Genomic DNA, 57,376 nt, shown 5'->3' with positions numbered 1-57,376 from the left:
ATGAAGGGAGCGGTGGAGCCGACCGAAGCCAGGAAGGTCATGTAGCGTTCGGCCCGCGCCATCTCGCGGCCGATGGTCACAGCCATCACCCGCTCCACCCGCTGCTGCAGCGAGCCCTTCATGGTTCCGGCGATGCCGCGATCGGCGGCGTGGCGCCACTCGCGCATGCCGGCGGCGAAGGTCGCGGCCATCGGGTCGGCCGGCGCTTGGCCGATGCGGTCATAGAGCGCATCCAGCGAGCCGCCGGACCAGAACGCCTCCTCGAAGGCGTCGGCCTGGGCGTTCAGGCGGCGGATGCGCATCAGCTTCTCGATGATGATCGCCCAGCACCAGACCGAGGCGACGATGAGCATCAGCATCACGATCTTGACGACCGCATCGGCCTGCCAGAACAGGCCGAGCATGGTGATCTCATGTGCCGTCGTGGCGGCGGCGTTGCCGGCCAGTTGGGCGGTTTGCAGGGCGTCCATCGCAGTCAGTCTCGCGTTTGCGCTGTTGGCACGGGGAGGTGGAAGAGAAATCAGAAGATCAGGGTGGCGAAGAGGCGCTTTGCCTTGCGTACAGCGTCTCCATCGCCGCTTTCACCGGGTCCGGCAGGCGCACGGCCCGCCCGGCCCGGTTGATCGTCACCAGCTGCAGGTCGGCGCGCGCCAGCACGCGACCGTCGCGGCGGATGACTTGTGCAACTGCGAAGGAGGCACCGCGGATATCGACGATTCGGGTTTCCACTTCAAGCGTGTCCTCCAGCTTGGCAGGCGCGTCAAAATCGATGGTCAGGCGCCGTACCGCAAATGACACACCTGTGACATCGCCCGAGCCCTCGGCCATCTCTTTCTGACGGAAGCCCATCAGATAGAGCATTTCCGTGCGCGCCCGCTCCGCGAATCGCAGGTAATTGGCGTGGTAGACAATGCCGCCGGCGTCGGTGTCCTCGTAATAGACCCGCAGCGGATAGCGGTGGGTGCCGTCCTCCGCGAACCAGCCGGAGAGTGCGGGAGCGTCACTCATCGCCGTCCTCGTCCGTCGGGTCGGGAACCCGGTCCAGCAGGTCGAGCTGCCGGAGCGGCGCGTTCGGCGGGTTGAGGCCGAGATAACGGAAACCCTGGTCGGTCAGCATGCGCCCGCGCGGGGTGCGCTGCAGGAAGCCCTGCTGGATCAGGTAGGGTTCGACCACCTCCTCCAGCACGTCGCGCTGCTCTCCCAGCGCCGCCCCCAGCGTCTCCACGCCGACCGGCCCGCCGCCGTAATTGTTGGCGACAAGCCCGAGATAGCGGCGGTCCATGCTGTCGAGTCCCAGCCGGTCGACCTCCAGCCGGGTCAATGCTGCATCGGCGACGCGCTTGTCGACCTCCTCGACGCCGGCGACTGCGGCGAAATCACGCACCCGGCGCAGCAGCCGGCCCGAGACTCGCGGCGTCCCGCGCGACCGGTTGGCGATCTCGCGCGCGCCCTCGGGCGTGATGCCCATGCCGAGCACCCCGGCGGCGCGGCGCACGATCAGCTCCAGCTCGTCCGGCTCATAGAACTGCAGGCGCACGGGAATGCCGAAGCGTTCGCGCAGGGGCCGCGTGATCAGGCCGCTGCGCGTCGTGGCGCCGACAAGGGTGAAGGGCGGCAGGTCGATCCGGATGGACCGCGCCGACGGGCCTTCGCCGATGATGAGGTCGAGCTGGAAATCCTCCATGGCGGGATAGAGCACCTCTTCCACGGCGGGATTAAGGCGATGAATCTCGTCGATGAAGAGGACGTCGTGCGGCTGCAGGTTGGTCAGCAGCGCCGCCAGATCGCCGGCCCGCGCGATGACCGGCCCGGAGGTTGCGCGGAACCCCACCCCAAGCTCGCGCGCGACGATCTGCGCCAGCGTGGTCTTGCCCAGCCCCGGCGGGCCGAACAACAGCACATGGTCCAGCGCCTCGTTGCGGGATCGCGCGGCCTGAATGAAGATCGACAGGTTCTCGCGCGCCTGGCGCTGACCGATGAACTCGGCGAGCGACAGCGGACGGATCGACGCCTCGCCCGAATCGCCGTGGCCCTGACCCGGCTGGACCAGACGATCAGAATTGGGGTCGCTCATTGGCTCAGTTCCTTGAGGCCCTGGCGGATCAGATCGGACACGCCGGCGTCATCGCCCAGCACCCGCCCGGCGGCGACGACCGCGCCGAAGGCCTCCGACCGGCCATAGCCGAGATTGACCAGCGCCGACACCGCATCGGCCAGCGCCGGGCTGGCACCGGGAACGGCGGCAGGCGCACCCTTGCCGGCCGGCGCGCCCGCGCTGGCGGCGGGACCGAGCGCCAGATTGCCGACCTTGTCCTTCAGTTCGTTGAGGATGCGCGCCGCCACCTTCGGCCCGACGCCGTCGGCGCGCACCAGCGCGGTCTTGTCCTGCGACGCGATGGCGCGGGTCAGTTGGTCGGGGTCGAGCACGCCCAGGATCGACAGCGCCAGCCGGGCGCCGACGCCCTGGATGGTGGTCAGCAGCTTGAACCACTCCCGCTCGGCCTGATCGCCGAAGCCGTGCAGGACGATGCGTTCCTCGCGGATGAAGGTCTCGACCACCAGCGACACGCGCTCTCCCGTCACCATGCGCGACAGCGTGCGGTTGGAGCAGGACAGCAGGTAACCGACGCCGTTCACGTCGAGCACGACCCAGTCGGTGCCGGTGGAATCGACGATGCCGGTCAGCTTGGCGATCATGGGAACTCCCGGCCCGAGGGCTGGCTGCGAAGAATGGGGGTCTCTTCGAGACGCGCGCGGATGGTTTCCAGCACGGCGTCAAGGTTGTCGATCACGTCGGTGTTCCAGAAGCGCAGGATGCGGAAGCCGGCCTGCTCCAGCATGCGCGACCGCCTCTCGTCATGGGCGGCGCGCTGCTCGGCATGCTGGCCGCCGTCCAGTTCGACGATCAGGCGATGGTCATGGGCGACGAAGTCAGCGACGAAGCCGAGGATGGGTTCCTGCCGCCGGAATTTCGCGCCGAGCTGGGCATTGCGCAGCTTCTGCCAGACGATCTTTTCCACATCCGTGGCGTTCATCCGCAGGTCGCGCGCGCGTCCCGTTGTGTATTCAGTGGGCTTCGCTTTCGCAACCCGCGCCATATCCCCCACTTCCCCCAGGGGACTATCCCCCTCTCCCCCCCGGGGAGAGGGTCGGGGTGAGGGGGAAGCGTTGCGTGGAGTCTTGGGAGAGGCGCGCCGCGCGTCCCCCTCACCCTGCCCTCTCCCCGGGGGGGAGAGGGTTTGTCGCGGCGCTTCGGCGTTCTTCCGCCACATCGTCCAGCTTGCGCGGTGGTGCGCGTGGCAGATCGCCACGGCCAGCGCATCGGCGGCGTCCGGCGAGCCGATCTCGCAGCCGGGCAGCAGCAGGCGCACCATTGTCTGGACCTGCGCCTTCTCGGCGCGGCCCTGGCCGACGACCGCCTTCTTCACCATGTTGTTGGCGTATTCCGCCACCGCCAGCCCGGCCTGGGCCGGCACCAGCAGCGCCACGGCGCGGGCCTGACCCAGCTTGAGCGTCGAGACCGCGTTGCTGTTGACGAAGGTCTCCTCCACCGCCGCCTCGTCGGGGCGGTAGCGCTCCACCACCGCCGACAGGGCGTCGTGGAGCTGCAAAAGCCGCTCGGCCAGCGGACAGGAGTCGTCGGAATGCACCGCGCCGTCGGCGACGTGGCTCAGACGGTTGCCCGCCACGTCGATGATGCCCCAGCCGGTGTGGCGCAGACCGGGGTCGATCCCCAGCAGCCGCACCGGCGAAGGCATCGCCGCATCAGTTCGTCCTGCCCGCGCAAACACGGCACCCGCTCTCCGCCTGCAAGACCCGCGTCGATGTTACGCGGTCAGCTTCTGCATCAGCTCGTCGGAGATGTCGAAGTTGCCTTCGACCACCTGGACGTCGTCGTTGTCCTCCAGCACGTCCAGCAGCTTCAGCAGGCTGGCGGCGGCATCCTCGCTCGGTGCGACGGTGTTCAGCGGACGCCAGGTCAGGCGCGCGCTTTCCGCCCCGCCGAACTTGGCCTCCAGCGCATCGCGCACGGCGCCGAAATTCTCGACCGTGCTGGTCACCTCATGGCCGTTCTCGTCGGATTCGACATTGTCGGCACCGGCTTCCAGCGCCACCTCGAACATGGCATCGGCATCCGCCGCGGCCGCCGGGTAGAAGATCGCGCCGACGCGGTTGAACATGAAGCTGACCGAGTTGGTCTCGCCCAGGCTGCCGCCGTACTTGGTGAAGCTGGAGCGCACTTCCGCGGCGGTGCGGTTGCGGTTGTCGGTCAGCGCCTCGACGATGAGCGCGACACCGCCGGGGCCATAGCCCTCGTACCGCACCTCCTCGTAGTTCGCGTCGTCGCCGCCGCCGGGCGTGCCCTGCTTGATGGCGCGGTCGATGCGGTCGCGCGGCATGTTCTGGACGCGGGCGGCCAGGATGGCGGCGCGCAGACGCGGGTTGGCCGCCGGGTCCGGCAGGCCGCTCTTGGCGGCCACGGTGATTTCGCGGGCGAGCTTGTTGAAGATCTTGGACCGCTTGGCGTCCTGCGCGCCCTTGCGGTGCATGATGTTCTTGAACTGGGAATGACCGGCCATGGGTCGAACGAGCCTCGAAACGGAAAATGGTCAATCGGGCGGGGTGAGCGCACGACACATGTAACAGGTCTGCCGCCCCACCGCACCTTTTCGGCGCGGGAGACGACACCCACGGGATTAGAAAGTCAATATGGCGAGATTGCGGCGCGGCCGGGGTCGAGCCGTGAACGCCCTACTGCATCCGTTCCGGCAAGGTCTGGCTCAGGCGCCCGCCGATGCGCAACGGCTCGATACGCACGGCCAGCCCGGTGCGGTCGTCGGTCTCGACATAGCAGCCGCAGACGGTGCCCTCCCCTTCCGCCGGGGACAGCCGCTCGGTGGGCAGCTTCCGCACCATCTTGGCCAGCGCCACCTCCTTCTTCATGCCGATGGCGCTGTCGTAGTCGCCGCACATACCGGCATCGGACTGGTAGGCGGTGCCCTTCGGCAGCACCATGTGGTCGGCGGTCGGCACATGGCTGTGGGTCCCCACCACCAGCGAGGCGCGGCCGTCGCAGAAATGGCCCATGATCATCTTCTCGCTGGTTGCCTCGCCATGCATGTCGATCAGCACGGCATCGACGCCCCCCGGCCCCAGGCGATGCGCCTTCAGCACCCGATCGACCGCGGCGAACGGATCGTCCATCGGTTCCATGAACAGGCGCAGCAGCACGTTCACCACCAGCACCTTGCGCCCGCCGCGCGCCTGGAGCAGCACATGGCCGCGGCCCGGCGTGCCCTCCGGGTAGTTCACCGGGCGGACGATGCGCGGCTGCTGCTCGATGGTGGAGACCAGTTCCTTCTGGTCCCAGCTATGGTTGCCCAGCGTCACCACGTCGATGCCGGCCTCGAAGAACTCCTCGGCGATCTTGACGGTAACGCCATAGCCGCCGGCGGCATTCTCGCCGTTCACCACGGTCAGGTCGGGGTCCAGCTTCTCGCGCAGCATCGGCATGTGCGCCAGCACCGCCTCGCGCCCGGCCCGGCCCACCACATCGCCGAAGAACAGAATCCGCATCGCCCCAACCTTCCCGGTAATCTCACTTGTGAATGCGGAGCGTTTCCCGCTCCGTCACGATCCAATCCAGCCGCTCGTCGTGGCGGTCGACCGGCACCGCCGGCATCTCCTGCACCGCGAAGGCGATGCCCACCGCCAGAACCGCCCCACCCGCCCGCAGCCTGTCCAGCGTCCGGTCGTAATAGCCGGCGCCATAGCCCAGACGGTGCCCGTTGCGGTCATAGGCCAGCATCGGCACCAGCAGAAGCGACGGGCGCAGCACCGCGCGCCCGTCGGCCGGCTCCCTGATGCCATAGCGGCCAACGGCCATCGGCGCTTCCGGATCCCAGTCGCGAAAGACCAGCGCGGTGCCGCGCGGTCCCGAAACCGGCAGGGAAACCGGATGCCCTGACTGTTTAAGATGAAGCAAAGCCGGCCGGGCGTCGAGTTCGGAGCCGAGCGGCCAATACCCGCCGACGGCCCCCTGCGGCAGATGCCCGTCCGCCGCCAGTTCGGCGATGCGGCGGCACACGGCGGCGGATGCGGTGGGACGGTCGGAGTCGGCAACGGCGTCGCGCCGGACGCGCGCCTCGCGTCGGGCGGCGTCCTTGGCTTGCGGATCGGTCATCGCGGACTGCACACAAGGGGGAGAAAGAGGGCGCCCCGGGAAGAAGGGTGACCCTGGGAAAGAGGGGTGGAAGGTGCCGCCTCGGCCGGTGGCCATGTGCCTATCCTCCATGGCCTGCATGAGCAGGTGGGCGCCGTGTACCCGGCCCGATGGGCCGGACAGGGACAGCTCCCTAGAGATCAAGGTTATCGGCCCTGGGGATTATTGCAGCCTGTCGAACCAGGCAGCGGTCCTTCCGAAACCCAATCTAGGCGCGCTCGAGCCGCGCGGCAACCTCTTCGATGCGTTTTGCGACACGATCGAGTTCGCCGACCACCGCGCCTTCATCGATGGCGGGCGCAATTCCCTTGCCGGACATCACATCCTGCAGTTCATCGGCCAGCACCAGGCAGGTCATCAGCATCATCTGCGCCTCCGACCCGCTGCGGCCGCCACCGGTCAGCCGGCGCAGCCGGTCGTCCACATAGGCGGCCAGTTCGCGCAGCCGCGGCTCCTGTCCATCCTCGCACAGCATGCGGTAGAGGCGGCCGTTCACCTCGATGTCGACCTGGGGCATGACGTCAGCTCTCCAACACATGTTGCAGGCGGGCGATGGCGACCTCCAACCGCTGGGACACTGCCTCCGCCGTTGCCTGGGCGGTCGCCCGCTCCGCCCGCGCCGTCTCCAGCGCCTGCGCCATTTCCTGCTCGCGCCGGCCGACCCGTTCCTCACGGGCGGCGGCGGCATGGTCCAGACGCTCCACGGCCCGGCCGAGGCGGTCGATTGCGGCTTTCAGAGTGTCCATGGGCAAAGACGGCCCTTGATCTGCCATGACGATGCGCCGGATCGTCGCCGACCGGTCCAGCTAGAGTTGGGCAGCCGGCGGCGCTGCGTCAACCGTCATTCGCCGCGGCGGGGCCGGACGGGACGCCGCGGCCCGCCGGCGGCCGGACAGGTTCAGACCAGCCCACCCTCGATTTCGAGCGCTTCCCCGCCCTCATGCAGGTCTTCCATGTCCGCCACAGCCTCGCCGACGACGGTGCGCCGGGAATCCTTCCTGTGCAGCAGGTTGCCGAGTTCCTCAATCTCGATCACCTCGAAGACGGCACCGCCGAAGACGAGGCCGCGGATAACCCAGGCCAATACGGAATCCTCCTGTTTCCGTCGCGGCGTGTTGGCGACCAGGACCGTGTCCGGGCTGTCCACGGGCATCGGGTTGACGCCCCCCGGCCCATAGAAGCCCTTGGCATGCAGCGCGTGGACCGACTCGTCGGCGACCAGCCCATAGACCGGTCCGGGGGCTTCGTTCACCAGGACGGACGGTGTTCCGGCGGCAGATCGTATAGACCGCCGACCGTTCGGGCTGAGCGCCGAAAGGGCTTCAACGACCCGCCGGCAAGGCGATAAATTGTTTTGATATTCATATCTTCTCGCAATCGCTCGGGCGGCCGAAACAATTCTTCTCACTTTGGTTGATTGCTTCACGGATTTTTCGCCGCATCGGTGCATGCCCGGCCTCGCGCATGCCATCCCATCGCACCTTCCCAGCCATGCCCGCGCCTATCCCATTCCCATGTTGACCTGCGGACGACGGTTCTGCATGGTGCGCCCGTTTCGCGGCGCCTCTTCCGGCGACCGCGCCACACCCGTTGACTTGGCATCGTCGCCGACGCCGCAACCGCGCCCGACCCCGCAGGAAACGCCAGATGTCCGCTGCCTCCGCCCAGCCCTCCCTCCACACGATGGCCAGCGCGATCCGCGCGCTCTCCATGGACGCGGTCGAGGCCGCGAAGTCCGGCCACCCGGGCATGCCGATGGGCATGGCCGACGTCGCCACGGTCCTGTTCACGCAGTTCCTGAAGTTCGATCCGAAGAACCCGACCTGGCCCGACCGCGACCGCTTCGTGCTGTCGGCCGGCCACGGCTCGATGCTGCTCTACTCGCTGGCCTATCTGACCGGCTACGAGCGGATGACCATCGACCAGATCAAGCGCTTCCGCCAGCTGCACAGCCTGACCCCCGGCCACCCGGAGGTCGACCCCAGCCTCGGCATCGAGATGACCACCGGCCCGCTGGGCCAGGGCGTCTCCACCGCCGTCGGCATGGCGCTGGCGGAGCGGATCACGAACGCCCGCTTCGGTGACGAGCTGATCGACCATTACACCTACGTCATCGCGTCGGACGGCGACCTGATGGAGGGCGTCAGCCACGAGGCCTGCTCGCTGGCCGGCCATCTCGGGCTGAACCGCCTGATCGTGCTGTGGGACGACAACCACATCTCGATCGACGGCACGACCGACCTCAGCTTCACCGACGACACCCAGGCGCGCTTCCGCTCCTACGGCTGGAACACCATCGCCGTCGACGGCCACGACACCGACGCCGTGTCGAAGGCCATCGCCCAGGCCCGCACCTCCACCGACAAGCCGACGCTGATCGCCTGCCGCACCATCATCGGCAAGGGCGCGCCGAACAAGGCCAACAGCCACGCCTGCCACGGTTCGCCGCTGGGCGCCGACGAGATCGCCGCGACCCGCGCCGCCATCGGCTGGACCCATGAGCCCTTCGTCGTTCCCGACGACGTGCTGTCCGCCTGGCGCGCCGCCGGCACCCGCAGCGCCGACGCCTACTCCGCCTGGAGCAGCCGCCGCGCCACCCTGAGCGCCGAGGCCGGCAAGGCCTTCGACGAGGCCTTCGGCCATGGCGTGCCGAGCGCGCTGGCCGACACCGTCGTCGCCTTCAAGCAGAAGATCAGCGCCGAGAAGCCGAGCTGGGCGACCCGCGTCGCCTCCGGCAACACGCTGGAAGTGCTGGTGCCGGCGATTCCGGAGATGGTCGGCGGCTCCGCCGACCTGACCCCGTCGAACAACACCAAGGTCAAGAACACCGCCGACGTGAAGGGCAAGGGCGAGTTCGCCGGCCGCTACGTCCGCTACGGCGTGCGCGAGCACGGCATGGCGACGCTGATGAACGGCATGACGCTGCATGGCGGCATCATCCCCTACGGCGGCACCTTCATGCAGTTCGCCGACTATTGCCGTCCGGCGATCCGTCTGGCCGCGCTGATGAAGCAGCGCACCGTCTTCGTGATGACCCACGATTCCATCGGTCTCGGCGAGGACGGCCCGACCCACCAGCCGGTCGAGCATCTGGCGGCGCTGCGCGCCATCCCGAACCTGCTGGTCCTGCGCCCGGCCGACGCGGTCGAGACCGCCGAATGCTGGCAGATCGCGCTGGAGGCCACCGGCTCCCCGTCGGTGCTGGCGCTGACCCGCCAGAACGTCCCCACCCTGCGCACCGAGCACACGGCGGAAAACCTGTCGGCCCGCGGCGCCTACGTGATCGTCGAGGCCGAGGGCGAGCGCAAGGCGACAATCCTCGCCACCGGTTCGGAAGTGTCGCTGGCGGTTGAGGCCCGCAAGGTCCTGCAGGCCCAGGGCATCGGCACCGCCGTTGTGTCTATGCCGAGTTGGGAACTGTTCGAGCGCCAGGACGACGCTTACAAGGCTTCCGTGCTCGGCACCGGCGTGCGCGTCGGCGTCGAGGCGGCGATCCGTCTGGGCTGGGACCGCTGGCTGGGCGACAAGGGCGCCTTCGTCGGCATGTCCGGCTTCGGCGAATCGGCCCCCTACCAGGAACTGTACAAGCACTTCGGCATCACCGCCGAAGCGGTCGTGGACGCCGTCAAGGCGCGCCTGTAAGGCGCGCGTCTCTGAGAGAAGCCGAAGGGGCGTCCAGCAGAATTCGGGCGCCCCAATATCCAACTGGAGGAAGTCATGGCTGTACGGGTAGCGATCAACGGTTTTGGCCGCATCGGCCGTCTGGTTCTGCGCGCCATCTACGAGAGCGGCCGCAAGGACGTCGAGGTCGTGGCGATCAACGACCTCGCCGATCTGAAGGCCAACGCTCACCTGCTGAAGTATGACAGCGTCCACGGCCGCTTCCCCGGCACCATCGAGACCGGCGAGGGCGTGCTGATCGTCAACGGCCACTCCATCAAGGTCGTTCAGGAGCGTGACCCGGCCAAGCTGCCGTGGAAGGATCTCGGCATCGAGATCGCCATGGAATGCTCGGGCATCTTCACCAAGCGCGCCGACGCCGCCAAGCATCTGGAAGCCGGTGCGCAGAAGGTGCTGATCTCGGCCCCGGCGACCGACGAGGACATCACCGTCGTCTACGGCGTCAACCACGACAAGCTGACCGCCGAACACAAGATCGTCTCCAACGCCTCCTGCACCACCAACTGCCTGGCCCCGGTCGCGCATGTCCTCCACAATCTGGTGGGCATCGAGAAGGGCTTCATGACCACGATCCACTCCTACACGGGTGACCAGCGGATCGTCGACACCAACCACAAGGACCTGCACCGCGCCCGCGCCGCGGCCCTGAACATGATCCCGACCTCGACCGGCGCGGCCAAGGCGGTCGGCAAGGTTCTGCCGGAGCTGAAGGGCAAGCTGGACGGCACCGCGATGCGCGTGCCCACCCCGAACGTGTCGGTCGTCGACTTCAAGTTCACCGCCGGCCGCGCCACCTCGGTCGAAGAGATCACCAAGGCGATCTCCGACGCCGCCAACGGCCCGCTGAAGGGCGTGCTGGGCGCCTACACCGAGGAGTTGGTTTCGACCGACTTCAACCATGATCCGCACAGCTCGATCTTCGCGCTGAACGAGACCAAGGTCATCGACGGCAACTTCGTCCGCATCATGACCTGGTACGACAACGAGTGGGGCTTCTCCAACCGCATGAGCGACACCGCAGTCGCCATGGCGAACGCCAAGTAAGCCCTGCATCGGCAGGAAAAGGGCGCCTTCCCACGGGAAGGCGCCCTTTTTTATGCGAAGCGGCCGGAATTTTGCGGCTCCTCAGCCAGCCTTCACCTTCGCCACCCCGGCAGCCCGGCCCAGGCATTCGGCAATCCAGGCCGACAGGCTCTTGCCCTCGCGGGCGGCACAATCGGCGACGGCCCGGTGCAGGATGGGGTTGACGCGGATGGAGAGCCGGCCGGAGAAAGGCTGCTCCCCGTCCCCGCCCATGTCGCAGGACAGGTCGAGATAATCGTCCACCGCGCGGCGAAAAGACTCGCGCAGCTCGTCCACAGAGCGGCCTGTGAAGGTGATGCCGTCGTGGGTGTTGATGACCTCGCCAACGAAGACGCCCGCGTCATTGTCGAAGTCGATCTGGGCCTTGTAACCCTTGTATTCCATCATCGCGGCATTCCCGAGGGATCGATTCCCATGAAACGGACCCCGGCGCGCTGGCACCCTGTCCCCAGAGATTGGGTCCGATGCGACCAACCATACTCCGGGACCGCGATCACAGGGTTTGACCTGCCTCAATTCTCTCAACCGCAGGATCGCGCCCCCCGGATCTCCGATTCACCCGTTCCGGCCGCAACCGGCCACGGCTAACATGCGCCGCCCTTTCCCGCTGCCGCGATGTGCCTGGACCTGCCGATGACCGCCTCTCCGCAATGCCGGCCCATCCTGATCCGCGGGCTGGACGACGCCCTGGCAGCCGCAGCCGCCGTCGGCTCGACCGGAATGCCGCTCGTGCTGATGGCTCCGCCTGCGGCCGGCGCCCTGTGGCTGAATGGGGTGGTGGAACGGGTCCGCAAGGCCCATCCGGAGCTGGAGGTCACCGGCCTGCTCGATTGCGGCGACCGCGCCGGAGAGGCGCAGGCGGCGCTGGCGTCCGGCTCGAGGCTGGTCCTGTTCACCGGCAGACCCGACATGGCGGACCGATTGGCTGCAATCGCCGTTGCCCGCGGCGGGGTGCTGCTGACCAAATGCCCGGCAATTCTCGACCTTGGCGCCGTCACAGCCGCTGAAGGACGGGGGCTGCACCGCACCGCCGTGCTGGAGGCCCTATGCCGCGACTGGCTGGCACGCGAGCAGGGTTAAGCCGGGACTACCGCTTTTTCGCACAGCCTCGCCGCGCAAAGGTGGTGTAACGTCACGTAAGGATATCTTTGTGACACAGCACCCTCCCTCCGATGCCGGATGACTTGCCCATGAGCATCACCTCGCTGACCACGCCGGCCCCGGCGATCGCGCAACCTCGCCATCCGGGGCACGCCGCAAGCGTCCGGCCGGCGGACCGAAGCGGGCTGGGGTCCGCAGGCCCCGGCGACGGTCCGGAGAAGATGCGCGGCGTCCGCCTGCTGGCGGTCTGGATCGGATTGACGGCGGGGGCCTGGGCGGTGCTGGGCGGTGCCGGCTATGGGTTGTACATCGCACTGCACACCCTTCTGCCCTAACCCCTTGGGCGGGTGCGACACTCACCATGCGGGCACGGCCCCTCCGCATGCCCTAGGCCGTTCAGACGCGGCAAATGGCCGCTTTATGCCCCTCCCACCGTTGCAAAACGGCCGAATACGGGCTAAGACGGCGCCATTCCAAGAATGCCCCAGGGAAGAGCCACAATGAAGCTCACGCGCCGCGTCAAAGACATTCTCGCCAACTACGAGAGCGACAATCCCGGCACCAAGGCGAACCTCGCCCGCATCCTGATGGAAGGCAAGCTCGGCGGCACCGGCAAGCTGGTGATCCTGCCGGTCGACCAGGGCTTCGAGCACGGGCCCGCCCGCAGCTTCGGCCCCAACGATGCCGGCTATGATCCGCACTACCACTACCAGCTGGCCATCGACGCGGGCTGCAACGCCTACGCCGCTCCCCTGGGCTCGCTGGAAGCCGGCGCCGGCACCTTCGCCGGGTCGATCCCGCTGATCCTGAAGATGAACAGCGCCAACTCGCTGTCCACCCAGAAGGAAAACGCCGACCAGGCCGTCACCGCCTCGGTCCAGGACGCGCTGCGCCTGGGCTGCTCGGCCATCGGCTTCACCATCTATCCCGGCTCCGACTCGATGTACAACCAGTACGAAGAGTTCCGTGAGCTGTCGAAGGAAGCCAAGTCCTACGGCCTCGCCACGGTCCTGTGGTCCTACCCGCGCGGCGGCGCCGTCACCAAGGATGGCGAGCTGGCCATCGACGTGATCGGCTACGCCGCCCACATGGCCGCGCTGCTGGGCGCCCACATCATCAAGGTGAAGCTGCCGTCGGCTCATCTGGAACAGGCGGAAGCCAAGAAGGTCTACGAGTCCAAGAACATCCCGATCGCCACCCAGGCGGAGCGGGTGAAGCACATCATGCAGTGCACCTTCAACGGCCGCCGCATCGTGGTCTTCTCCGGCGGCGCCACCAAGGGCGAGGATGCGGTGTTCGAGGACGCGCGCGCCATCCGTGACGGCGGCGGCAACGCTCGATCATCGGCCGCAACGCCTTCCAGCGCCCGCGCGAGGACGCCCTCAAGCTGCTCGACCGGATCATGAAGATCTACCAGGGCCGGGAGTAAAACTTGGCCAAGGGAAAGCCGGTGCAGGCGGAACCTGCCGCCTGCCGTCTGTACCTCGTGACGCCGCCGGCCCTGGAGCCGGCGGCGTTCGCGCCGCTTCTTCGGGAAGCGCTGGACGCCGGCGATGTCGCCTGCGTGCAGCTCCGCCTCAAGGACTGCTCCGAGGACGACATCCGTCGCGCCTGCGATGCTCTGCGCCCGATCGCGCAGGAGCGGGACGTCGCCTTCATCCTGAACGACCATCCGCGCCTTGCGCGGGAGACAGGCTGCGACGGCGTCCATGTCGGGCAGCAGGACACGCCCTTTCGCGATGCCCGCAAGATTCTGGGCAACGACGCCATCGTCGGCGTCACCTGCCATGACAGCCGCCATCTCGCCATGATCGCCGGCGAGGAGGGGGCCGATTACGTCGCCTTCGGCGCCTTCTTCCCCACCACCACCAAAACGGCCGAGTACAAGGCGGAGCCGGAGCTGCTGAGCTGGTGGTCGGAGCTGATGGAGGTCCCCTGCGTCGCCATCGGCGGCATCACCGCCGACAATTGCACGCCGCTGGTCACCGCAGGCGCCGACTTCCTGGCCGTGGTCAACGCCGTCTGGGGCCATCCTCAAGGACCGGGCGCCGGGGTCCGGGCGCTGAATGCCGCCATCGAGGCGGCGCTTGCCGGTTCGGCCGACTGAGCGTACATATTCCGCCCCTGCCGGCCGGCACCCCTAAGCGGACTTTCCTAGGATCATGGATCTTCTGACGCCCGAGTCGCTGGGCATCCTGTTCGCCGTCGGCCTGCTGGCCGGCTTCGTCGATTCCATCGCCGGCGGCGGCGGCCTTCTGACCATTCCCGCCCTGCTGGCCGCGGGACTGTCGCCGGCCGAGGCGCTGGCCACCGGCAAGCTGCAGTCCAGCTTCGGATCGCTGTCCGCCACCATCAAGTTCGTCCGCCGGGGCGAGGTCAATCCGGCGGCGATGCGCACGATGATCCTCTGCACCTTCATCGGCGCGGGAGCCGGTGCCACGCTGGTGCAGATGCTGGATCCCAGCTTCCTGCGCGACGTCATTCCCATCCTGCTGATCGGCATCGCCATCTATCTGCTGCTGTCGCCCAAGGCCGGCGATGTCGACGCCCACCAGCGCATCGGCGAGCATGCCTTCGCACTGAGCATCGGGACCGGAATCGGCTTCTACGACGGCTTCTTCGGGCCGGGCACCGGCACCTTCTTCGCCATCGCCTTCGTCTCGCTGCTGGGCCACAATCTGCGCAAGGCGACCGCCCACACCAAGGTGCTGAACCTGACCAGCAACGTGGCGTCTCTGCTGTTCTTCATCATCGGCGGCCATGTGCTGTGGACGATTGGGCTGCTGATGGGGGTGGCCCAGTATATCGGCGCCCAGGTCGGCGCCCATATGGTGATCCGCAACGGCGCCCGAGTCGTCCGTCCGATGCTGGTCGTCGCCTCCGTCGTGATCACCGCCAAGCTGGTGTGGAGCGACGAGCACAACATCCTGCGCGAGTGGTTCGCCGCCGCCGTGGCCTGGGTCGCCTGACGCGCCGGGGTCTGCCGGCGCTTTTTCTCCACTGAAATCACTGGATACAGCGTCGTGCGTTTAATATGAAACGCACGACGCTGTAGCTTTATGTTTGGCGATCGGATTCGCGCTCCAAATCGATCCCGATTTTACGCGATCCGATCTAATTCCGCCGCAAGGCGGCGCCCCGGCCGGAGAGCCTTCTCCCGCCGGTGATGCCGCTCTGCGGCCACTTTTCTTTTCCGGCTTTTGGAACCGATGCAGGGCCGCAACACTGCTTGTGCAGCCAACAAAAAACGGCGGGCCACTCTTTACGTAAGCGTCAGTTTATGTATCATTGCGTCAATAACACAATTTGGGGAAGGAACCATGTCTCCGATGACGCTCAAGACCCGCCTGATGACCGCCGCTGCCGCCATTGCGGTAACCGCACCGATCGCGACCGCCTCGACCGCGTTCGCCGCCGGATTTGCGTTGAAGGAGCAGAGCGTATCGGGCCAGGGCACCGCCTATGCCGGCGTGACGGCCGGCGGCAACGGCGATGCCAGTTCCATGTTCTACAATCCGGCGACCATGGGCCTGGTCACGGGAATCGAGGCGGTGCAAACCGCCACCGGCGTCATCGTCAAGTCGAAGGTCGACAGCGCCAGCGCCACCCGCGCCCAGCGGCTGGGCGGGACCGCGATCAGCGGCAACGCCTCGCCCGGCGACATCGCGCAGGACGCCATCGTCCCGGCCGGCTATTTCGTCTATTCGATCGACGACGACCTGAAGGTCGGCCTGTCGGCCAACGGCCCCTGGGGTCTCGTCACCGATTACGGCGACAGCTGGATCGGCCGCTATCACGGCATCCGGTCGGACCTGCGCACCTACAACTTCGTGCCGACGGTGTCGTACCGGATCAACCCGATGATCATCATCGGCGGCGGCGTGCAGATCCAGTACGCCAAGGCCAAGCTGTCGCAGTCCTCCGACTTCGGCGCCAGCCGCCTGGGCCGTCCGGGCGCGCTCGACGTCAAGAGCGACGTGACCGGCGATGATTGGGGATGGGGTGTCTCCCTGGGCGCCCTCATCGAACCGGTGAAGGGCACGCGCATCGGCATCGGCTACCGATCGGCGGTCAAGCACTCTCTGACCGGCAACATCTCCTTCACCGGTCTGCCGGCATCGCTGGCCGGCGCCCTGCCCTCCCAGGCGGCCAATGCCGACCTGATCACGCCGGAAATCGCCTCCATCGGCCTCTACCACGAGGTGAACGACCGCTGGGCGGTGATGGCCGACGTGCAGTGGACCAACTGGTCGCGCTTCAAGGAACTGCGCGTCAACATCGCCAACCCGGCGCTCAACTCCCTGACGGAGGAGCACTGGAAGGACACCTGGTACTACGCGCTCGGCACCTCCTACAAGGTGACCGACAAGCTGACGCTGCGCGGCGGCATCGCCTTCGACAAGGGCGCGGTCGACGTCGAATACCGCACGCCCCGCATTCCGGAGCAGAACCGCTACTGGTTGTCGGTCGGCGCCGGCTATCAGGTGACGGACAGTCTGCGCGTGGACGCCGCCTACTCCCACGTCTTCGTGCCGAAGGCCTCGGTCAACCTGACCGACGACCTGACCGGTGCCGAGGCCGGCCGCGGCAACCTGACCGCCGAGTACAAGAGCAGCATCGACCTGATCGGCCTGCAGGCGAAGTTCACGTTCTGAGGGTGATTGCCCTCTCCCCTTCCAAGGGCCCCCCTCCCCCCTTGGGGAGAGGGGGATACCCACCCTCACACCCCCGCCACCGGCAGCCACAGCACCTGCTCGATGCTCTCCGCGCCGCTGCACAGCATCGCCAGCCGGTCGAATCCCATGGCGATTCCGCTGCTCTGCGGCATGCCATGTTCCAGCGCCGCCAGGAAATCCTCGTCCACCGGGAAGCGCTCCCCGTAAAGACGCTCCTTCAACTCCATGTCGGCTTCGAAGCGGGCACGCTGCACCGCCGGATCGGTCAGCTCCCCGAAGGCGTTCGCCAATTCCAGGCCGCAGGCATACAGCTCGAACCGTTCGGCCAGACGCGGATCCTCCGGTTTCGGCCGCGACAGCGCCGCCATGCACAGCGGATAATCGGTCAGCACGCAAGGCACCCCGTCGCCAAGATGCGGCTCGATCCGGTCGAACATGATGCGGAACACGATGTCTTCCCAGCGGTCGCCCTCATGCGGGGCGATGCCGATGCGCGCGGCCTCCGCCGCCAGGGCCGCCGGATCGGGATCATGACTGCCGTCATAGGTCGCCATCAGATCGATGCCGGCATACTCGCGAAAAGCGTCCGGCACGGTCAGCACCCGCCAGACCCCGAATGGATCGCAGGTCATGCCGCGGAACGCGAAGCTCCGCCGCCCGGCGGCTTCCGCCCCGGCGCGCAGAAGCTCCTGGCAATCCGCGATCAGGGTGCGATAGCCCTCGCCCGCGCGATACCATTCCAGCATCGAGAATTCCGGCGCGTGCGTCCCCGACCGTTCGCCGTTGCGGTAGACATGCGCCAGTTGCCAAAGCCGCGGCACGCCAGCGACCAGCAGCTTCTTCATCGCGAACTCGGGGCTTGTGTGCAGGTAGAGGGGCCGGCGGTCGTCCGGATGCGGTCCCTTCAGTTCGGTGGCGAAGGCCTGGAGATGCGGCTCCATTCCCGGAGACACCTGCAGGGCCGGCGTGTCGACCTCGACGAAGGCAAGCTCCTCGAACACACGGCGGACGGCGTTCAACACCCGGCCGCGCGCCGCCAGATAGGGACGGCGGCGGACCAGCGCCTCGGGGTGCCAGGGCGGAAGCTCGGTGGGTCGGTGGGCAGGCATGCGGCGCGCTCATCTGGAAAGTCGAAAGGGGTGCGGGCGCATCAGAACATCCACGGGCGGCGTACTCAAGCCGGGTTGCCAATGGTCACAGCGGCATCGCACCCGCCGGCCGGTTTTGCAGCACGCGCATACCGCCGGGAATGACCTCGTGCTACTCTCCCCAGGCAGACAGCCGAACCCTTGCCGCTGCGGATGGAACGGTGAACGGAGGCCGGGCGGATGTTTCAAACGTCTCATTGCTGGAGCGATTCTAAATCCAAGGCGCGATTTGCCCCCGGACGGCAAAGAATCGCACGCAGACGGCCCGGATCGCACGCCGTTACCGTTCCGCGCCGTTGCCTATGGGCGGTCAAGCTGGTAGGGTCCGCGCCGCCCTGATTCTGGAATTCACGAGTACGCCATGAAGGTCAATGCCAACACGATGCGCCCCGGCCATGTGCTGGAGCACAACGGTAAGCTCTGGGTCATCACCAAAACCGCCATCGTGCAGCCCGGCAAGGGCGGCGCCTTCATCCAGCTGGAAATGAAGGACGTTCGTACCGGCAACAAGTCGATCGAGCGGTTCCGCACCCAGGAGACCGTTGAGCGCGCTCGCCTGGACGAGCATGAGATGACCTTCCTCTTTGCCGAAGGTGACAGCTTCACCTTCATGGACAAGGAGAGCTTCGAGCAGGTCGCCATTCCGCGCGACATCATCGGCGAGCCGGCCGTCTTCCTGCAGGACGGCATGGAAGTCACGGTGCAGAGCCACGAAGGCTCGCCGCTGGGTGTCGAGATCCCCGGCAAGGTCACGCTGCTGATCACCGAATCCGACCCGGTGGTGAAGGGCCAGACGGCCTCTTCCTCCTACAAGCCGGCCAAGCTGGAAAACGGCGTGTCGATCCTGGTTCCGCCGCACATCGAGGCCGGGACCCGCGTCGTCGTCGACACCGCCACCGGCGAGTATGTCGAGCGCGCGAAGGACTGATCCTTCCCAGGTCCGTCCTGCCATCACCGGTCTTCGCCAAGCGCGGAGGCCGGTGTATTGTTTTCTGGTTCCTGCATAAAACGGTACACCAACACCCATGGCCACCCGCTCCGCTCTCATCAACGTCATGGTCCGCGCCGCCGAAAAGGCCGCCCGGGGTCTCGTCCGCGACTTCGGCGAGGTCGAACACCTCCAGGTGTCGCGCAAGGGGCCGGCCGACTTCGTGTCCGCCGCCGACCTGAAGGCCGAACGCACCCTGCGCGAGGAACTGCAGAAGGCGCGTCCCGAATTCGGCTTCCTGATGGAGGAGAGCGGCGCGTCCAAGGGCAGCGACGCCGAGGCGCGCTGGATCGTCGACCCGCTCGACGGCACCACCAACTTCCTGCACGGCCTGCCGCACTGGGCGATCTCCATCGCTGCCGAGCGGAATGGCGAGATCGTCGCCGGCGTCATCTACGCCCCCATCGGCGACCAGCTGTTCTGGGCCGAGAAGGGGGCCGGCGCCTTCGTCAATCACACCCGCCTGCGTGTCTCCGAACGCCGCCGGCTGGAAGATTGCGTGATCGCCACCGGCATCCCCTTCAAGGGCCGCGGCGACCACGCCACCTTCCTGAAGGAACAGGAAGCGGTGATGAAGGAGGTCGCGGGCATCCGCCGCTTCGGCGCCGCCTCGCTCGACCTCGCCTACACCGCCGCCGGCCGATTCGACGCCTATTGGGAACGCGGGCTGTCTCCGTGGGACTGCGCGGCCGGCGTGCTGATGGTCACCGAAGCCGGCGGTTTCGTCGGCGAGATCGAGGGTGGCCGCAATCCCGTCTTCACCGGCAACGTTCTCGCCGCCAACAGCCACCTCCAGGTCCCGGTCGCCCGCCTGCTGAAGTCCGCCAAGGGCTGAGCACCGCTTCCGCACCGATCCGCCCGCCCTGCCCCACACCGGGGCGGGACGGATGAGCGGTTGTGGCTGGTGCGATCGATAGGCTATGGTTTGCACGACAAGGGTTTAACGGGACGCATCGTTTTGGGCCGCTGGGGACACGCCGACCGCAGACACCGTGCCATCGCCGCCGCGCTGTGCGCGGCCTGGGCGCTGCATCCTGCCGCTCTGTCGGCGGCGGCTCCGGCCGATCTTCGGACAGCCGCCGGCCTGACACTTGAAAATGCGGTTCCGCTGTCGGTGCCGCCGCACCCGAACCTGCGCACACCGCCGGCCGTCAAGGCGCCACCGCGCCTTGTACTGCCGCAACCGTTGGAAGCGCCTCCCCCGCCGGAGATGACCGAGGGTCCGGCCCAGCCGGTCGCCAATCGGCCGGCGGCTCCGTCCGCCCCTGCCGTCACCGCCGCGCCCGCACCGACCGTGCCGCCGGCTGCCCCGCGGACCGACACTGCGGCCCTGCCCCCTCCCTCCGAAGCGGCACCCCCTGAGGCGAGTCTGCCCCCTTCGGGCGTTTTGAGCCTTGTGTTCCCGGCCGACGTCACCAATCTGCCGGATACCGCCGACGCCACCGTCGACAGGATCGTCGAACGGCTGCGCGCCAGCGACACCGCCCGCTTGCAGTTGCGCTCCTACGCCAGCGGCACCGCCGACACGGCGCGAGAGGCCCGGCAGCGGTCACTCGCCCGCGCTCTGGCCCTGCGCGAGCGGCTGACCGCCTTCGGCATCCGCAGCAGCCGGGTCGATGTCCGTGCGCTGGGTCTCGACGAAGCAGGCGGAACGCCGGATCGCATCGATGTTGTCTTCTTGAACGAATAGCGCTCCGCCCGTGGGCCCATCCCTGGGCAAGGTCTGATCGGAACACCCCTTCGGAGCATCATGACCGCCACGACCCCGACGACCCGACCGCTGGAGGTATCCTCCCTCATGACACGCCCGGAGCGGTTCCTGACCCGGATGATCCTGTTCCTGGTGGTGGTCGGTGCCGTGTGCGGACTGCTGTTCCCGGCCTTGCGCGCCGCCTTCCTGAACAATGCGCCGTTGAACGGCGTCATCCTGGCGACGCTGCTGGCCGGCATCGCCTTCATCTTCCGTCAGGTCCTGATGCTGCGCCCCGAAGTGGCGTGGCTTGAGCAGTATCAGAGCGGCGTCGCCCCCGCCTCGCTGCAGGAACCGGTGCTGCTGGCCCCGATGGCCCGCATGCTGGGGGAGCGGCGCGGCCGGCTGACCCTGTCGGCGCTCTCGATGCGCTCGCTGCTGGACGGCATCGCCTCGCGGCTGGACGAATCGCGGGAGCTGTCGCGCTACCTGATCGGCCTGCTGATCTTCCTCGGCCTGCTCGGCACCTTCTGGGGCCTGCTTCACACAGTTCAGTCGGTGGGCGGCGTCATCGGCAGCCTGTCGGTGCAGGGCGGCGACGTCGGCACCATGTTCTCCCATCTGCAGCAGGGGCTGGAAGCGCCGCTGGTCGGCATGGGAACGGCCTTCTCCTCCTCGCTGTTCGGCCTTGCCGGGTCGCTGGTGCTGGGTTTCCTGGAACTCCAGGCCAGCCAGGCCCACAACCGCTTCTTCCAGGACCTGGAGGACTGGCTGTCGAGCGCCACCCGGCTGTCGAGCGGCGCGGCCGGCGGACTCGAGTCGGGCGATCATGCCGCCTCCGCCTACCTGACCGCCCTGCTGGAGCAGACCGCGGAGAATCTCGACTCCCTTCAGCGCACCGTCGCCACCGCCGAGGAAGGCCGGCGCGCCGCCAACGCCAACCTGATGGCGCTGACCGAGCGGCTGTCGAGCCTCACCGACCATATGCGGGCCGAACAGCAGCTTCTCCTGCGGCTGGGCGAGAACCAGCTGGAGGTGAGGAGCCTGCTCGATCGGCTGGCGGAGACCGCGGGCGGCGGCTTCGACGACGCCTCGCGCCAGCATCTGCGCAACATGGACATCTATCTCGCCCGCATCGTCGAGGAGTCTTCCAACGGCCGTGTCCAGGCGGTGCAGGAGATCCGCAGCGAGATCAAGCTGCTGGCCCGCACCATCGCCGCATTGGCCGAAGAAGCCGACCAGCAGCAGCGCTGACGTCGAAAACACCGAAGCCCAACGCCGGGAGCCCTCATGGCCAGCATCAGCCGCCGCAACGGCCATCGCGACGCCAGCGCCTGGCCGGGCTGGGTCGACGCCCTGTCGTCTTTGGTGATGGTCGTCATCTTCCTGCTGATGGTCTTCATCGTCACCCAGTTCTATCTCGCCACCGCCCTGACCGGCCGTGACGAGCAATTGACGGTCCTCAACCGCAAAATCGCGGAGATGAACGACCTGCTGGCGATGGAGCGGGAGGCGAACGCCGATCTCCGCGTCAACATCACCCAACTGTCGACCGAGCTGCAGACCTCAGTCACCGCGCGCGACGACATGACCCTATCGCTGAGCCAGTTGCAGGAGGACCGCGACCGCACCGCCCGCACTCTGGAGGAGCTGCAGCGCAACGTCCGTGTCGACCGCGACTCCCTTGACCTCAAGCTAAGGGAAATCCTCAGCCTGCAGGCCGACATCAAGGCTCTGCGCGAGACGCGGCAAAAGCTGGAAGGCGAGCTGGCCTCCGCCGCTGCCGCCGCCAAGCTGACCGAACAGCAGCGTCAGTCCCTGCTGGCGGAACTCGGCACCACCCGCGACCGGGCGAAGGCGCTGGAGTCGGAACTTGCCTCCGCCGCCGAGAAGACGATGCTGGCGCAGAAGGAGATCGACCAGCGCGACATCCGGCTGAAGTCGCTCGAGTCGCAGCTGACCGACAGCCGCACCCAGGCCCAAAAAGATTTGGAGCAGCGCGACATCCGCATCCGCGACCTGATGGCCTCGCTGACCGGCGAGCAGGCCGAGGGCACGCGAAGCAAGCAGCAGATCGACCTGCTGAACCAGCAGCTTCTAGCGCTCCGCGAACAGCTGGCGCGCATCGGGGCGGCACTGGAGGTGTCTGAGAAGGCCTCGGCCGAGCAGAAGGTTCAGATCGCGGAACTGGGCGCCCGGCTCAATCAGGCACTCGCCGCCAAGGTGCAGGACCTCGCCCGCTATCGGTCCGAGTTCTTCGGCCGGGTCCGCGAGGCGCTGGGCAACCGGCCGGACGTGCGGATCGTCGGCGACCGTTTCGTCTTCCAGTCGGAACTGCTGTTCCCGTCGGGCTCGGCAACCTTGGAAGAGGCCGGGAAGCAGCGGCTGGCCGATCTCGCCCGCACCCTGATCGAGATCGGCAAGGCGATCCCATCCGACATCAACTGGGTCCTGCGGGTGGACGGCCATACCGACATCAAGCCGGTGCGATTCCAGTTCGCCTCCAACTGGGAACTGTCTTCGGCACGCGCTCTGTCGGTGGTGAAGTTCCTGGTCGACCAGGGCATCCCGCCCGAACGGCTGGCCGCCGCCGCTTTCGGCGAGTTCCAGCCCATCGAACCCGGCACCTCGGACGAGGCGCTGGCGAAGAACCGGCGGATCGAGATCAAGCTGGACCAGCGATAGGGACCGGAGGGCTCAGCCCTTCCATTCCTCGCGCAGGATGGCGTAGAGGACATGGTCGCGCCATGCGCCGTCGATGCGCAGATAGCCGCGGGCATAGCCTTCGTGGCTGAAGCCGACCTTTTCCAGCAGGCCGCGGCTCGGCAGGTTGGTCGGCAGGCAGGCGGCCTCGACCCGGTGCAGGCCGAGCTGGCCGAAGGCGAACTCCAGGACCAGCCGGGTGCCGCCAGACACATAACCGTTGCGGGCATAGGGTTGGCCGGCCCAATAGCCGAGCGTCCCCATCTGGGCCACGCCGCGCCGGATGTTGGTCAGACCCAGCCCGCCGACCAGGGCATCGGTTCCCCGGTCGAAGATCAGGAAGCTGTAGCCGAGATCGTCCCGCCACTCCTGGGCCTGCCGCCGCAGCCGCCGGGCGAAGGCCGCTCGCGTCAGGGCGTCTGCCGGCCATGTCGGCTCCCAGGGGGTCAGGAAGGCGCGCGAGGCGGCGCGGAGGTCGGCCCATTCGCGCCAGTCGCGTGGCAGCGGCGGCCGGATGTAGCAGTGCAGCCCGTCGAGCCGGATCGCGGGCGGGCTGATGAGGCCGCTGCCGAGCAGGCGGATCATCGCAATTCCGGGGTGGTCGGCCCCCTCCCTAACCCTCCCCCACCTTCGGTGGGAGAGGGAACTGCCGCCTCATCGCAAACATCCCCTCTCCTGCGATCGGATCGGTCTTCGACCGACCGAGGGCGGGGGAGTGAGTGACCCGCGGCGAAGCCGTGGGAGGGAGGGGGCACCGCAGCCGCCATCGTCAGGCGAGACGCTCCGCGATGCGGTCGTAGCTTTCGAGCTTGCCGATCGGGCCGAGAGCGGCGACGGTCGGGCGGCTGGCACGCAGTCGGCTGGTGGCCTTGACCACGGCGTCGCGGTCGACGCCGTCGATCTTCGCCACGATCTCTTCCACCGGAACCGGGCGGTCGTAGATCAGGATCTGCTGACCCAGCTGCTCGCAACGCGACATCGAGCTTTCCAGCGCCATCAATGTCCCGGCCTTCAGCTGGGCGCGGGCGCGGGCAACCTCGTCCTCGGTGACGTCGGCGCCGACCTTGGCGATCTCGTCGCAGACGACGGGAATCAGTTCCGCCACCTCGTCCTCGCCGGTGCCGGCATAGACGCCGAACAGGCCGCCGTCATGGTAGCCGCCGGTGAAGGTATAGATGGAATAGACCAGCCCGCGCTTCTCCCGCACCTCCTGGAACAGGCGGGACGACATGCCGCCGCCCAGCAGGGTCGAGAGAACCGAGTGGGCGTAGAAGTCCGGATCGTGCACGCCTACCCCGTCGAAGCCGAGCACGAGGTGCATCTGCTCCAGGTCGCGGTCCTCGCGGAAGTCGCCGCCGGTGTAGCGGGCGGTTTCCGGCTTGGGCGGAGCGCCGCTCGGCAGGTCACCGAAGGCCTTCATCGCGAGATCGACCATGCGGTCATGCTCGATCCGGCCGGCGGCGCTCAGCACCATGCCGGGCGCGCCGTAATGGCCGGCGATGTAGTCGACCAGCGCCTCGCGCGGCAGCGTGCCGACGATCTCCGCCGAGCCCAGCACCGGGCGGCCGATGGCCTGCCCCGGATAGGCGGTCGACTGGAAATGGTCGAAGATGATGTCGTCGGGCGTATCGGCGCTCTGCCCGATCTCCTGCAGCACCACCGTGCGCTCGCGCACCAGTTCCTCGGCGTCCAGCGTGGAGTGCTGGATCATGTCGGACAGGATGTCGAGCGCCAGCGGCGCATCCTCGTGCAGGACCTTGGCGTAATAGGCGGTCTGCTCGCGGGTGGTGTAGGCGTTCAGCTGCCCGCCGACATTCTCGATCTCCTCGGAGATGCGGAAGGCGGACCGGCGCCGGGTGCCCTTGAACAGCATATGCTCGACGAGATGGGCGACGCCGTTGACGCTCGCCGCCTCGTTGCGGGTGCCAACCCCGACCCAGCAGCCGAGAGACACGGACTGCACGTCGGGCATGGTGTCGGTCGCGACGCGAAGCCCGTTGGGCAACGTCGTCACACGAATGGAACTCATGCGGCCTCCTGGGCGGCGCGGGCGCGCGCGATGACAAAGTCCTGGACCGCCGCCAGATCGTTCGGCAGGTCGGACAGGCGCTCCTCGCGCACATAAAGATCGGACAGACGCGGCGGCAGCTCCGGCCGGCGGCCGGTCGCCTTTTCCACCGCGTCGGGGAACTTGGCGGGATGGGCGGTGGCGAGAACCACCATGGGAACGGACGGATCGACCCGGCCGGCCGCGACCGCAGCCTTGGCCGCCCCGATGCCGACCGCGGTGTGCGGGTCGAGCAGATAGAGGCTGCCCTTCCAGACCTCGGCGATGGTCGCCATGGTGGCGGCCTCGTCCACGCGGTGGCCGGAGAAAATGGCCAGCGCGCGGGCGAGCTGCACGTCGGTCACCGCGAACTTGCCCTCGGTGCGGAAGCGGTTCAACGCCTCGGTCACGGCGGCGCCGTCGCGGTCGAGCAGGTCGAACAGCAGCCGTTCGAAGTTGGAAGAGATCTGGATGTCCATACTGGGAGACAAGGTAGGCACGACGGGCGCCGCGACCATGCTCCCGCTGGCGAAAAAGCGCGCCAGGATGTCGTTGCTGTTGGAGCCGACCACCAGCGTCTCGATCGGCAGCCCCATGGCGCGGGCGCCATAGGCGGCATAGACGTTGCCGAAATTGCCGGTCGGCACGGTGAAGGCCAGCTTGCGGTCGGGGGCGCCCAGCGCCACCGCGGCGGTGAAGTAATAGACGATCTGGGCCATGATGCGGGCCCAGTTGATCGAGTTCACCGCCGACAGCCCCATCCGGTCGCGGAAGGCACCGTCGTTGAACATCGCCTTCACGAGGTCCTGGCAATCGTCGAAGGTGCCGTCCAGCGCGATGTTGTGGACGTTGGACGACAGCACGCTGGTCATCTGCCTGCGCTGCACCTCGGACGTGCGGCCCTTGGGGTGCAGGATGAAGATGTCGACGTTCTGGCGGTCGCGGCAGGCCTCGATGGCGGCCGATCCGGTGTCGCCGGAGGTGGCGCCGACGATGGTCACCCGCTGCCCGCGCTTGGCCAGCACATGGTCGAACAAGCGGCCGAGCAGTTGCAGCGCCACATCCTTGAAGGCCAATGTCGGCCCGTGGAACAGCTCCAGCACCCAGGTGGTCGGGTCGACCTGCACCAGCGGAGTCACCGCGGCATGGTCGAAGCTGGCATAGGCGTCACGGACGATGGCGCGGAACTCGTCCTCGGCGATGGAACCGCCAAGGAAGGGCAGCATCACGCGGACAGCGATCTCACTGTAGGGCAGACCGCGCAGGGCGCGGATGTCGTCGGCCGTGAATTGCGGCCAGGTTTCCGGCACATAGAGGCCGCCGTCGCGCGCCAGCCCGGCCAGGAGGACGTCTTCAAAACCCAGGACCGGGGCCGCGCCCCGCGTGCTGACGTACCGCACCGCTTACACTCCGTCCGATGAAGTGGGCATAGTTAGCGAGGACCCTGCCCGCACGCAAGCGGTGCGGGACGCACGGCGCATATTCCCCGATGGTAGGCCGCCTGCGGTTCCTGATCGGGTGGTGAAAACCGGCGGAGCATCTTTCCGGCCAGCGATCAGCACCTCAATCGAATGGATCGCTCGAGACGCCAAAATACAACCATAGGATACGTCCGGCGAAGTGATGGGATCCGTCCCTTTCGTCGTCTTAATCGGAACCTTGTCGCCGGGCACGCGATTCACCGGCGGGCAGACCATCGGAAAGGAACCGTGCAAGCGGGATTCGGCTGCACGTACCATAGGGTTAATCCTTGTTAAACCGTATCAGGGAAATATTGATGCAGGGGTTGAATAGCGCCAGGAACAAGGCTGTTTCCGAAAAGGTCAAAACAATGAAAACATTTCTGTCTTCCCTTTCCGTCCGCGCAACGATCGGGCTGATAACGCTTGCGTTCGGCCTGCTGCTGATCGCTCAGAACTCGATCATTCTTGTGGACGCCGTCTCCCGCTATCGCGGCGCCGATCGCGTCGCGACGCTGAGCGTGACAAGCCGGGAACTGTTGAAAACGCTGCTCGCCACCCGGCTGGAACGCGGCCTCGTCACACCCGCCCTGGGAGCCGACAAGACCATCGGCGGCAGCGTTGAGCAGGACCTCGCCAACCAACGCCGCACCTCGTCGGACGGCTACCGAGCCATCATCGCGGCACTCGCCGTCGCTGATCTGCCGGGTGCACCGGCGGCGGCGGACCGGCTGCGCGCCAGTTTCGACAAGCTGGAACAGGCGCGCAAAGCAACCGACGAGGCCTTGAGAAAGCCGCTGTCGGCGCGCGACAAGGGGCTGGCGGATAGCTGGCTGAAGACCCAGAACGATTTCCTCGACGCGCTGGCCACGACCACGGACCTCCTCGACGCAGACATCCGCGATGCGTCGGCCGAAGTCGGCAACCTGCTGACGATCAAGCGCGCCGCCTGGGCGACCAGGCTCAATCTTGGCATCATGGCATTCCGCATCCAGAACGCCATCGGCACCGGGCAGGCCTGGACGCGGGACGATGACCTGATCGTCGCCGACTATCTCGGCCGCGGCATCCAGACCTGGGCGCAGGTGAGCGAATCGGCAGCCCGGCCAGGCACGCATCCGAGCATCCTGGCCGCGATGCAGAAGGCGAAAGGCAATTTCGAGGGCAGCTTCGCCGACCAACGCAAGGCGATCGTGACCGCCCTGTCGTCCGGCAAGCCCTCGCCGGTTCCGTTGGACAAGCTGCGGCCGGAGGAAACGGCGACCCAGGGCTATATCGTCGATGTGGCTCTGGCCGCGGTGGACCGCATCGTCGACCAGTCGGCCAGCGATCTGGACGATGCCCGCTCCGACGCGATTTACGCCCTGCTGCTGCTGCTGCTGACCGCCGGCCTGACGGCGGGCGGACTTGCCATCGCCAACCGCCGCATCGCCCAGCCGATCCGCCGCCTGACCGATACCATGCGCCGTCTGGCCGACCGCGACATGAGCGTCGAGATTCCCGGACTGGACCGTCAGGACGAGATCGGCGGCATGGCTGCGGCCGTCACCGTATTCAAGGACAACATGATCGCCACCGACCGCATGGCCGCTGAACAGGCAGCCGAACAGGCGGCGAAGGAGCGACGCGCCAGCCAACTGGAGGCGTTGATCCAGGCCTTCGACCGGCAGGCGATGCACATCGTCGAACAGGTCGCCGCCGCGGCGAAGACCATGCAGAACACCGCCGGCGCGATGTCCAGCAACGCCGACACCGCAAGCCAGATGGCGACCACGGTCGCGGCGGCGGCGGAGCAGGCCTCCGTCAATGTCCAGACGGTGGCGTCGGCGACGGAGGAGTTGTCGGCCTCCATCCGCGAGATCGGCCGTCAGGTTTCCACCTCCACCCGCATCTCGGGCGAGGCGGTGACGCAGGCCGACCAGACCAACGCCAGCATGCAGGCGCTGGTGGAAACCGCGCATCAGATCGGTGCGGTGGTCGACCTCATCAACTCCATCGCCGGGCAGACCAACCTGCTGGCGCTGAACGCCACCATCGAGGCCGCCCGTGCCGGCGAGGCCGGCAAGGGCTTCGCCGTTGTCGCTTCCGAGGTGAAGGCGTTGGCCACTCAGACCGCTCGGGCGACCGACGAGATCCAGGCGAAGGTCAAGGAGATCCAGTCGGCCACCGCCGGGGCGCAGACGGCGATCCAGGGCATCGGCCTGACCATCGGCCAGATCAGCGAGATCACCACCACCATCGCCGCCGCCATCGAGGAGCAGGGTGCCGCCACCCGCGACATCGCCAGCAACGTGATGGAAGCGGCTCGTGGCACCGGTGAGGTGTCGTCCAACATCGCCGGCGTCACCCGGTCGGTCTCGGAAACCGGATCGGCGGCATCGAACGTCCATGAGGCGTCCAGCGATCTCGCCCGCGATGCTGAGAAGCTGCGCGGGGAGGTGATGAGCTTCATCGCGTCGGTGCGGTCGGTCTGAGACATGGAAACGGGCGTACGATCGCCCACGGGCTTGGAGACCGGTCAGGCAGCCTCGCTGTCCCGGCCGGCCTCCTCCGCCCCCCGGCACCGCACCAAAGCGGCGGCACGTTCGAGCACTTCCGGCCCTGCGCCGGGGCGGTGCGCGTTCTCGGCGATATGGCGGCGGTAGGCACGGGCGCCGGGAAGCCCCTGGAACAGGCCCAGCATGTGGCGGGTGATGGCAGCCAAGGGCGTGCCGCTCGCCATGCGCGCCTCGATGTAGGGCAGCATTGCCTCGATCACCGTATGGCGGTCGGGGCCGGGTGCCCCGCCCATCAGGCGGCGGTCGGCATCGGCCAGCAGATAGGGAGTCTCATAGGCGGCGCGGCCGATCATCACGCTGTCGACCTTGCCCAGATGCTCCTCGGCTTCGTCCAGCGTGCGGATGCCGCCGTTGATGGCAATGGTCAGCTCAGGGTACTCCGCCTTCAGCCGGTGGACGAGGTCGTAGCGCAGCGGCGGGATGTCCCGGTTCTCCTTGGGGCTGAGGCCCTTCAGCCAGGCCTTGCGGGCATGGACGATGAAGTGGGTGCAACCGGCGGCGGAGACGGTGCGGATGAAATGGTCCAGCGTCGGCCATTCCTCCATCTCGTCGATGGCGATGCGCGACTTGACGGTGACCGGGATCGACACGGCGTCGCGCATGGCGCCGACCAACCGGGCGACCAGATCGGGTTCCGCCATCAGGCAGGCGCCGAAGCGGCCGGACTGCACCCGGTCGCTCGGGCAGCCGACATTGAGGTTCACCTCGTCATAGCCCCACTCTTCCGCGATGCGGGCGCAGGCCGCGAGGTCCGCCGGATCCGACCCGCCGAGCTGGAGCGCAACCGGATGTTCCGCCGCGTCGAAGCCGAGCAGCCGCTCGCGGTCGCCATGCAGCACGGCGCCGGTCGTCACCATCTCGGTATAGAGCAGGGTCGAGCGCGATAGCAGACGGTGGAAGTACCGGCAATGCCGGTCGGTCCAATCCATCATCGGGGCGACGCTGAGGGGGATTGCGGTAGCGGCGAGGTTCGGGGCGGTCATCGCGGTCAGCTCTGCTGCGGCCGGAAAGGTCAGGATGGGCGAAACCGGATCGACGGGCAACCGCCGGGCGCAAATCCCGCCAAAAGCAAAAGGCCCGGCTTTGCAGCCGGGCCCATTAATCTTGTCGCACACCTTTGAGAAGGTGGCGTCCCCGACGGGAGTCGAACCCGTGTCGCCGCCGTGAAAGGGCGGTGTCCTAGGCCTCTAGACGACGGGGACGTCGTTCGCGGTGACGCGCTTTCTAAAGATCGGGGCCGGAGAGCGCAAGCGCTTTTTTGCATCCACCGATACTTTTTTGCGCCACGCCCCGCCAACCCGTTGGAAGCTCTACGCCGACCGCGCCGGTGCCGCATCGTCGATCAGCAACTGCACGCCCTCGGCGCCGTTCCAGCGGTCGATCCGCAGCACGCCGGCAAGGTGGAAGGGGGTGCCGCGGCCGGTCAGCAGGGCTTGGCCCATGTCGCTGTCCAGCGCGCGGAAGGCGATGGCCTTCAGGCGGGCGCCGTCGTTTCCCTGCAGGATGCAGCGGACATGGTTGGCGCCCACCACGTCGGCACGCACGACGCGGGCATCGGCGATGGCGAAGCGCGGCTCGGAATTGCCGGTTCCGTAGGGGCCGAGCTTGTCGAGCATGGTCACCAGCCCGACGCTGGCGCCGCCGACCGACAGCGCGCCGTCCAGTTCAAGCGTCGGCACCAGCGGAGCGGCGGAAACCTGTTCGGAAATGCGGCTGTGCAGGAAATCGCGCAGCGCGTCGATCTTGTCGCCGGCCACAGTGAAGCCGGCCGCCATGCGGTGGCCGCCGCCGGCCAGCAGCAGCCCCTCCTGCCGGGCGGCGATCACCGCGGACCCCAGATCGACGCCGCGGACGGAGCGGCCGGAGGCCTTGCCGATGACGGTGCCGTCGGCGGTTTCCTCCAGGGCGACAACGCAGGCCGGGCGGCTGTAACGCTCCTTCAGGCGGGCGGCGACGATGCCGATGACGCCGGGATGCCAGCCGGCCCCGGTGACGAAGACCAGATCGGTCTCCCGCCCGCCCTCGGTGGCGACGCGCTCCAGCGCTTCTTCGAGGACCGCCTGTTCGACGGCGCGGCGTTCGGCGTTGTGGCCTTCCAGACGCTGTGCGAGTTCCATCGCCTCGACCGGATCGTCAGTGGAGAGCAGGCGGGCGCCGAGGTCGGACGCGCCAACCCGGCCGCCGGCATTCACGCGCGGACCCAGGACATAGCCGGCATGATAGGCGTCGGGCTTCTCCTTCACCCCCGCCACGTCGGACAGGGCGGCGAGCCCCGGATTGGCACGGCGTGCCATCACCTTCAACCCCTGCGCCACCAGCGCGCGGTTCAGCCCGGTCAGCGGCACCACATCGCACACCGTGCCGAGGGCGACCAGATCGAGCCATTCCCTCAGATCGGGTTCCGCCCGGTCGTTGTAGAAGCCGGACTGACGCAGCGCACGGTTGACGGCGACGATGGTGAGGAAGGTGACACCCGCGGCGCACAGCGTGCGATAGGCACCGTCCTCGTCCAGCCGGTTGGGATTGACCAGAGCGACGGCGGGCGGCAGGCGCGGTTCGGCGGCGTGGTGGTCGAGCACGACGACCTCAAGCCCGGCATCGGCGGCAGCTTCCAGCGCGGCGAAGGCGGAGATGCCGCAATCGACGGTCACCACCAGCCGCACCCCCTCCCCTTTCAGCCGCAGCAGTGCCGCTGCGTTGGGGCCATAGCCCTCCTTGATACGGTCGGGAACATAGACGCGGATGTCGCCGCCGAGCGCGCGGAAGAACCGGCGCAGCAGGGCGGCGGAGGTGGCGCCGTCGACGTCGTAGTCGCCGAAGACAGCGACCGGTTCACCGTCGCGGATGGCGCGGGCGATACGCTCGGCCGCCGGATCCATGTCGCGGAAGCGCGAGGGATCGGGCATCAGCGCCTTCAGCGTCGGGTTGAGGAAGGTCTCGCAACTTTCCTCGGTGACACCGCGGGCGGCCAGCACCCGGCCGACGATCTCCGGCAACCCACGTCCCTGGGTCAGCGCCTGCGCCTGCCGCTCGTCGCAGGGCCGAGCCTGCCAGCGCTTGCCGGACAGGGAATTGGCGACGTTGAGGAAGGCGGCGGGCTCGGTCATGGCGGTGCTGCGCGATCTCTGTATTGGGGGCACAGCCATAGCAGAGATGGGCGGGCGACGCACGGGTGGGTGTGGACAGGGGTGGGATGTGGGGGATGGAAACGGGTGGCCTACGCCGCCCGCATCCACACCGCCGTGTCGTGGAACGCCGCACCGCCGGCCGGCGGGACCGGCTCCGGCGAGGTCAGGCTGTTGATGCCCATGCCCTCGACGAAGGCGCTGTTCGGCCAGATGCCCTCGACGATCACCACGCCGCGCGGCACACCGGCGAAGGACTTGGCATGGACCACCACGCTGCCCTGCGGGTTGCCCAACCGCACCGCGTCGCCATCGGCCAGACCCAGCCCCGCCGCGTCGTCGGGGTGGATCAGGGCGGTGGGACGGCCTTCGCGCTTCTGGGCGGTCAGCGTCTCGGTGAAGGAGGTGTTGAGGAACTGGCGGGCCGGAGCGGTGACGAGGCGGAACGGGTGCTCGGCATCGGCGTCGCGGCCGGGTGGCATGTGGTCGGGCAGAGCCGGCATGCCGCCATAGGGGCCGAGCGCCGCCCAGTCGGGGGCGAAGCGGAACTTGCCGCCGGGGTGGGCGAAGCCGTTGAGGAAATGCGAGGTCTCGAAATCGGGCTGGGCGTCGATCCAGCGCTGTTCCGTCAGCGTCGCCGCATCGCCGAGGCCGGACGCCTTCAGCATGGCGTCGACGATCTCCAGCGCGGTCATGCCGAAGCCGGGATGCTCGGCGCCGACGCGGCGGGCGAGTTCGGAGATCACCCAATGGTTCTCACGCGCCTCGAACTGCGGTTCGATCACCTTGCGGCCGATCAGGATGTGCATCTGGCCGCCACCGCGGTAGATGTCGTCATGCTCCAGGAAGGTGGTGGCGGGGATCACCAGATCGGCCAGCTTGGCCGTGTCGGTCATGAACTGCTCATGCACCGCGACGAACAGATCCTCGCGCAGGAAGCCCTGGCGGACACGGGTCGAGTCCGGGCAGATCGTCACCGGGTTGGTGTTCTGGATCAACATCGCCGTCACCGGCGGGCCGCTGGTCAGGTCGCGCGGGTCGCCGGTCAGCACCGCACCGATGCGCGACTGATCGAAGCTGCGCACCGACTTGTCGAGGCGGTCCAGCCCCTCCGACAGGGTCTTGTCCAGCTTGTAGATGCCGGACGAGCAGTAGAGTGCGCCACCGCCCCTGTGCTGCCAGGCGCCGGTGACCACCGGCAGGCAGGACACGGCATGGACCTGCGCCGCCCCGTTGTGGGCGCGCGACAGGCCGTAGCCGACGCGCAGATAGCTGCGCTTGGTTGTGCCATAGAGGCGGGCGAACTCCTCGATCTCCGCCACGGTCAGGCCGGTGATCCCCGCCGCCCATTCGGGCGTGCGGGCGGCGAGATGCGCCTCCAGCCGGTCGGCGCCGGCGGCGAAACGGTCGAGATAGGCGCGGTCGGCATAACCGTCGCGGAACAGCACATGCATCACCGCGCAGGCCAGCGCCCCGTCGGTGCCCGGCCGCAGCATCAGGTGCAGGTCGGAGACCTCGGCCGTGCCGGTGCGGTAGGGGTCGATGGTGACCAGCTTCGCCCCGCGGCCCTTCCGGGCGCGGCTGACATGGGTCATCACGTTGACCTGGGTCGCCACCGGATTGCCGCCCCAATTGACGATCAGGTCGCTCTCCGCCATCTCGCGCGGGTCGGCGCCGCGGATGTCGCCATAGCCGGCAAGCCAGCCCATGTTGGCCGGCGTGTCGCACACCGTGCTGGTCTGACGCGAATAGCCCTTGGCGTGGCGCAGGCGCTGGATGCTGCCGCGCTGCACCAGCCCCATGGTGCCGGCGTAGAAATAGGGCCAGACGGCTTCCGGGCCGTAAGTGCGCTCGGCGGTCAGGAAGGCGTCGGCGATGCGGTCCAGCGCCTCGTCCCAGCCGATCTCCGTCCACTGGCCGGAGCCCTTGGGGCCGGAGCGCAGCAGCGGCGTCTTCAACCGGTCCGGGGAATGCACCCGCTCGGCATAGCGGCTGACCTTCGCGCAGATGACGCCGGCGGTGTAGCTGTTCTCCGCAGCACCGCGCACCTTGCCGATGCGGTCGGGGGCGAGGCGCTCCACCTCCAGGGCACAGGTGCTGGGGCAGTCGTGCGGACAGGCTGAGGGCAGGAACTGGGCCGACAAGGCTAACCTCTGGTATGGCTGGCGGCGGGAATGGCGCAAGTTTAGGCCCGGCCTCGCGCCCGCATCAATGCACAACAATGTATGGGTACAATAAAGAAGGACCGCGAAGTCCCGTTCCGGACTTCGCGGCCCCATCCGCTCGGGCGACTAACCCCCCTGACGACTTGCGGCTTTACATCACGCCGATCAGGCGCGGGAACCACAGCGAGATCGCCGGCACATAGGTGACGAGGCCGAGGAAGATCAGCATCGTCAGCAGCCACGGCCACACCGCCACCGTCAGTTCGGTGATTCCCATCTTGGTGATGCCCGATGCGACATAGAGGTTCAGGCCCACCGGCGGGTGGCACATGCCGACCTCCATGTTCACGATGATCAGGATGCCGAAATGGACCGGGTCGATGCCCAGCGACATCGCCACCGGGAACAGGATCGGCGCCATGATCAGGACGATCGACGACGGCTCCATGAAGTTGCCGGCGGCCAGCAGCACAATGTTCACCACCAGCAGGAAGACCCAGACGCTCAGATTCTGGCCCTGGATCCAGGCCGCCATGTTCTGCGGGATCTGCTCCGACGTCATGACGAAGGAGAAGAGGACCGCGTTGGTGATGATGTAGAGCAGCATCGCCGACATGCTGGCGCTGTCCAGCAGCACCTTCGGCACGCGGGTGAGCGGCATGTCGCGGTAGATGAACACCGCCACGATGAAGGCGTAGACCGCGGCCATCGCCGCCGCCTCGGTCGGGGTGAAGATGCCGGAATAGATGCCGCCCATCACCACGACGATCAGCAGCAGGCCCCAGAAGCTCTCGCGGAACGCATGCCAGCGCTGGCGGGCGTTCGCCTTGGGCAGGCGGGGATAGCCGAACTTGCGGGCGCGGTACCAGGTGGTGAAGCCGAGGAAGGCCGCCAGCATCAGGCCCGGCACCACGCCGGCCAGGAACATCTGGCCGATGGAGGGTGCCTGCGGATGGCCGGTGGTGGCGACGCAGTACATCACCATCACGATCGACGGCGGGATCAGGATGCCGAGCGCGCCCGAGGTGGTGACGACGCCGGCGCCGAAATTCTTCGGGAAGCCCTGCGCCACCATGGCCGGCAGGATGATGGAGCCGATGGCGACCACCGTCGCCGGGCTGGAGCCCGACACCGCCGCGAACAGGGCGCAAGCCAGCACGCCGGCCATGCCGAGGCCGCCATGCCAGTGCCCGACCATGGAGGTGGCGAAGTTGATCATGCGCCGGGCGACACCGCCATGGGTCAGGAAGTTGCCGGCCAGGATGAAGAACGGGATCGCCATGATCTCGAACTTCTCGATGCCCGTGAACAGCTTCAGCGCCACCGCGGCGACCGGCACGTCGGTCATCAGGAACAGGAAAGACAGAACGGTCAGGCCGAGCGAGATCGAGATCGGCATGCCGGTGAGCATGAGGGCAATCAGCAGCCCGAAGATGATGAGCGCGTTCACGCCGGGCCTCCCTCGTTGGCGGCTTCGACCGGGTCGATACCGTCGACCTGGGCATGATCGTGGTGGGGCAGCTCCCCGGTCCGGATGAAGGTCCAGGCGACCTGCAGGAAGCGGAAGCACATCAGGTAGGAGCCGAGGGGAATGGCCAGATAGACCAGCCACATCGGCAGTTCCATGTCGGCCGACACCTGCTCGGTCTCGGCGATGTGGTAGACGAAGTTGGCGCCGAGAGTACCGACGACGCCGGTGAACAGGGCGCCGGCCAGCAGGCCGAAGACGACGAAGCGGCCGCGGATGTCCGGACGCAGCCGGTTGATGACCACGTCCACGCCCACATGGATGCCGGTGCGCACGCCATAGGCGGCGCCGAACTTGGCCATCCACACGAACATGTAGATGCAGACCTCCTGGGCCCAGGCGAGGTTCCAGTGGATCACGTAATCCTGGATGAAGGCCACGCCGGACAGGTAGCGGTGCATGACCGCCACGAAGATGACGAGCGTCGCCGCCGCCATGAGGGTCGCGATCAGCGTCTCCTCGAGGCGGTCGAGTATTTTCATAAGCATGTCTGGGGGATCTCCCGGTCGGCGGAGATGGTGTCGGGTACCCTGGAGAGCCGCGGCAAAACCCGCGGCGCGCCATTCGGCCGTCATCCCCGCGAAGGCGGGGATCCAGGTGGCTGCCATAGCGAAAGCATTGGGAAAGCTGGATTCCCGACTTCGCGGGATTGACGGCCGAGCGAGACGGATGCCGGTTCGGTGCAGGCGCGCCTTGCAGCGGGAAGACGCGCCCGCCCTCAAGCCCTTACATCTTGAAGCCGGCGGCGGCGGCTTCCTTGTAGATCGACTCGATCAGGTCCTTGCCGACGCGGGACTCGGCGTCCTTGTGGACCGGCTTCAGAGCCTTGACCCAGGCTTCGCGCTCTTCCTTGGTCTGGGTGTGGAAGGCGGTCTTGCCCGAGGCCTTCATCTGGGCCAGCGAGACGTCGTTCTCGTTCTGGGCGATGTCGTTGGCGTAGGCGGTCGCCTCCTTCATCGCGCCTTCCAGCCCGGTGCGGACGTCGGCCGGCAGGCCTTCCCAGAACTTCTTGTTCACGATGACCGCATAGCCGAGATAGCCGTGGTCGGTCAGCGTAGCGTTCTTCTGAACCTCGTGCATCTTCTGGGTGTACATGTTCGACGGCGGGTTTTCCGTGCCGTCGACGACACCGGTCTGCAGCGCCTGGTACACTTCCGAGAAGGCCATCACCTGCGGCAGGGCGCCCAGCGCGCGCATCTGGGCGTCCAGCACCTTGGACGACTGGATGCGCATCTTCAGGCCCTTCACGTCCTCCGGCTTGATGACCGGCTTGTTGGCGCTCATGATCTTGAAGCCGTTGTCCCAGTAGGCCAGGCCGATGATGCCCTTGGATTCAAGCTTCTGGAACAGCTGCTTGCCGATCGGACCCTCGGTCACGCGGCGCAGGACGTCCTTGTTCGGGAAGATGTAGGGCAGATCGAAGACCTCGAATTCCTTCGCGCCCAGCGGACCGAACTTCGCCAGCGACGGAGCCAGCATCTGCACGGCGCCCAGCTGCAGGGCCTCGAGTTCCTCCTTGTCCTTGTAGAGCTGGCTGTTCGGATAGACCTCGACCTTGACCTTGCCGTTGGTCGCCTTCTCCGCAAGCTCCTTGAACTTCTCGGCACCCTTGCCCTTCGGCGTCTCCGGAGCGACGACATGGCTGAACTTGATGACGATCTGGTCCTGGGCCCAGGCCGTGGACAAGGCCATCGGCGCCGACATCATGCAGCCTACCGCCGCCGCGCACAGGAGCTTCACGAGTTTCATAGGTGCGTTCCCCTCTGGTGTCGATTATCTGTGGGGCGGAATGTTCCGCCCTGAACTTGTTGCGCATTGTTCATGATCCGGCGAATTGCGGCTATTGTGGATATCCGCAGAGTCGGCCTGTCCCACTTTCGTCCGGCCCCATCATCGTCGTCCTCCACACTTTCGTGTCGATCGTCATGCCCCTGCCCTATCGCAACTCTGGCTCCGCCGCCCCGCCCTCCTCCCGGTCCGGGCGGGCGGTGCCGCATGCCATGCCGCTGGTGGCGATGGCGCTGGTCGTCGTCCTGCTCGGCGCCTTCCTGTGGCTGCTTCAGCGCAACGAGCGGGACGAGGAGGCTCTGGCCCTGATCAAGGACGCCCTGTGGGTGGAGCAGAACCTGCATTTCCAGCTGGCATCCGACGAGGACAAGCTGGAGAGGCTGGCGGAAACTCTGGGCCGGACGGAAGTGGACCTGCGGCAGTTCGCCGCAATGGCCCGGCTGGTGGTGAACACCAACCCGGCGATCGAACGGGTGCTGTGGCTGGACGCCCAGGGGCGCACGATGCTTGCCGAGCCGCCGCTGCCCCGGGACGGGACGCCGGGCGCCGACGGCCCGCCCGACGACAGCCTGACCCGCAACGACGCCATGCGCATCGCCCGGTCCTCCGGCCTCAGGGCCTATGGCCCGCCCTACCGGATCGACGCCACCGACCGCGGTTTCGACGTCGCCTTCCCGCTGTTCCGCGACGGCGCCTTCGTCGGCGCGCTGGTCGGCGTCTTCTCGTTCGAGGCGATGCTGACCCACCATGTCCCCTGGTGGTTCGCCCAGCGCTACCAACTTGAGGTCATAGACGTCACGGGGACGGTGCTGGGGGCGAAGTCGCGCATGGTCGTGCCGGGCTCCATGGCGGGTCCGGCCCCCGACCCGGCGCGGAGCCACGTCATCCCCTTCGATCCGCCCGGCCATGGTTTGGCGCTGGTCGCCACCGCCTATCCCAGCGACTCCAACGTCACGCGCACGGTCCTGGTGGCGGCGATCTTCGCGCTGACCGGATCGGCGCTGTGGAGCCTGTGGTCGCTGCGCCGCCACATCGCCGGCCGCCTGCGCGCCGAAGAGGCGCTGCGCGAGGAGCATGCCTTCCGCAAGGCGATGGAGGACAGCCTGACCGTGGGCATGCGCGCCCGCGACCTGGAAGGGCGCATCACCTACGTGAACCCCGCCTTTTGCCGGATGGTCGGGCTGGAGCCCGAGGCGCTGGTCGGATGCGGTCCGCCGATGCCCTACTGGCTGCCGGAGGAGATCGACCGGGCGGAGGCCGCCCTGCAGGACGTGCTGGCCGGCCGCGCACCGGAAACCGGGCTGGAGATGCGGTTCCGGCGTGCCAACGGCGAGCGGTTCGACGCGCTTATCTACGAAGCGCCGCTGATCGACGCCAACGGGCGCCAGACCGGCTGGATGGGCTCCGTCCTCGACATCACCGAACGCAAGCATGCCGAGGAACTGGCCCGCCAGCAGCAAGAGCGGTTGCAGCAGACCTCCCGCCTGATCACCATGGGCGAGATGGCCTCCACCCTGGCGCATGAGCTGAACCAGCCGCTGTCTGCCATCGCCAGCTATTGCACCGGCTGCCTGAACCGCCTGCGCTCAGGCCGGTTCGACACCGACGAGGTGGCGGCGGCGCTGGAGAAGCTGGCCGCGCAAGCCAAGCGTGCCGGGCAGGTGGTGCGGCGAATCCACGACTTCGTGCGCAAGCGCGACCCGAACGTTGCGCCCTGCTCGCTGGCCCAGGTGCTGGAGGATTGCGTCGGGCTGACCGGCGCCGATGCCGCCCGGCTGGGCGTGCGGGTGGAACTGGACGCCCCGGCCGACCTGCCGCCGGTCACCGGCGACCGCATCCTGCTGCAACAGGTGGTGCTGAACCTGATGCGCAACGGGATCGAGGCGATGGCCCGCACCCCGCGCGGCGACCGCCGCCTGACCGTCACCGTCCGCCAGGAGGGCGGGAGCGACGGAGCCGGGGACGGCGTGCTGCTGACGGAGATCCGCGACCGCGGGTGCGGTGTCGCGCCCGATATGGCGGAGCGTCTGTTTTCCCCTTTCTTCACCACCAAGCGCGAAGGTATGGGGATGGGCCTGAACATCTGCCGCTCCATCGTAGAGCACCACCGCGGCCGGCTGTGGTTCGAACCGGTGGCGGCGGATGGCGGCCCGGACGACGCATCGGCCGGGACCCGCTTCCTGTTCACCCTGCCGGTGCATGCCCAACCCTCGGGCCGCATTTCAGACCAAAGCGCAGAGGCCGCAGAATGACCACGCTCCACATCGTCGACGATGACGAGGCCATCCGCGACGCGCTCGGCTGGCTGTTCCAGTCGCGCAACGTGCCGGTGGCCGGGTGGCCCTCCGCTGAGGCCTTCCTGGAGGCGTGGAGGCCGGAGATGGCCGGCTGCCTTCTGCTGGACATCCGCATGGAAGGGATGAGCGGATTGGAGCTGTTCGACCGGTTGCTGTCCAGGGGATGCCGGATGCCGGTGATCTTCCTGACCGGCCATGGCGACGTGCCCATCGCCGTCAACGCCCTGAAGAAGGGGGCCCGCGATTTCGTGGAGAAGCCCTTCAACGACAACGAGCTGGTCGACCGGGTGATCGATGCCCTGGCCTTCGACGCCGAACAGCGCGAGCGCGAGGCGGGTCAGGCAGGCCTTGCCGCAAGGCTGGCCACCCTGACCCAGCGCGAACGGCAGGTGATGGAGCTGGTCGTCGCCGGCCGCCTGAACAAGGTCATCGCCGACGAGCTCGGAATCAGCATGCGCACGGTGGAGGTCCATCGCAGCCATGTGTTCGAGAAGATGCGGGTGAAGACGGCGGTGGAGCTGACCCGTCTGCTGACCGGCGCCGCATGAGCGGAACCGATCCGGACCGACTCGGCCCCCCGTCTCTCCAGCCGATCCCTGCCACCGCGGTGGCGCCTTAGCAGTGGAGCATCGACGGTTGCGCCTGCGGTTGCCCGGTTCCCTGCTCGCCATCGGCGTGGCGGTGACAACGCCCCTGCTGCTGTTCGGCGCGGTGCTGGTCTGGCAGCTCGACGCCCGCGAGCGCGGGAAGATGGAGGGCGAACTGCAGTCGGTGGCGGAATCGCTGTCGCTGGCAGTCGACCGCGAACTGGCGAGCCAGTTGAGCCCGCTGGAACTGCTGGCTGCCCTGGTGCAGTACCGCACCGGCAATCTGCGTGCGCTCTATGAGGAAACCACAGCCGCCGCCCACAGCCAGACCGGTTGGCTGGCGATGGGGTTGATCGACACCGAGACCGGACAGTTCGCCTTCCACACCCATTATCCGCTGGGCGTCCACCCGCTGCCGCCGCCCCGACTCGACGAGGTGACCCGCCAGGTGGTCGAGACCCGCCGCGCGGCGATCGGCGGCGTGTTGCCGCCCGGCGGGCCGCCCGGCCGCCCATCGCTGATCCTGCGCGCACCGATCCTGCAATTCGACCAGGCCAGCGCGAGCGACCAAGTGCGCTATGTCCTGTCGCTTGCCCTGGGGCTGGAAGGACTGGGTGGGGCGCTGCAGACCCGCAGCATCCCGCCGGAATGGACGGTCACGCTCATCGACCCGACGATGCTGATCGCCGCCCGGTCGCGCGACCCTGCCATCTTTCTGGGCCAGCGCGTCTATCCATCGCTGGAAGCCCGCATCCGGACCGGCAGCAACGGCATGTTCCCCGGCAGGACGAAGGATGGGCTGGAGGTCCATGCCGTTATCCACCGCTCCGCGGAAACCGGATGGTCGGTGGTGCTGGGCGTGCCGTCAGACCTCGTGATGCAAAGGTTGAACGCCCTGCGCATGGCGGTGATCGGCGGCGGTGCGGCAGCCTGCGCCGCGACGCTGGGGCTGGCCCTGCTGGTGTCCCGCGCCTATCGCCGCCGCCGCAGCGCCGAGGAGGAGGTGCGCCGCGCCCGCGAGGCGGTCCTGATCGAGCAGCGCCGCCGGCTGGAGTCCGAGAAGGAGCATGCCGAGGCCGCCAACCGGGCCAAAAGCGAGTTTCTGGCCAACATGAGCCATGAGCTGCGCACGCCGCTGAACGCCATCATCGGCTTCGCCGAGGCGCTGATGTCCGGCATCTTCGGCCCGGCCCCGCCCAAGCATGTCGAGTACATGACGGCGATCCACCAGTCCGGCCGGCATTTGCTGGACCTCGTCAACGAACTGCTGGACATGTCGAAGATCGAGGCCGGGCGGCTGGAGCTGTTCCCGGCCTGCGTGCCGCTGGGCGAACTGCTGGACGAATGCCTCGGGCTGGTGGAGGCGCTGGCCCAGCGCAAGGGCGTCGCCCTGTCCGGCGACGGCATCGACCGAACGCTGCAGGTGACGGCGGACGGTGTCCGCATGCGTCAGGCGGTGCTGAACGTCCTGTCCAACGCCATCAAGTTCACCCCCGCCGGAGGCGCGGTGCGGGTGGAGGCCACCGCCGGGCCGGACGGCAGGGGTGCGGTCATCGTCATCGCCGACACAGGTGTCGGCATGACCGCCGAAGAGGTGCTGATCGCGATGGAACCCTTCCGGCAAGTCCACAATTATCTGACCAAGGCGGAGGCGGGGACCGGGCTGGGCTTGCCGCTGGCCCGCCGTTTCGTCGAGGCCCATGGCGGCACGCTGACCCTGGACAGCGCCCCCGGCGTCGGAACCACGGTGACGATCAGGCTGCCTTGAACGGGATGCTGTCGTGAGGGCGGGCCGTCGCTTGCGACCGGAGGGGGGCCTACCCGCGCCGGGGCGGGCGGCCCGGAAGCATCGCACGCTGCAGCTTGGCGCCCGCGAGGTCGGCGCCGTCCAGGTCGGCGCTGTCGAGATTGGCATCTGACAGGTTGGCCTGGACCAGGCAGGTGCCGACCAGCAGGGCGCCGCGCATGTCGGCCCCCATCAGGTTGGCGGCCCAGGAGCGGCCGGTCGGGCGCCCCGACGGGTCCTTGATGGCCGCTGGCCCCAGCCGCACCCGCGTCAGGTCGGCGTTGGTCAGTACGGCATAGCTGAGGTTGGCGCCGGACAGGTCGGCACCCATCAGGTTGGCGCCCTCCAGATTGGCGCCGGACAGGTCGGTCATCATCAGCCGGGCGCCGGTCAGCGCCGCCGCCGACAGATTCGCCCCGCGCAGGGAGGCGGCGCTGAGATTGACGTTGCGCAGATCGGCGCGGCTGAGGTCCGCGCCGTCCAGGTCGGCACGCTGGCCGCGCTGACCGACGCTGTCGATCCAGCGTTCATGGTCGAAAATGGCGCGCTGGATCTCCGACCCCATGCTGTCGATCGGCCGGGTCAGCTGCGCCGTGGCGATCCGGGTGGAGGACAGGTCGCAGTCGGCCATGCGTGTGCCGACCATATCGGCCTTGTCGAAGCGGGTGCCGTCGAGCGACGCCCCCGACAGGTTGGCACCGTTCAGACGCGCGCCGCTCAGGTCCGCGCCGTTCAGAACGGCCCCGGACAGGTCTGCATTCTGCAAAACCGCTCCGGTCAGATCGGCATCGGACAGGTTGGCGCCACGCAACGTCGCACCGGTCAGATCGGTTGGTATTCCACCCTCAGCCGTCGTGCCGTTCTGCAGGCGGGCGAGCGCCGCCTTGTGGAGTTGGCGTGCGCTCTCGGCGTCCTGGCCGTTGGGCGCATCGGGCCCGGACCCGCGCCTTGCGCTGCCACCCGGCTCCAGCGTGCCGGCGCGCAGATCCGCGCCCTTCAGATTGGCATTGGAGAAGTCGGCCGCGCGCAGGCGGGCACCGCGCAGATCGGTCTGCATCAGGTTGGCCCGGCTGATGTCGGCATCGCGCAGATCGACGCCGAACAGATCGGCACCGGCCAGATTGGTGCCGTTCAGCCGGCCGCGGGCCAGCCTTGCGCCGATCAGACGGGCGCCGCGCAGGTCGCGCTGCGACAGGTCCGCCCCCTCCAGGTCGGCCATGGCCAGGTTGGCGCGGGCGCCGCCCGGCTGGCCCTTGATCCAGCGGGCATGCCGGTCCAAAACCTCGGCCAGTTGATCGGGCCGAAAGAAGGACACGGTGCAAGCAGTGGGGGCGGTTGCGGTGGGCACGGGCAGTTTGACGCCGCGAAAATGGTTACATTGCGACAATCATGCGATTCATTCCTTACCGAAGACTGAATGAATCTCCTTTTGCGCTCACTCTTTCGGAGGATGCGGTTCGGGAGCATGCCGCTATGGCGTACGGGTGGGAGACGCATCGCCGGTCACGGGTCCGGGATGGAAAACAGGGACTTGGCCTGAGCTGTGGCCGGGCCTGTCATACCGGTTCGACAGGCCCACTCCGCCGCTCGGCTCCCGAGTCGCGCAGGTTACGGTTCTGTAATCGAACCGGCTGCGAACGAGTCGCGAACAGGCCCAACCCGCCGCTCCGTCCGGGCCACGCACAGTACGGCGCGATCCCTGGATCTGGCCGGAAAACGGCATCGGTTAAGCATTGGTTTCTTGACAGCAAAGGCCACAGACATCCTAAAAGTGTCCCACCTTTCGGACCAACGCACCGCAGCATGCCCTGACCTTGGCCGGGGTTTGGCTTTGGCCGTAACCGGGATGACGGACTCCGGAGCATGGAGACGGCGCACCGGAGCGGAAAAACGGGATATGAAGGAAGAATGATGAAGGATGCGGACGCCCGGTCGACCATGACCGCACGCCCGAGCGCTGGCGAGAGCCGCGCCACCGAACGCCATCATCTCGATCGCCGCTCTCTTCTGCGCGCCGGCCTGGGTCTGGCGGCGATTGCCTCCGCAGGGGGAACCTTGTTCGCGAGCGAGGAGGCAGAGGCCGCAGCGCTCCGCGCCCCGCCGCGGGTGCTGTCCCTGGTGAACCTGCACACCGGCGAGAAGGTCAGCGCCGAATACTGGGCGAAGGGCCGCTACGTGCGCGATGCCGTGCGGGCGATCAACCACCTGCTGCGCGACCACCGCAACAACTCGGTCCATCCCATCGACCCGAAGCTGCTGGATCTGGTCCACAATCTGAGCCGCAAGATCGGCCGCAAGGGCCCGATCGAGATCGTGTCCGGCTACCGCTCGCCCGAGACCAACGCGCTGCTGCGCGAGGCCGACCACAGCGGCGTCGCACAGAACAGCTACCACATGCGCGGCATGGCCATCGACCTGCGCGTGCCGAAGATGTCGACCCGCCAACTGCAGCGCGCGGCACTGAGCCTGCGGGCCGGCGGCGTTGGCTATTACCCGGACAGCAACTTCGTCCATGTCGACGTCGGGCCGCTGCGCCACTGGTAAGCGCGGCGCGACCGGCGATGCCGGAACCGGCATGGCTTCAAAGTCAGGGTTGCGGTTCGATGCGGCGCCGGGGGGAGGGAAGCCCCTCCCCCGACAGGCCCCCGTCGTCAGATATCGAGCGTGTCGCCGTCGTCGCGGTCGATGTAGCGGTAAGCGGTCGTCGTCTTGCCCCAGGTCAGCGATCCCGCCTTTTCCGGCTTCTTCGTGCCGACCCCGGCCCATTCGGCGGCGGCCATGTAGCCGTAGGCCGTCAGCCTTTCCATGATCCGCGCCACGTCGCCGGCATCGGTCAGACGGGGAAGGTCGCCGTGGGCCAGCTTCAGTTCCTCCAGCACGTCGGCCGGCGTCCGGTAGACCGGGGCGTCCTTCTGGAATAGCGGTTTGACATGTTCCGCCTTGACCGGACATTTGTCGATGGATCGGGCCAGCAGAAGACAGATGTTGTCGGCGATGACGTCCGTCGGCAGCGAGGCGGTGCCCCGCATGACATCGAAGATGACCTGCTCCCGGCCCGTCAGGTCGGGGAAGGTCTTCAGCAGGCGCCTGGTCAGGATGTAGGGCGACGGCCTGTCGTCCATGCAGCATTCCAGCACCCGGCGCTGCTCCTCCAGCAGGATCTGGTCGCGGCGGACCAGATCGGGAAGGGTGAAGCGGCGGACCTTCTTCTCAACCGTTCCCTTGAACCAGGTTAAGGGATTCTGGCCCATGAGTATCCTGCTCCATCCGCCGATGAACTCCTTCACCTTGTCCCAGGCGGGATCGCTCAGCCGGAGATAGCGGCCGATGACGGCATCAATGAAGCCGCGATAGGTCTCCGGCGTGACGGTCGGCCAGTCGCGCGGAATCACCTCGATGCGGGCGGTGCCGCAGAGCGGGATGATCGGGTAACGGACCTCCTCCCCGGCTTCATCGGTCTTCATCACGCGGCTGATCGGCTCGCCCGTTGCATCGATGTGCGGATTGGTGTCGGGCAGCCCGAACCAGGATTGCAGGAACCGCTGGCAGTTGCGGCGGCCCAGCTCGTAATCGTGGCGCCGGAACTCGATGTCGAGAAAGCCGCCGAAGCCGCCCCAAAGGCCGCAGGCGATGGCCGCCGGCTGGGGTTGCGTGCCGACGAAGCGCGACGGGGAGATGCGCCACAGGTCGGCACCGGTGTTGTCCAGTGCGCGCAGCAGCACGTCGGGACGGAAGCGGCTCTGTTCGACGAACATGCCGATCATCTTCGACAGAACCTTGGTCAGCCGGGTGTTGGCGGTTCCATCCGGGTTGAGTCCGTCGATGGTCGGGGCTTCGGGGAAGGGACTGATCATCACGACGATGCGGTTGGCCTCCGCCACATCGCTGGGCGACCGTTCCGGCGGGTTCTCCATCAGGGCGTAACGCGCCAGGTCGAAGGGATCGTTGTTGATCGCACCGCCGTCGACCGCGGCGAAGCGGTAGTCCAGCGGCGGCTGCGCCACGGTCCCGCTGCCGGACGCACCGGCGTCGCGCCATGGCCAGTCAGGCTTGATGTCCTTGAACCGGCTGGGCAGGATGTTCAGCGGCCAGGCGCGCTGGTCATAATGGGTCAACGGGGTGATCAGGTCGATGGCCGACAGCCCCGCCGGGAAAGCCCCGGAGGCAAGCGTGTTCTTGATCAGCCGCTTGCTGTTCGCCTGCGTGTAATCCGCCGGCTTCTCCGCGTCGCTGCTCTCGAACCACAGCCAGTCCTTGTTCCGTGCCGCAGCACCGCTGAAGTTCGACTCGACGCTGTAGCTGTAGGCCGCGTCCGACTGCGCCCACGGACTGACGAAGGCCGCGCTTCCCAGGCCCTTCAGGACGAAGTGGGCATGGTCGAGATGGTTCATCATGCCATAGGCCGCCCCGCCCATGCCGCCGCGCACCTCGATCTTGTAGGGGATGCCGCGGGTGTTGGTCTGGGTCAGCAGCACATGCAGGTTTTCGGCGATGTAGGGGCGCGGCGGCAGACGGTCGGGGGCGTTCGCCGCCACCTCCAGATCGGTCAGCGCCTTGCGGCCGATGTTCATCAACGGCTGGGCGTTGAGGAGCGAATACACCCCGTCCATCCTGGTGCCGGCGGGTAGATCCGAGTTGTCCAGCAGACCCAGGATCGGCGGTGTCCCGCCCTTCGCCGCTGCTCCCACGGTTTCGCCGGTGCCGGCCTTCACGAAGGCCGGACCGTCCACCCAGGCCCGATAGAGTTCGGGCAGGACGTGCCAGGGGATCTTGCCGGCCGATCCGGCCTCGTCACGCGCGGCGTAGCTGGGGTCGTTCTGCCGGCCGGCCTTCGGGGGCCGCGCGCCCATGCCGGCGCAGAGCGAGCCGATGGAGCTGGTGATGGCCCCGGCAGACGCGCCGGTCATGGTGGCGATGACGACCTTGTGATGGGGCACCGTCCGGGTGCCATTGGCGATGTCCCGCTGCTTCGCCGCCTCCCACTCCTCCAGCGCCTCCACCAGGAAGTCGAGCACGCCGGCGGAATAGGCACCTGCGGAGATCGCCCCGGACATGGCGAGGCCGAGATAGACGGTCTTGTCCGGAGTCTGCGTGTCGGCACCCATGGAAATGTCCCCCGTGACATTGATGCGGCGGACGGCACACCGCCGCGCAGGTTGATTCGGGGAACAAATCTCCTATTGATTGCATTCTTATTCAATAGAATGCGTGTTTCGATCTCATAAGCGGGATTTTCCCGTTGAAATGGTCCGCTCCGGTGCTCGGGCCATGGCGCTGCAACATGCTTCTTCCGGAAAGGAGAAGGGCGCCGAACCCGTCCGGATCCAGCGCCCTTTCGCATCGACATGACTTACCGGCGGGCCAAGCCCGAGGACGTGCCCTACCCCACCTTCAGCTTGCGGCGCAGCAGCGACAAAGGCGCTGTGTCGTCCAGGCTCGGCTGGAAGGCGATGGTGATCTCCTTCAGCGCGTTGTCCCAGCTGTCCGGGTTGGTGCCTTCCGGCGCCTCGACCGAGCTGAAGCCGGTGCGCATCAGGAACAGATACTGGTCAGGGATGACATGGCCCACCGCGCGGATCTCGCCGGTATAGCCGTAACGCTCCCGCAGTTCGCGCGCGGTGGAAAAGCCGCGGCCGTCACGGAACTTCGGGAACTCCACCGCGACCAGGGAAAAGCGGTCGAGATCGGCGGCGATGGCGCCCGCCAGCGTGCCGCTCTTCAGCCGCACGCCGAGCCGGGCGTTGCGGCCGTCGAAGCTGTCTCGCTCCGCCTGCCAGCGTTCGAAGCTGATGATGACCGGGCGGTCGTTGGGAACCGGCTCGCCGTCGGGGATGAAGCTCCAGGCGTCCTCGCCGATGCGCCCATTCTCAATCAGCGGCATAGATTCTCTCCTTGAACGGGGCATGGCCGACGCGGCGGAGCGTGTCGATAAAGCGCTCGCCTTCGTCCGACCGGTTGGCGAGATAGACGTCGACGATGGCCTCGATGGCGTCCACCGCTTCGGTCTCGGTCACCGCCGGGCCGAGGATGTCGCCGATGGCCGTGGTCAGCGTCGGATCGCCGCCCACCGTGATCTGGTAATACTCGGTGCCCTTCTTGTCGACGCCCAGGATGCCGATAGCGCCGACATGGTGATGGCCGCAGGCGTTGATGCAGCCGCTGATCTTGATGCCGAGTTCACCGATGGTGCGCTGGCGGACCGGGTCGGCGAAGCGGGCCGAGATCGCCTGAGCCAGCGGAATCGAGCGGGCATTGGCCAGGGCGCAGTAATCCAGCCCCGGGCAGGCGATGATGTCGCCGATCAGCCCGGCATTGGCGCTGCCCAGCTCCGCCGCGTCCAGCTGCTTCCACAAATCGTAGAGGTCGTCCTTCTTCACATGGGCAAGGACGAGGTTCTGGACATGGGTGACGCGCAGCTCGCCGAAGCTGTAGCGCTCGGCCAGATCGGCGACGAGGTCCATCTGGTCGCAGGTGGCGTCGCCGGGGATACCGCCAGCCGGCTTCAGCGAGACGGTGGCGATGGCATAGCCCGGCGCCTTGTGCTCCGCGACATTCACCGCCACCCAGTTGGCGAAGGCCGGATCGGCGGCCTTGGCGCGCTCCAGCGCGTCGGAATGGTCGGGCAGCTCCTCGAGGGGCGGCGGAGCGAAATGCTGGCGGATCGCCTCCACCACCTCCGGGTCCAGGCGGTATTTGGGGCCGCGCAGCCGCGCGAACTCCTCCTCGACCTCCTGGGTGAACTTCTCCAGCCCCAACTCGTGCACCAGGATCTTGATGCGCGCCTTGTAGATGTTGTCGCGGCGTCCGTACTGGTTGTAGACGCGCAGGATCGCTTCGAGGTAGGCGACGAAATCCTCCTGCGCCACCCACTCGCGCACCAGCTTGCCGACGAAGGGCGAACGGCCGAGACCGCCGCCGACATAGAAGGAGAAGCCCGGCTCGCCCTTCTCGTTGCGGCGGGCCAGCAGGCCGACGTCGTGGATGCGCACCGCGGCGCGGTCGCTCTCGGCGCCGGAGATGGCGATCTTGAACTTGCGCGGCAGATAGGTGAACTCGGGGTGCATCGTCGTCCACTGCCGCAGGATTTCGGCATAGACGCGCCCATCCACGACTTCATCCCTGGCGGCGCCGACGAACGGGTCGGTGGTGACGTTGCGCACGCAGTTGCCGCTGGTCTGCAGCGCGTGCATGTCGACCTCGGCCAGCTCATGCAGGATCGCCGGGGTGTCCTCCAGCTTGATCCAGTTGTATTGCAGGTTCTGGCGGGTGGTGAAATGGCCGTAACCGCGGTCGTACTTGCGGCCGATGGCCGACAGCTTGCGCAGCTGGGTGGCCGACATCACGCCATAGGGCACGGCGATGCGCAGCATGTAGGCGTGCAACTGGAGGTAAAGGCCGTTCATCAGCCGGATCGGCTTGAACTCCTCCTCCGTCAGCTCGCCGGACAGGCGGCGCTCGACCTGTTTGCGGAACTGCTCGACGCGCTCGGCGACGAACTGCCGGTCGATCTCGTCGTAATGATAGATGCCGGCACGGGCGCCGGGCGCGATGTGGTTCATGTCGATCAACCCTAAAGGGCCGCCGGAACGGCCAGCGATCAGATAATCAGCCGGGAAGTCAGGCGGCCTGCTTGCCGAGATCGAGACGCACGGTCGGGCCGGCGGTGCGGATGCGTTCGCGCATCGTCGCCGGGACCGGAACGCCGTCCTGCTCCACCACCTCGAAGGCGTAGATGTCGACGCCGAACTGCTCGCGCTCCGCCTTCTCCTTGGCGGCGGCCAGCACTCCGTCGGCCTCGGCGCGCGGGAACAGCGCGGCCGCGGCGAAGGACTCGACCCACACGCCATCCTTGCCCAGGAACACGACTTCCCCGTCGCGCAGGCGGTTGGCGGTGATGGCTTTCATCGACCCTTCCTTCGATCGATCCTTGGCCGACATCTGGCTCTCCTGGCTGGTCGTTCTCAAACGCATTTGGTGTCTTACCGGAACCGGCGTCGGTCCGGCAGTGAATTCGGTGGGAGGAGGACCGTTACGGCAGCCATCGTTCCCGGTCGATCAAGGCACGGGTCTCCTGGGCGACCTCGGACATCGACGCCCCTTCCGCCCGGCGGCGGTTGCGCAAGGCGGCAATGGTTCGCAGCCGCTCCGCCCAGTCCTCCGGGAACAGGGTCTCCAGCCGCTGGCGCAGCAGACTGGCGAGGGTCGGGCTGCGGCCGCCGGTGGAGATCGTCATCACCAGATCGCCACGCCGCACCACGGAGGGTGAGTGGAAATCGCACAAGGGAATGACATCCTCGACATTGACCAGCACACGGCGGGACCGCGCCAGTTCGGCCAGCGCGGTCTCTGTCTCCGGCCCCAGCCCCATGACGTACAACACGCCAACCTTGTCGAGATCGGCGGCCTCCGGCAGGGCCCGCACCAGACGGTCGGCGGCGAGTGCGGCCAATTCCCCATCCGGTTCGGGTGAAAAGACCCGCGGGTCCGCCCCGCCCTCGCGCAACTGCGTCAGACGGCGCACCGCGAGCGGGCCGGCGCCGGCCAGCGCGATCATCACCCGCGACGGGTCGAGCGCAAGCGGAATCATGCGCGCCTCACCGAAACGGGCGAAATCGGGCGGGCTACGGCGGCGCCTATGACGGGGATCCTGTGCATGCCGGTATTTAGCCCAGCCGCAGGATGACAATCAACATATTTCACACAACGTTTTGCAACACAGCACAATCCTATTAAACAAGTAGAGAATGTATTTACGTTGCGCGGGTTTTCCGCCGGTGTTAATGTGCAAACAAGAACATTAAGTCTACTTTCTTAGTAGATAATTAGAGCCACCGCGAAAGGCAGCTGACGATGGACACCGCGACACGGGTGAAACATCTGACCGACAGCTACGGCACGCTGGAAGGCGCGTCCCTGCTGGCCGCCATGCATGACGTGTTCGGCGGGCGGATCGCGTTGCTGTCGTCCTTCGGCGCCGAATCCGCGGTGCTGCTGGCGCTGGCCGCCGAAGCGAGGCCGGATTTCCCGGTCCTGTTTGTGAATACCGGAAAGCTGTTCGGCGAGACGCTGCGCTACCGCGACCAGCTGGTGAAGCGGCTGGGCCTGACCGATGTGCGGGAGATCGGGCCGACCGCCGACGACCTCGCTGCCGGCGACAAGGACGGCATGCTGTTCAACCGCGACTATGACGCCTGCTGCCATCTGCGCAAGACGGTTCCGCTGGACCGCGCGCTGGCCACCGCCGGGCTGGAGGCCTGGGTGACGGGGCGCAAGCGTTTCCAATCGGCGACCCGCGCAGCCCTGCCCCTGTTCGAGGCGGAGGGCAACCGCGTGAAGGTCAACCCGCTGGCCAACTGGGACAAGGACCGGCTGGAGGAGGAATTCACCCGGCGCGATCTGCCGCGCCACCCGCTGGAAGCCGACGGGTTCCTGTCGATCGGCTGTTACACCTGCACCGAGCGCGTGACGCCCGGTGCCGACCCGCGTTCCGGCCGCTGGGCCGGCAGCGCCAAGACCGAATGCGGCATACACACCACCATGATTGGAACCGCCCGATGAGCGCCGATCTCGACCAGCTCGAAAACCAGAGCATCTATATTCTGCGCGAGGCCTACAACCGCATCGACAAGCTGGCGATGCTCTGGTCGATCGGCAAGGACAGCAACGCGCTGCTCTGGCTCTGCCGCAAGGCGTTCTTCGGCCGCATCCCCTTCCCGGTCGTGCAGCTCGACACCGCCATGGAACTGCCGGAGGTCTACGAGTTCCGCGACCGCATCACCAAGGAATGGGACCTCGACCTCAAGGTGGAGCAGTGCCCGCCCGAGGAGGAGATGGACCAGACCCTCCCCCCCCTGACCCGCGCCGCCGCGCGCAAGACGGAAGGTCTGAAGAACCTGCTGCGCGACCATGCCTATCAGGGCGTGATGGTCGGCATCCGCCGCGACGAGCAGGCGACCCGTGCCAAGGAGCGCGTGTTCTCGCCGCGCTCGCTGGAAGGCGACTGGGACGTCAAGGACCAGCCGGCGGAGTTCTGGGACCATTACAAGACGCGCTTCCCGGAAGGCGTCCATGTCCGCATCCACCCGCTGCTGGCCTGGACCGAGCTGGACATCTGGCGCTATTCGCAGCGCGAGGGGATTCCCATCGTCCCGCTGTATTTCGCCCGTGACGGCAAGCGTTACCGCTCGCTGGGCGAGAAGAACATCACCTTCCCGGTCGACAGCACCGCGTCCACCATCGACGAGATCATCGCCGAGCTTCAGGTGACCCGCATTCCGGAGCGCGCCGGCCGCGCGATGGACAATGAATCCGAAGACAGCTTCGAGCGCCTGCGCAGCGTGGGGTACATGTAAGATGCCGCATTCTCAACTCCGCATCGTCATCGTCGGCCATGTCGACCATGGCAAGTCCACGCTGATCGGCCGCCTGCTGAACGACACCGGCAGCCTGCCGGACGGCAAGGTCGAACAGGTCCGCGAGATGAGCCGCAAGCGCGGCATGCCGTTCGAATGGGCCTTCGTCATGGACGCGCTCCAGGCCGAGCGTGACCAGGGCATCACCATCGACACCACCCAGATCCACTTCAAGACCAAGCAGCGCCCCTACGTCATCATCGACGCGCCGGGCCACACCGAGTTCCTGAAGAACATGGTGACCGGCGCTTCCCAGGCCGATGCCGCGCTGCTGGTGATCGACGCCGACGAGGGCGCGCTGGAACAGTCGCGCCGCCACGCCTTCCTGCTGCACCTGCTGGGCGTGCGTCAGGTTGCGGTGGTCGTCAACAAGATGGACAAGGTCGAGTTCTCCAGCCGCCGCTATGAAGCCGTGGCACAGGAGATCAAGGACTATCTGGCCGAGCTGGGCCTGCAGCCCAAGGCGGTGATCCCGGTCTCCGCCCGCAACGGCGACAACATCGTCAGCCGCAGCGAACAGTCCGACTGGTATCTCGGCCCCACGGTGATCGAGCAGCTGGACGCCTTCCGTCCGCAGCAGACCTCGCCCGACCAGCCGCTGCGCCTGCCCCTGCAGGACGTCTACAAGCCGGACGACCGCCGCATCCTGGCCGGCCGCATCGAAAGCGGGCGCCTGCGCGTCGGCGACACCCTGCACTTCTCGCCCACCGGCGCCAGCGCCAAGGTGATCAGCATCGAGGCGTGGAACCATCCGGAGACGGTGCTGTCGGCCCAGGCCGGGCAGAGCATCGGCATCACGCTGGACAAGCGCATCTTCGCCGAGCGCGGCCACATCGCCCACCACCAGTCCGACGCCCCGACGCTGGCCCACCGGCTGAGCGTGCGGCTGTTCTGGCTGGTGTCTGATCCGCTGGTGGTCGGCAAGACCTACACGCTGAAGATCGCCACTGCCGAACACCGGGTGACGGTGGAACAGGTGACCGCGGTCATCGACGTGGAGGACCTGTCCAGCACCCCCGGCAAGGCGGTCCGCCGCAACGAGGTGGCGGAGGTCGTGCTGCGCTCCCGCTCGCCCATTGCGCTCGATCTGGCGTCGGATCTGCCGCGCACCGGCCGCGGCGCGCTGATCGACGGCCACGACGTGGTCGGCGGCTGCCTGGTGGTGGAGATCGAGGACGCCGCGGCGGCCAACATCACCGAGGTTTCGCACACCGTCTCGCAGGAGGAACGCGCCCAGTCCAACGGCCACAAGGGCGGCATCGTCTGGCTGACCGGCCTGTCGGGCGCCGGCAAGTCGACGCTGGCGATGGCGCTGGAACGCGCGCTGTTCGACCGCGGCTGGCAGACCTTCGTGCTGGACGGCGACAATGTCCGCAACGGCCTGAACGCCGGGTTGGGCTTCTCCGCCGACGACCGGGCGGAGAACATCCGCCGGGTGGCCGAGACGGCGAAGCTGTTCGCCGACGCCGGCATGGTGGTGATCGCATCGCTGATCTCGCCGCTGAAGGCCGACCGGGCGCGGGCACGGGTGATCGGCGGCGAGCGCTTCCACGAGGTGCATGTCGCCGCCAACCTCGCGACCTGCGAGGAGCGCGACCCGAAGGGCCTCTACAAGAAGGCGCGGGCCGGCGAAATCGCCGAGTTCACCGGCATCTCGGCTCCCTACGAGGCGCCGGACCAGCCCGAACTGGTGATCGACACCGACGCGCTCAGCCGCAGCGAGGCGCTGGCCCAGCTGCTCGACTATGTCGACGAGACCTTGGGCAAGAACAGCCTGAAGTCGGAGAAGGAACTGACCTATGTGATTTGATGGGCGTGATCTGAGGGTCGGTTTCATCGGGTGAGACGACGGGCGCGGGGGAAAGACCGCGCCCATCTTGCATTCAGGCGGCCTGTCCGTCCCTTCGATGCATCGCCGTGACGATCAGGGCTGCGGTCGCCAGCGCCAGGGGCAGGAACGAGATCCATAGGACGCTGTCCCATCCGTGGCTGGTCAGCAATCCGCCGGAGGCAAAAGAGCCGAAGGCCATGGTGCCGAAGACGATGAAGTCGTTCAGCGACTGCACCCGCGTCTTCTCCTCCGGCCGGTGGCACTCCATCACCAGCGCCGAAGCGCCGAGGAAACCGAAATTCCAGCCCACCCCCAGCAGGATCAGGCCCACCCAGAAATGAGCCACATCCAACCCCATCAGCCCCACGACGGATGAGGCGGCGATCAGCGCCAGCCCGGCGGCCACCAGGCGGGAAGCCCCGAAGCGCGTGATCAGCCGTCCCGTGAAGAAGCTGGGGCCATACATGGCGATGACATGCCATTGCAGGCCGAGGTTGGCCGATTCCTGAGACAGGCCGCACAGCCGCATCGCCAGCGGGGCCGCCGTCATGACGAAGTTCATCAGCAGGTAGGACACCACGCCGCAGATCACCGCGGTGATGAAGCGCGGCTGGCGCAGGATGAGGGAAACCGGCCGGCCGCCGGCGACATCCGCAGCCGTCGGCTTCGGCAGACGGACGCCAAGCAGAACGAGAGCCGACAGAGCGGCCACGGCAGCCTGGGCAAGATAGGTCGCCGCGAACAGGTAGGGCGGCCACAGGTTCATCGTGTGGGTGACCAATTGCGGTCCGAAGACGCCGGCCACGACGCCGCCGGCCATGACGGCGGACATGGCCCGCGGTCGCCGTTCGGGCGAGGTGCAGTCGGCGGCGGCGAAGCGGAAAGAAAGCACCACCGCGGCATAGGCGCCGCCGAAGACCATCGCCGCGCAGAACAGCCAGAAGCTGCCCAGCAGTATCGCAAGCCAGGACAACAGGCCGACGAGGACGCCGCATCCGGTGCCCGCGAGAAAGGCGGTTCGCCGGCCATACAGGCGGGCGATGGTTCCGGCCGGCAAGGTGCAGACCGCCATCCCGACCACGAAAATGGAGATCGGCAGCGTCGCCAGCGCGGGACTGGGCGCCAGAGTGTTGCCGACGATGGCGCCGGTCGCATAGACAACCACCGCATTCGCCCCGGCAAGCGCCTGCGCGGCGACCAGCCGCGTGACATTTCCCAACTCCCGCCGTCGGGAAGCCACAAGGGCGGGATCGGCGGCGGAGATGGCTTCGGTCTGCGGCATGGCGGTCCTCGGACGACGCGCCGGTATCGCCGGCGGAAACGGGTGGTCAGGAGTAATGGCCGCAAGTCATGAACGGAAGCGGCATGTTCGCATGAAGGGATGAGCGGAAATCCAGGATGACAGGCCGGCAGTGCCCGCGAGGGGGACTTTCACCCGCCGACCCGCGGGGTGCGGGAGCGGGTCCAATCGCATTGCAGACGTCCTGGCGCCGGAACGGGAGATGCACATCGAAAGGTCACGGCCCCTCGCCTGCCGCCTTCACCTGAAGTGAACACATCCTTCAGAACAAGTCATTGGTCATGAAAGCAGTGCGGACGTAGCATCGCCGCCGTTGTCGAAGCGACGGAGGCGGACATGCCCTCTCACACGGAATCCCTTGAGCAGCTTGGACTGCGCTCGCCGGTGATCCAGGCGCCGATGGCGGGGGGCGGCGATACGGCGGCACTGGTCGCTGCGGTCAACGAGGCCGGCGGCCTGGGCTTCGTCGGGGCGGCCTACCTGACCGACGCGCAGATCGCCGAGCGGGCGCTGGATATCCGCAGCCGCACCACCCTGCCCTTCGGCATCAACCTGTTCGCGCCGACGCCGGCTCCCGGTGCCGCGCCGATGATGGCCGACGCGCTGGCCCGCGTCGCACCATTCCACGCCGAGCTTGGGCTGGCGGAACCGAAGGAGCCCACCTATTCCGGCGACGGGTTCGACCGGCAGTTCGCGGCGCTGCTCGACAGCGGAGCAGCCTATTACAGCGTCACCTTCGGGCTGCCGCCCGCCGACAGCGTGGCCGCAGCCAAGGCACGCGGCCTGCGGGTGCTGGGCACCGCGACCACGGTGGCGGAGGCGGTGGCACTGGAACGGGCCGGCGTCGATGCGGTGATCGCCCAGGGCAGCGAGGCCGGCGGGCATCGCGGCAGCTTCATCGGCGATCCGGCTGCAAATCTGGTCGGCACGATGGCGCTGGTGCCGCAGGTGGCCGATGCGGTCGGCATTCCGGTGATCGCCTCAGGCGGGATCATGGACGGGCGGGGCATCGCCGCGGCGCTGGCGCTGGGGGCCACCGCGGTGCAGATGGGGACGGTCTTCCTGACCAGCGACGAGGCCGGCATCCCGGAGGCGCACAAGGCCGCCATCCTCACGGCACGCGAGGTTCAGACCCGGCTGACCCGCGCCTTTTCCGGCCGGCCGGCGCGGGGCATCGTCAACCGCTTCATGGACGCGGT

At 67.6% G+C, this 57,376-nt stretch carries 50 protein-coding genes, 1 tRNA gene, 1 other RNA gene and 2 pseudogenes (2 of these 54 cut by a window edge); 22 read left to right on the top strand and 32 right to left on the bottom strand.

Going from position 1 to position 57,376, the window contains the following annotated elements:
• The 13 genes and pseudogenes from tolQ to A6A40_RS03375 form a co-directional block, all read right to left on the bottom strand.
• Nucleotides 1-470, bottom strand: partial view of a protein TolQ gene (tolQ, locus tag A6A40_RS03430; protein ID WP_014247212.1) — the 5' portion only. 265 nt of this gene lie to the left of the window's left edge; the window shows 470 of its 735 coding nt (coding positions 1-470); the start codon lies at nt 468-470; its stop codon lies beyond the left edge, outside the window.
• Between the two features lie 58 nt (nt 471-528).
• The gene (ybgC, locus tag A6A40_RS03425) at nt 529-1,008 is read right to left on the bottom strand and encodes a tol-pal system-associated acyl-CoA thioesterase (RefSeq protein WP_063634118.1); all 480 of its coding nucleotides are present in this window, start codon (nt 1,006-1,008) and stop codon (nt 529-531) included.
• Nucleotides 1,001-2,074, bottom strand: a complete 1,074-nt coding sequence (gene ruvB, locus A6A40_RS03420) for a Holliday junction branch migration DNA helicase RuvB (protein WP_063634117.1) — start codon at nt 2,072-2,074, stop codon at nt 1,001-1,003. Before ruvB ends, ybgC begins: the two co-directional genes overlap by 8 nt.
• Nucleotides 2,071-2,697 carry a Holliday junction branch migration protein RuvA gene (gene ruvA / locus A6A40_RS03415; protein WP_063634116.1) on the bottom strand — a complete coding sequence of 209 codons (627 nt, stop codon included), beginning with the start codon at nt 2,695-2,697 and terminating at the stop codon, nt 2,071-2,073. The genes ruvB and ruvA overlap by 4 nt, the downstream gene beginning before the upstream one ends.
• Nucleotides 2,694-3,098: an endonuclease domain-containing protein gene (locus A6A40_RS31205; protein WP_257792286.1), complete on the bottom strand. Its 405-nt coding sequence runs from the start codon at nt 3,096-3,098 to the stop codon at nt 2,694-2,696. The genes ruvA and A6A40_RS31205 overlap by 4 nt, the downstream gene beginning before the upstream one ends.
• A 183-nt stretch (nt 3,099-3,281) precedes the next feature.
• Nucleotides 3,282-3,746 (bottom strand): annotated as a pseudogene (gene ruvC, locus A6A40_RS31200) (crossover junction endodeoxyribonuclease RuvC); the annotation flags it as partial.
• 81 nt (nt 3,747-3,827) lie between these two features.
• Nucleotides 3,828-4,580, bottom strand: coding sequence for a YebC/PmpR family DNA-binding transcriptional regulator (locus tag A6A40_RS03405; RefSeq protein WP_063634115.1), 753 nt, complete (start codon nt 4,578-4,580; stop codon nt 3,828-3,830).
• Between the two features lie 172 nt (nt 4,581-4,752).
• On the bottom strand, nt 4,753-5,577 hold the full coding sequence (locus tag A6A40_RS03400) for a TIGR00282 family metallophosphoesterase (protein ID WP_063634114.1): 825 nt from the start codon (nt 5,575-5,577) through the stop codon (nt 4,753-4,755).
• Between the two features lie 22 nt (nt 5,578-5,599).
• Nucleotides 5,600-6,184, bottom strand: a complete 585-nt coding sequence (locus tag A6A40_RS03395; protein ID WP_063634113.1) for a 5-formyltetrahydrofolate cyclo-ligase — start codon at nt 6,182-6,184, stop codon at nt 5,600-5,602.
• A 69-nt stretch (nt 6,185-6,253) separates the two neighbouring features.
• Nucleotides 6,254-6,417: non-coding RNA, 6S RNA (ssrS, locus tag A6A40_RS03390), on the bottom strand.
• A gap of 14 nt (nt 6,418-6,431) precedes the next feature.
• Complete coding sequence (locus tag A6A40_RS03385) at nt 6,432-6,740, bottom strand: cell division protein ZapA (RefSeq protein ID WP_063634112.1); 309 nt, start codon at nt 6,738-6,740, stop codon at nt 6,432-6,434.
• A gap of 4 nt (nt 6,741-6,744) precedes the next feature.
• Entirely contained in the window at nt 6,745-6,969 is a 225-nt protein-coding gene (locus A6A40_RS03380; protein ID WP_063634111.1) for a hypothetical protein, read from the bottom strand.
• A 152-nt stretch (nt 6,970-7,121) separates the two neighbouring features.
• Nucleotides 7,122-7,475, bottom strand: coding sequence for a hypothetical protein (locus A6A40_RS03375; RefSeq protein WP_063634110.1), 354 nt, complete (start codon nt 7,473-7,475; stop codon nt 7,122-7,124).
• Nucleotides 7,476-7,870: 395 nt separating this feature from the next.
• Here A6A40_RS03375 and tkt point away from each other — a divergent pair, with 395 nt between their 5' ends.
• Nucleotides 7,871-9,865: a transketolase gene (gene tkt, locus A6A40_RS03370; RefSeq protein WP_063634109.1), complete on the top strand. Its 1,995-nt coding sequence runs from the start codon at nt 7,871-7,873 to the stop codon at nt 9,863-9,865.
• A gap of 75 nt (nt 9,866-9,940) precedes the next feature.
• Nucleotides 9,941-10,948: a type I glyceraldehyde-3-phosphate dehydrogenase gene (gene gap, locus A6A40_RS03365; protein WP_063634108.1), complete on the top strand. Its 1,008-nt coding sequence runs from the start codon at nt 9,941-9,943 to the stop codon at nt 10,946-10,948.
• An 81-nt stretch (nt 10,949-11,029) separates the two neighbouring features.
• Here gap and A6A40_RS03360 read toward each other — a convergent pair whose 3' ends face one another.
• Complete coding sequence (locus A6A40_RS03360; protein WP_063634107.1) at nt 11,030-11,374, bottom strand: type II toxin-antitoxin system HicB family antitoxin; 345 nt, start codon at nt 11,372-11,374, stop codon at nt 11,030-11,032.
• 246 nt (nt 11,375-11,620) lie between these two features.
• Here A6A40_RS03360 and A6A40_RS03355 point away from each other — a divergent pair, with 246 nt between their 5' ends.
• From A6A40_RS03355 to A6A40_RS03330, 6 genes and pseudogenes are all read left to right on the top strand, one after another.
• Nucleotides 11,621-12,067, top strand: coding sequence for a hypothetical protein (locus tag A6A40_RS03355; protein WP_063636100.1), 447 nt, complete (start codon nt 11,621-11,623; stop codon nt 12,065-12,067).
• Nucleotides 12,068-12,177: 110 nt separating this feature from the next.
• Complete coding sequence (locus A6A40_RS03350) at nt 12,178-12,423, top strand: hypothetical protein (protein WP_063634106.1); 246 nt, start codon at nt 12,178-12,180, stop codon at nt 12,421-12,423.
• Between the two features lie 165 nt (nt 12,424-12,588).
• Nucleotides 12,589-13,517, top strand: a pseudogene (locus A6A40_RS03345) (class I fructose-bisphosphate aldolase).
• A gap of 3 nt (nt 13,518-13,520) precedes the next feature.
• The gene (gene thiE / locus A6A40_RS03340) at nt 13,521-14,195 is read left to right on the top strand and encodes a thiamine phosphate synthase (RefSeq protein WP_063634105.1); all 675 of its coding nucleotides are present in this window, start codon (nt 13,521-13,523) and stop codon (nt 14,193-14,195) included.
• A gap of 55 nt (nt 14,196-14,250) precedes the next feature.
• Nucleotides 14,251-15,057, top strand: a complete 807-nt coding sequence (locus A6A40_RS03335) for a TSUP family transporter (RefSeq protein WP_063634104.1) — start codon at nt 14,251-14,253, stop codon at nt 15,055-15,057.
• 360 nt (nt 15,058-15,417) lie between these two features.
• Nucleotides 15,418-16,743, top strand: coding sequence for an OmpP1/FadL family transporter (locus A6A40_RS03330; RefSeq protein WP_063634103.1), 1,326 nt, complete (start codon nt 15,418-15,420; stop codon nt 16,741-16,743).
• Nucleotides 16,744-16,808: 65 nt separating this feature from the next.
• Here the strand turns inward: A6A40_RS03330 and epmA are convergent, their stop codons facing one another.
• A complete protein-coding gene (epmA, locus tag A6A40_RS03325; RefSeq protein WP_063634102.1) occupies nt 16,809-17,873 on the bottom strand; it encodes an EF-P lysine aminoacylase EpmA in 1,065 nt (354 codons plus the stop codon).
• A gap of 400 nt (nt 17,874-18,273) precedes the next feature.
• Between epmA and efp the strand changes: the two genes are divergently transcribed.
• From efp to A6A40_RS03300, 5 genes are all read left to right on the top strand, one after another.
• The gene (gene efp / locus A6A40_RS03320; protein ID WP_063634101.1) at nt 18,274-18,840 is read left to right on the top strand and encodes an elongation factor P; all 567 of its coding nucleotides are present in this window, start codon (nt 18,274-18,276) and stop codon (nt 18,838-18,840) included.
• 97 nt (nt 18,841-18,937) lie between these two features.
• Nucleotides 18,938-19,735: an inositol monophosphatase family protein gene (locus A6A40_RS03315; protein ID WP_063634100.1), complete on the top strand. Its 798-nt coding sequence runs from the start codon at nt 18,938-18,940 to the stop codon at nt 19,733-19,735.
• 123 nt (nt 19,736-19,858) lie between these two features.
• Nucleotides 19,859-20,590: an OmpA family protein gene (locus tag A6A40_RS03310; RefSeq protein ID WP_063634099.1), complete on the top strand. Its 732-nt coding sequence runs from the start codon at nt 19,859-19,861 to the stop codon at nt 20,588-20,590.
• A gap of 60 nt (nt 20,591-20,650) precedes the next feature.
• Nucleotides 20,651-21,844 carry a hypothetical protein gene (locus A6A40_RS03305; protein ID WP_063634098.1) on the top strand — a complete coding sequence of 398 codons (1,194 nt, stop codon included), beginning with the start codon at nt 20,651-20,653 and terminating at the stop codon, nt 21,842-21,844.
• 36 nt (nt 21,845-21,880) lie between these two features.
• Nucleotides 21,881-23,275 carry a peptidoglycan -binding protein gene (locus tag A6A40_RS03300; protein ID WP_063634097.1) on the top strand — a complete coding sequence of 465 codons (1,395 nt, stop codon included), beginning with the start codon at nt 21,881-21,883 and terminating at the stop codon, nt 23,273-23,275.
• A 12-nt stretch (nt 23,276-23,287) separates the two neighbouring features.
• Here A6A40_RS03300 and A6A40_RS03295 read toward each other — a convergent pair whose 3' ends face one another.
• From A6A40_RS03295 to thrC, 3 genes are all read right to left on the bottom strand, one after another.
• Complete coding sequence (locus A6A40_RS03295; RefSeq protein ID WP_082860707.1) at nt 23,288-23,878, bottom strand: GNAT family N-acetyltransferase; 591 nt, start codon at nt 23,876-23,878, stop codon at nt 23,288-23,290.
• A 184-nt stretch (nt 23,879-24,062) separates the two neighbouring features.
• Entirely contained in the window at nt 24,063-25,322 is a 1,260-nt protein-coding gene (locus A6A40_RS03290; RefSeq protein WP_063634095.1) for a M16 family metallopeptidase, read from the bottom strand.
• Entirely contained in the window at nt 25,319-26,740 is a 1,422-nt protein-coding gene (thrC, locus tag A6A40_RS03285) for a threonine synthase (RefSeq protein WP_063634094.1), read from the bottom strand. The genes A6A40_RS03290 and thrC overlap by 4 nt, the downstream gene beginning before the upstream one ends.
• A 431-nt stretch (nt 26,741-27,171) precedes the next feature.
• Here thrC and A6A40_RS03280 point away from each other — a divergent pair, with 431 nt between their 5' ends.
• Nucleotides 27,172-29,274: a methyl-accepting chemotaxis protein gene (locus A6A40_RS03280; protein ID WP_063634093.1), complete on the top strand. Its 2,103-nt coding sequence runs from the start codon at nt 27,172-27,174 to the stop codon at nt 29,272-29,274.
• A gap of 44 nt (nt 29,275-29,318) precedes the next feature.
• Here A6A40_RS03280 and dusA read toward each other — a convergent pair whose 3' ends face one another.
• The 7 genes from dusA to A6A40_RS03245 all read right to left on the bottom strand — a co-directional run bounded on the left by dusA (nt 29,319) and on the right by A6A40_RS03245 (nt 37,925).
• Nucleotides 29,319-30,341, bottom strand: coding sequence for a tRNA dihydrouridine(20/20a) synthase DusA (dusA, locus tag A6A40_RS03275; RefSeq protein WP_063636099.1), 1,023 nt, complete (start codon nt 30,339-30,341; stop codon nt 29,319-29,321).
• Between the two features lie 143 nt (nt 30,342-30,484).
• Nucleotides 30,485-30,560 (bottom strand) — tRNA-Glu (locus A6A40_RS03270).
• A 108-nt stretch (nt 30,561-30,668) separates the two neighbouring features.
• The gene (recJ, locus tag A6A40_RS03265; RefSeq protein WP_063634092.1) at nt 30,669-32,465 is read right to left on the bottom strand and encodes a single-stranded-DNA-specific exonuclease RecJ; all 1,797 of its coding nucleotides are present in this window, start codon (nt 32,463-32,465) and stop codon (nt 30,669-30,671) included.
• A gap of 110 nt (nt 32,466-32,575) precedes the next feature.
• Nucleotides 32,576-34,627, bottom strand: a complete 2,052-nt coding sequence (locus tag A6A40_RS03260; protein ID WP_063634091.1) for a molybdopterin oxidoreductase family protein — start codon at nt 34,625-34,627, stop codon at nt 32,576-32,578.
• Nucleotides 34,628-34,799: 172 nt separating this feature from the next.
• Nucleotides 34,800-36,098 (bottom strand): TRAP transporter large permease, encoded by a 1,299-nt coding sequence (locus A6A40_RS03255; RefSeq protein ID WP_063634090.1) that lies wholly within the window; start codon nt 36,096-36,098, stop codon nt 34,800-34,802.
• Nucleotides 36,095-36,664 (bottom strand): TRAP transporter small permease, encoded by a 570-nt coding sequence (locus A6A40_RS03250; RefSeq protein ID WP_199275885.1) that lies wholly within the window; start codon nt 36,662-36,664, stop codon nt 36,095-36,097. Before A6A40_RS03250 ends, A6A40_RS03255 begins: the two co-directional genes overlap by 4 nt.
• A gap of 238 nt (nt 36,665-36,902) precedes the next feature.
• Nucleotides 36,903-37,925: a TRAP transporter substrate-binding protein gene (locus A6A40_RS03245; RefSeq protein WP_063634088.1), complete on the bottom strand. Its 1,023-nt coding sequence runs from the start codon at nt 37,923-37,925 to the stop codon at nt 36,903-36,905.
• Between the two features lie 176 nt (nt 37,926-38,101).
• Between A6A40_RS03245 and A6A40_RS03240 the strand changes: the two genes are divergently transcribed.
• The 3 genes from A6A40_RS03240 to A6A40_RS03230 all read left to right on the top strand — a co-directional run bounded on the left by A6A40_RS03240 (nt 38,102) and on the right by A6A40_RS03230 (nt 42,616).
• Complete coding sequence (locus tag A6A40_RS03240; protein WP_063634087.1) at nt 38,102-40,216, top strand: PAS domain S-box protein; 2,115 nt, start codon at nt 38,102-38,104, stop codon at nt 40,214-40,216.
• Nucleotides 40,213-40,809 carry a response regulator transcription factor gene (locus A6A40_RS03235; protein WP_063634086.1) on the top strand — a complete coding sequence of 199 codons (597 nt, stop codon included), beginning with the start codon at nt 40,213-40,215 and terminating at the stop codon, nt 40,807-40,809. Before A6A40_RS03240 ends, A6A40_RS03235 begins: the two co-directional genes overlap by 4 nt.
• Nucleotides 40,810-40,897: 88 nt before the next feature.
• Nucleotides 40,898-42,616 carry a sensor histidine kinase gene (locus A6A40_RS03230; RefSeq protein WP_063634085.1) on the top strand — a complete coding sequence of 573 codons (1,719 nt, stop codon included), beginning with the start codon at nt 40,898-40,900 and terminating at the stop codon, nt 42,614-42,616.
• A 49-nt stretch (nt 42,617-42,665) separates the two neighbouring features.
• Here the strand turns inward: A6A40_RS03230 and A6A40_RS03225 are convergent, their stop codons facing one another.
• On the bottom strand, nt 42,666-43,949 hold the full coding sequence (locus A6A40_RS03225) for a pentapeptide repeat-containing protein (RefSeq protein WP_063634084.1): 1,284 nt from the start codon (nt 43,947-43,949) through the stop codon (nt 42,666-42,668).
• A 623-nt stretch (nt 43,950-44,572) separates the two neighbouring features.
• On the opposite strand from A6A40_RS03225, the gene mepK reads away from it, so the two are divergent.
• Entirely contained in the window at nt 44,573-45,178 is a 606-nt protein-coding gene (gene mepK / locus A6A40_RS03220) for a peptidoglycan L,D-endopeptidase MepK (RefSeq protein ID WP_063636098.1), read from the top strand.
• Nucleotides 45,179-45,285: 107 nt separating this feature from the next.
• Here the strand turns inward: mepK and A6A40_RS03215 are convergent, their stop codons facing one another.
• From A6A40_RS03215 to A6A40_RS03195, 5 genes are all read right to left on the bottom strand, one after another.
• Entirely contained in the window at nt 45,286-47,739 is a 2,454-nt protein-coding gene (locus tag A6A40_RS03215; protein WP_063634083.1) for a hypothetical protein, read from the bottom strand.
• A gap of 275 nt (nt 47,740-48,014) precedes the next feature.
• Entirely contained in the window at nt 48,015-48,515 is a 501-nt protein-coding gene (locus tag A6A40_RS03210) for a DUF934 domain-containing protein (RefSeq protein ID WP_063634082.1), read from the bottom strand.
• Nucleotides 48,502-50,193: a nitrite/sulfite reductase gene (locus tag A6A40_RS03205; protein WP_063636096.1), complete on the bottom strand. Its 1,692-nt coding sequence runs from the start codon at nt 50,191-50,193 to the stop codon at nt 48,502-48,504. The genes A6A40_RS03210 and A6A40_RS03205 overlap by 14 nt, the downstream gene beginning before the upstream one ends.
• Before the next feature lie 58 nt (nt 50,194-50,251).
• Entirely contained in the window at nt 50,252-50,539 is a 288-nt protein-coding gene (locus tag A6A40_RS03200; protein WP_063636097.1) for a DUF2849 domain-containing protein, read from the bottom strand.
• A 124-nt stretch (nt 50,540-50,663) separates the two neighbouring features.
• Complete coding sequence (locus tag A6A40_RS03195) at nt 50,664-51,221, bottom strand: precorrin-2 dehydrogenase/sirohydrochlorin ferrochelatase family protein (RefSeq protein WP_063634081.1); 558 nt, start codon at nt 51,219-51,221, stop codon at nt 50,664-50,666.
• A 263-nt stretch (nt 51,222-51,484) separates the two neighbouring features.
• On the opposite strand from A6A40_RS03195, the gene A6A40_RS03190 reads away from it, so the two are divergent.
• The 3 genes from A6A40_RS03190 to cysC are packed head-to-tail and all read left to right on the top strand — an operon-like array spanning nt 51,485 to nt 54,856.
• Nucleotides 51,485-52,192: a phosphoadenylyl-sulfate reductase gene (locus A6A40_RS03190; RefSeq protein WP_063634080.1), complete on the top strand. Its 708-nt coding sequence runs from the start codon at nt 51,485-51,487 to the stop codon at nt 52,190-52,192.
• Nucleotides 52,189-52,986, top strand: a complete 798-nt coding sequence (gene cysD / locus A6A40_RS03185; protein ID WP_014247161.1) for a sulfate adenylyltransferase subunit CysD — start codon at nt 52,189-52,191, stop codon at nt 52,984-52,986. The genes A6A40_RS03190 and cysD overlap by 4 nt, the downstream gene beginning before the upstream one ends.
• 1 nt (nt 52,987) lies before the next feature.
• A complete protein-coding gene (cysC, locus tag A6A40_RS03180; protein WP_063634079.1) occupies nt 52,988-54,856 on the top strand; it encodes an adenylyl-sulfate kinase in 1,869 nt (622 codons plus the stop codon).
• Between the two features lie 73 nt (nt 54,857-54,929).
• On the opposite strand, the gene A6A40_RS03175 is transcribed toward cysC, so the two are convergent.
• A complete protein-coding gene (locus tag A6A40_RS03175) occupies nt 54,930-56,159 on the bottom strand; it encodes an MFS transporter (protein WP_063634078.1) in 1,230 nt (409 codons plus the stop codon).
• A 354-nt stretch (nt 56,160-56,513) separates the two neighbouring features.
• Between A6A40_RS03175 and A6A40_RS03170 the strand changes: the two genes are divergently transcribed.
• Nucleotides 56,514-57,376, top strand: the 5' portion of a protein-coding gene (locus A6A40_RS03170) for an NAD(P)H-dependent flavin oxidoreductase (RefSeq protein ID WP_063634077.1). The gene runs 217 nt beyond the window's last position; the window shows 863 of its 1,080 coding nt (coding positions 1-863); it begins with the start codon at nt 56,514-56,516; its stop codon lies off the right edge, out of view.

It is taken from the genome of Azospirillum humicireducens, assembly GCF_001639105.2.
Lineage (GTDB): Bacteria > Pseudomonadota > Alphaproteobacteria > Azospirillales > Azospirillaceae > Azospirillum > Azospirillum humicireducens.
Note: the sequence above shows the minus strand (reverse complement) of the source record. Positions and strands in the feature narration are given on the sequence as shown.

Coding starts and splice junctions, on each gene's coding strand:
- ybgC (WP_063634118.1), bottom strand. CDS start 1,008: ATGAGTGACGCTCCCGCACTCTCCGGCTGGTTCGCGGAGGACGGCACC.
- ruvB (WP_063634117.1), bottom strand. CDS start 2,074: ATGAGCGACCCCAATTCTGATCGTCTGGTCCAGCCGGGTCAGGGCCAC.
- ruvA (WP_063634116.1), bottom strand. CDS start 2,697: ATGATCGCCAAGCTGACCGGCATCGTCGATTCCACCGGCACCGACTGG.
- A6A40_RS31205 (WP_257792286.1), bottom strand. CDS start 3,098: ATGGCGCGGGTTGCGAAAGCGAAGCCCACTGAATACACAACGGGACGC.
- A6A40_RS03405 (WP_063634115.1), bottom strand. CDS start 4,580: ATGGCCGGTCATTCCCAGTTCAAGAACATCATGCACCGCAAGGGCGCG.
- A6A40_RS03400 (WP_063634114.1), bottom strand. CDS start 5,577: ATGCGGATTCTGTTCTTCGGCGATGTGGTGGGCCGGGCCGGGCGCGAG.
- A6A40_RS03395 (WP_063634113.1), bottom strand. CDS start 6,184: ATGACCGATCCGCAAGCCAAGGACGCCGCCCGACGCGAGGCGCGCGTC.
- A6A40_RS03385 (WP_063634112.1), bottom strand. CDS start 6,740: ATGCCCCAGGTCGACATCGAGGTGAACGGCCGCCTCTACCGCATGCTG.
- A6A40_RS03380 (WP_063634111.1), bottom strand. CDS start 6,969: ATGGACACTCTGAAAGCCGCAATCGACCGCCTCGGCCGGGCCGTGGAG.
- tkt (WP_063634109.1), top strand. CDS start 7,871: ATGTCCGCTGCCTCCGCCCAGCCCTCCCTCCACACGATGGCCAGCGCG.
- gap (WP_063634108.1), top strand. CDS start 9,941: ATGGCTGTACGGGTAGCGATCAACGGTTTTGGCCGCATCGGCCGTCTG.
- A6A40_RS03360 (WP_063634107.1), bottom strand. CDS start 11,374: ATGATGGAATACAAGGGTTACAAGGCCCAGATCGACTTCGACAATGAC.
- A6A40_RS03355 (WP_063636100.1), top strand. CDS start 11,621: ATGACCGCCTCTCCGCAATGCCGGCCCATCCTGATCCGCGGGCTGGAC.
- A6A40_RS03350 (WP_063634106.1), top strand. CDS start 12,178: ATGAGCATCACCTCGCTGACCACGCCGGCCCCGGCGATCGCGCAACCT.
- A6A40_RS03335 (WP_063634104.1), top strand. CDS start 14,251: ATGGATCTTCTGACGCCCGAGTCGCTGGGCATCCTGTTCGCCGTCGGC.
- A6A40_RS03330 (WP_063634103.1), top strand. CDS start 15,418: ATGACGCTCAAGACCCGCCTGATGACCGCCGCTGCCGCCATTGCGGTA.
- epmA (WP_063634102.1), bottom strand. CDS start 17,873: ATGCCTGCCCACCGACCCACCGAGCTTCCGCCCTGGCACCCCGAGGCG.
- efp (WP_063634101.1), top strand. CDS start 18,274: ATGAAGGTCAATGCCAACACGATGCGCCCCGGCCATGTGCTGGAGCAC.
- A6A40_RS03315 (WP_063634100.1), top strand. CDS start 18,938: ATGGCCACCCGCTCCGCTCTCATCAACGTCATGGTCCGCGCCGCCGAA.
- A6A40_RS03305 (WP_063634098.1), top strand. CDS start 20,651: ATGACCGCCACGACCCCGACGACCCGACCGCTGGAGGTATCCTCCCTC.
- A6A40_RS03300 (WP_063634097.1), top strand. CDS start 21,881: ATGGCCAGCATCAGCCGCCGCAACGGCCATCGCGACGCCAGCGCCTGG.
- A6A40_RS03295 (WP_082860707.1), bottom strand. CDS start 23,878: ATGATCCGCCTGCTCGGCAGCGGCCTCATCAGCCCGCCCGCGATCCGG.
- A6A40_RS03290 (WP_063634095.1), bottom strand. CDS start 25,322: ATGAGTTCCATTCGTGTGACGACGTTGCCCAACGGGCTTCGCGTCGCG.
- A6A40_RS03280 (WP_063634093.1), top strand. CDS start 27,172: ATGAAAACATTTCTGTCTTCCCTTTCCGTCCGCGCAACGATCGGGCTG.
- dusA (WP_063636099.1), bottom strand. CDS start 30,341: ATGACCGCCCCGAACCTCGCCGCTACCGCAATCCCCCTCAGCGTCGCC.
- recJ (WP_063634092.1), bottom strand. CDS start 32,465: ATGACCGAGCCCGCCGCCTTCCTCAACGTCGCCAATTCCCTGTCCGGC.
- A6A40_RS03250 (WP_199275885.1), bottom strand. CDS start 36,664: ATGCTTATGAAAATACTCGACCGCCTCGAGGAGACGCTGATCGCGACC.
- A6A40_RS03245 (WP_063634088.1), bottom strand. CDS start 37,925: ATGAAACTCGTGAAGCTCCTGTGCGCGGCGGCGGTAGGCTGCATGATG.
- A6A40_RS03240 (WP_063634087.1), top strand. CDS start 38,102: ATGCCCCTGCCCTATCGCAACTCTGGCTCCGCCGCCCCGCCCTCCTCC.
- A6A40_RS03235 (WP_063634086.1), top strand. CDS start 40,213: ATGACCACGCTCCACATCGTCGACGATGACGAGGCCATCCGCGACGCG.
- mepK (WP_063636098.1), top strand. CDS start 44,573: ATGACCGCACGCCCGAGCGCTGGCGAGAGCCGCGCCACCGAACGCCAT.
- A6A40_RS03215 (WP_063634083.1), bottom strand. CDS start 47,739: ATGGGTGCCGACACGCAGACTCCGGACAAGACCGTCTATCTCGGCCTC.
- A6A40_RS03210 (WP_063634082.1), bottom strand. CDS start 48,515: ATGCCGCTGATTGAGAATGGGCGCATCGGCGAGGACGCCTGGAGCTTC.
- A6A40_RS03205 (WP_063636096.1), bottom strand. CDS start 50,193: ATGAACCACATCGCGCCCGGCGCCCGTGCCGGCATCTATCATTACGAC.
- A6A40_RS03200 (WP_063636097.1), bottom strand. CDS start 50,539: ATGAAAGCCATCACCGCCAACCGCCTGCGCGACGGGGAAGTCGTGTTC.
- A6A40_RS03195 (WP_063634081.1), bottom strand. CDS start 51,221: ATGATTCCGCTTGCGCTCGACCCGTCGCGGGTGATGATCGCGCTGGCC.
- A6A40_RS03190 (WP_063634080.1), top strand. CDS start 51,485: ATGGACACCGCGACACGGGTGAAACATCTGACCGACAGCTACGGCACG.
- cysD (WP_014247161.1), top strand. CDS start 52,189: ATGAGCGCCGATCTCGACCAGCTCGAAAACCAGAGCATCTATATTCTG.
- cysC (WP_063634079.1), top strand. CDS start 52,988: ATGCCGCATTCTCAACTCCGCATCGTCATCGTCGGCCATGTCGACCAT.
- A6A40_RS03175 (WP_063634078.1), bottom strand. CDS start 56,159: ATGCCGCAGACCGAAGCCATCTCCGCCGCCGATCCCGCCCTTGTGGCT.